Raw genomic sequence first — 57671 nt, 5'->3', positions numbered from 1 at the left:
TCGCGGACCTGCTGCTGCGCGCACTGCGCCCCTAGGGCGGATCCCGACGGACCGGAGCACGGTCCAAACGGACCGGAGCACGGACAGAGCACTGCGGCCCCACCGGACGGTGGGGCCGCAGTGCTGTGCTCACACGCTTCCGGTCACACGTACTTCTTGATCTCCCGGCGTGCCAGCGAGCGCTGGTGGACCTCGTCCGGTCCGTCGGCGAGCTGCAGCGTCCGGGCGGCCGCCCAGAGTTCGGCCAGCGGGAAGTCCTGGCTGACACCGCCCGCGCCGTGCAACTGGACGGCCTTGTCGAGGATGTCGACGACCGTACGCGGAGTGGCGATCTTGATGGCCTGGATCTCCGTGTGGGCGCCCTTGTTGCCGACGGTGTCCATCATCCAGGCTGTCTTCAGGACCAGCAGACGCAGCTGCTCGACGGCGACCCGCGCGTCGGCGATCCAGTTCTGGACGACACCCTGCTGGGCCAGCGGCTTGCCGAACGCCGTACGCGACACCGCCCGCCGGCACATCAGCTCGATGGCCCGCTCGGCCATGCCGATCAGCCGCATGCAGTGGTGGATCCGGCCGGGACCGAGCCGCGCCTGCGCGATGGCGAAGCCGCCACCCTCCTCGCCGACCAGGTTGCTCACCGGGACCCGGACGTGATCGAAGACGACCTCCGCGTGCCCGCCGTGCGAGTGGTCCTCGTAGCCGTACACCTGCATGGCGCGCCGGACCTCGAGGCCCGGTGTGTCGCGCGGGACCAGGATCATCGACTGCTGGCGGCGGATGTCGGCGCCGTCCGGGTCCGTCTTGCCCATCACGATGAAGATCTTGCAGTCGGGGTTCATCGCCCCGGAGATGTACCACTTGCGTCCGGTGACGACGTACTCGTCGCCGTCGCGCTCGATGAGGGTGGTGATGTTCGTGGCGTCGGAGGAGGCGACCTCGGGCTCCGTCATCGCGAACGCGGAGCGGATCTCCCCGGCGAGCAGCGGCTCCAGCCACTGCTTCTTCTGCTGCTCGTCGCCGAACTGGGTGAGCACCTCCATGTTGCCGGTGTCCGGAGCGGCGCAGTTCAGCGCGGTGGGCGCCAAGTGCGGGCTGCGGCCGGTGATTTCGGCGAGCGGCGCGTACTGGAGATTGGTCAGGCCCGCGCCGTACGAGGAGTCCGGCAGGAAGAGGTTCCACAGTCCCTGCCTGCGGGCCTCGGCCTTCAACTCGCCGACCACGGCGGGTGTGTCCCACGGCGAGGCCAGCAGGGCGCGCTGCTCCTCCGCGACGGCCTCCGCCGGATAGACGTACTCGTCCATGAAGGCGAGCAGCTTCTGGCGCAGCTCTTCGGTGCGCGCGTCGAATGCGAAGTCCATGGCGGATCAGCCTTCCTGAAGGGTGGTCAGGCCGTGTTCGATGAAGACGGGGGTCAGTTCGCCGATCCGGTCGAAGCCCGCGCCGACGGTCTGGCCCTTCGTGTAGCGGTAGTGGATGCCCTCCAGGATCACGGCGAGCTTGAACCACGCGAACGCCGTGTACCAGGAGACAGCGGACACGTCGCGCCCCGAGCGCGCGGCGTACCGCTCGACGATCTCGGCCGCCTCCGGGTGCCCGGCGGCCGAAGCGGTCGTGCTGATGGGGGAGTCGGGCAGTTCCAGGCGCGTGCTGTACATGACGAGCAGGCCCAGGTCGGTGAGCGGATCGCCGAGCGTGGACATCTCCCAGTCCAGGATCGCCCTGATCCGGTCGTCGGGCCCGATCAGCACATTGTCGAGGCGGTAGTCGCCGTGCACGACGGTGGGCGCGGGGGAGCCGGGCAGTTCGCGGCCCAGGGCGGCGTGCAGCTCGTCGATCCCGGCGAGCTCGCGGTTCCTGGACGCGTCCAGCTGCTTGCCCCAGCGGCGCAGTTGCCGGTCCAGGAAGCCCTCGGGGCGGCCGAAGTCGGCGAGACCCACCGCGGCGGGGTCCACCGCGTGCAGTTCGACCAGCGTGTCCACCAGGCCGAGCACCGCGTCGCGCGTGCGCTGCGGGCCGAGCGGGGCGAGCTGGTCGGCGGTGCGGAACGGGGTGCCCTCGACGAACTCCATGACGTAGAACGGGGCGCCGAGCACCGAGTCGTCCTCGCACAGCAGGACGGGGTCGGGGACCGGCACGGCCGTCGTGTGCAGCGCGCTGATCACCCGGTGCTCACGCTTCATGTCGTGCGCCGTGGCCAGCACATGGCCGAGCGGAGGCCGCCGTACGACCCACCGGGCGGTGCCGTCGGAGACCGCGTAGGTGAGGTTCGACCGCCCGCCCTCGATCAGCCGGCCGGTCAGCGGGCCCTTCACCAGTCCGGGCCGCTCATGGTCGAGCAGGCCGCGCAACCGGTCGAGATCGAGACCTGGCGGGTGGTCCGGGCTCATCATTGCTCCTCCGCACACGGGAACGGGACGTGACCATGATGCCGACCAGTCGGTATGTCGTCCAGCGGCTGCGCGAAACGTGATCGGCGTCTCCCCCGGAGCGCGCGGGCCGGGGGAGACGCCGTCGGAGCCGAGAGGTCAGTGGTCGTCCCAGTGGCCGTCGTGCTCGGCGTGCCGGTGGCCGTCGTGCAGATAGTCGAGATGGTCGCCGTGCGCCACGGCCGGGTGCCCGCAGCCCTCGCCGTGCTGATGGCCGTGCCGGTCGTGCGCCACATGGCCGCTCGGCTCGCACTCGTCCCAGTGCCCCGAGTGCTCGCGGTGCAGATGCCCGTCGTGCGCGTAGTCGACGTGGTCCCCGTGGCGCACCTCGGTGTGACCGCACTTCGGGCCGTGGACGTGCTGGTGGGTGGGGTGCTCCTGGTGAAGGGTGGTCATCGTGCTCACCTTCGGCTGTGACGTGATGGGGGTTGTCCGCGGGAGGCGGGAGTGAAGCCAAGCGGGTCGTCCGCGAGACGCGGGGGTGGGGCGACGACCCAGGCTAGCGTCACAAACTGTCCCTATTCAGGCTATTTCGGGCCGCGTGGCGTCCGAGTACCCCTAGAACACCAACGCCGCCGCGCACAGGGCGAACGCCAGCGTGCACAGGGTTGCCGCCGTCGCGTGCCGGGGAGCGAGGACGGCCGGGCCGACCGGGCCCGAGGTCGTCAGCGTCCGGATGCGTCCGTGGGCGAGGGCGAGAAGGGCCAGCCAGAGGGCGCAGCAGAACGCGCACGCCACGATCCCGGCGGCGGAGCCGCTGTCGTGCAGGGCCGCCTTGACGGCGAGCACGGCGACGACGGTGCTGGAGAGCGTCGTACGACGCCAGGCCAGTCGCGTGCGTTCCGGTTGGAGGCCCGGGTCCCGTTCCTCCCGGACGGGCCCGGTCATCCCGCCCAGCCGGCGAGGACGACGACGACCATCGCGACCGCGACGACCGCGACGACGATGCTCAGCACCGCCGGGAACCGCGACACCGGCAGGTCCTCGCCCCGCCGCATCGCCCGCTCGCAGCGCACCCAGTGATTGACGGCCCGCAGCGAGCAGAGCACGCCCGCCGCCAGCAGCGCCAGGGCGAGGCCCGCCCGCCACGCCCAGCGCAGGTCCGGCAGGAACTGGTCCACGGCGAAACCCCCGCCGATGAGAGCGAGCGCCGTGCGCAGCCAGGCCAGGAAGGTCCGCTCATTGGCCAGGGAGAACCGGTAGTCGGGGGTTCCGCCCTCCTCCCCGATCTCCTGGGGAGCGAACCACAACCGGACATTTCGCACGAGTTCGATCACGCCCAGACCCTACCGGGGAGCGTGCCGCGGGAGGCTGCCGGTGCCGCCCGTCACCGGCCGGGCCAGGGAGTCCCCCGTCGCAGGCCGGCCACGGGGTGCCCGGTTCCGGTGACGCCCCGGCCGAGGACCCGCTGCTCAGTCCATCGCCCGGTAGTCCCTGAGCCGCTCGTGGGCCGCCAGCCCGTCCGGGACCCACGTCCACTCCGACAGCCGGCGTTCCACCTCGTCCTCCGTGAGGAAGTCGTGCCAGGCGACCTCCTCCACCTGCGGGTTCACCGGAAGCTCGCATCGGACCTCGTACACGGCCGACCACCAGGTCGCTCCGGCCCCGTCGTCGTACAGGAACGTGAAAAGGGCGGTCGGCCGGGGGAGCCCGGAGACGCCGAGTTCCTCCTCGGCCTCGCGGAGCGCCGCGTCGTCGTAGGACTCGCCCGCGCCGACGACTCCGCCGACGAACATGTCGTAGAGCGAGGGGAACACCAGCTTGGTTGGGGTGCGCCGATGGACGAAGATCCGGCCCTCGGCGTCCCGCGCCTCGATGAACACGCAGCGGTGGCGCAGCCCGCGCGCGTACGCCTCCCCGCGAGGGGACTGCCCGATGACCCGGTCGTTCTCGTCCACGATGTCGAGGATCTCGTCAGCGGCACTCATGGAACCATCCAAGCAGCATGCGACCGGGCCCGGCTTCCTCAGTGCGGCTGGAGATCCCGCGAGCGCTCCGGCTCCGCCGTGCCCGAGGGCATCGCCGGATGCATCCCCAGCAGGACGATCCCCGCCACGACGGCCGCGAGCCCCGCGGCCTGCCCGGCGAGGGCTCCGGCGTCGGTGCGGAGCTGGTCCCCGAGGAAGCCCACCCCGCAGGCGATGCCGGCCAGCGGCTGGGCGGCGGTGAGCGCGGGCAGCGACATCCGCAGGGGTGCGGTCTCGAAGGCGCTCTGGACCAGGATCAGACCGGTCACGCCGAGGACGAGCACCGCGTACGGCTGCCAGCCGGTGAGCAGCTCGCTCCAGCCGCCGTCGCCGAACCTCTGGCCGCTGACCCGGGTGAGCGCGTCCTGCAGGCCGTACAGCAGTCCGGCGGCCGTGGCGAGCAGCACGGGTCCGGCGCTCAGCCGGGAGCGCTTCGCATAAGTGGTGAGCAGCAGGGCGGTCCCGACCACGATTCCGATGATCAGCCAGTGCCGCAGCGGGTCGTCGACGGCGTCGCCGCCCTGCGGCTGCCCGGCCACGATGAACGCCGAGACACCGCCCGCGAGCAGTACGAGCCCGGCCCAGCCCTGCCGGCCCAGCGGCTGTTTGGTCTGGTGGCGGGAGAGCGCGAGCGCGAAGAGCAGGTTGGTCGCGAGGAGCGGCTCCACCAGCGTGACCTCGCCCTTGCCGAGCGCGATCGCGCCGAGCACCATGCCGCACACCATGAGGCCGATGCCGCCCAGCCAGCGGGGGACCTTGATGAGGTCCAGCAGGATGCGGGGGGAGAGGAAGTCGCTCAGCGGGGCGTGGGAGGCCGCGTTCTGCTGGAGTACGAAGCCGAAGCCCAGACAGCAGGCCGCGCTCACGGCGAGGACCAGAACCAGAACCGACACGCTGGGTACCTCGAAACATCGGGAGTCGGGGGCCACGGTTGAGATTCCCGCCGACTTTAGCGCCAAGGGCCGGGAGCCTGCCCCGGGGAGAACCCGGAACCAGGCAGTTGACTCGGTCACCTTTCTTGCCGAAGGATCTGACCGATCAGTAACAAGTGCTGGTCGCCCGCAGTGGTCGACCACCACCAATGTCTCACCAACCAGCGATGCTGCCGATCGGATCGTGACAAACGTCATCAAGTCGTCCCTGTGACGCCGACCCGATCCGACCAGTCGGAATGTCGAGAGGACGGGCCCATGGCCTACGACGCAGATGTGATCGTCATCGGAGCGGGCCTGGCGGGGCTCGCGGCGACCGCGGAGCTCGTCGACGCGGGCCGCAAGGTGATCCTCCTCGACCAGGAGCCCGAGCAGTCGATCGGCGGTCAGGCGCACTGGTCGTTCGGCGGGCTCTTCTTCGTCGACTCGCCCGAGCAGCGCCGCATGCGGATCAAGGACAGTCACGCGCTCGCCCTCCAGGACTGGATGGGCACGGCCGCCTTCGACCGGCCCGAGGACCACTGGCCGCGTCAGTGGGCCGAGGCGTACGTCGACTTCGCGGCCGGCGAGAAGCGGCCCTGGCTGCACGGGCAGGGGGTCCGCTTCTTCCCGGTGGTGGGCTGGGCGGAGCGCGGCGGCTACGACGCCAACGGGCACGGGAACTCCGTGCCGCGCTTCCACATCACCTGGGGGACCGGGCCCGGCCTCGTCGCGCCCTTCGAGCGGCGGGTGCGGGAGGGAGTCGCCCGCGGTCTGGTCGAGCTGCGCTTCCGCCACCGGGTCACCGGCCTGTCCCGCAGCGCGGGCTCCGTCGACACCGTCACCGGAGAGATCCTGGAGCCGTCCGGCATCGAGCGCGGCCAGGCCAGCAGCCGCGCGGTCACCGGCGCCTTCGAACTCACCGCCCAGGCCGTGATCGTCACCTCCGGCGGCATCGGCGGCAACCACGACCTCGTCCGCGCCAACTGGCCCGAGCGGCTGGGCACCCCGCCCGAGCGGATGATCTCCGGCGTCCCCGCGCACGTCGACGGCGCGATGCTCGGGATCGCCGAGGGGGCCGGCGCCCGCCTCATCAACCGCGACCGCATGTGGCACTACACCGAGGGCATCCAGAACTGGAACCCCAGCTGGGAGAAGCACGGCATCCGCATCCTGCCGGGCCCGTCCTCCCTCTGGCTGGACGCGCGCGGCAACCGGCTGCCGGTACCGCTCTTCCCGGGCTTCGACACCCTCGGCACCCTCGAGCACATCATGCGGACCGGGTACGACTACACCTGGTTCGTGCTCGACCAGAAGATCATCGGCAAGGAGTTCGCGCTCTCCGGTTCGGAGCAGAACCCCGATCTGACCGGCAAGTCGATCCGGGGCGTCATCGGGCGGGCCCGCGCCGATGTGCCCGGCCCGGTCAAGGCGTTCATGGACCAGGGCGCGGACTTCGTCGTCGAGAAGGACCTCGGCGCGCTGGTACGCGGTATGAACGCGCTCACCGAGAAGCCGCTCATCGACGAGGCGGCCTTGCGCCAGGAGATCGTCGCGCGCGACCGGGAGATCGCCAACCCCTTCACCAAGGACCTCCAGGTCATGTCGATCCGCGGGGCCCGCAACTACCTCGGCGACAAACTGATCCGCACCGCGACCCCGCACCGCATCCTCGACCCCAAGGCGGGCCCGCTGATCGCGGTGCGCCTGAACATCCTGACCCGCAAGACCCTCGGCGGCCTGGAGACCGACCTCTCCTCGCGGGTGCTGACCGAGGGCGGCGAACCGCTGGAGGGCGTGTACGCCGCCGGTGAGGCCGCCGGGTTCGGCGGCGGCGGAGTCCATGGTTACCGGTCGCTGGAAGGCACCTTCCTCGGCGGCTGCCTCTTCTCCGGCCGTACGGCGGGCCGGGCGGCGGCCAAGGCCGTGAGCTGATCGCGCCCCGGAACGGGACGGCCGTCCAAGTCGCCGGAACGGGACGGCCGTCCAAGTCGCCGGAACGGGGCAGCCGTCCATGTCGCCGGAACGGGACGGCCGTTGTCATCAGGACAGCGCGGCGGCTGGGGATGTGGGCACAAGCGGGCCCTTCACGTCGCGGGGACAAGGCGGCTGTTCAGGGCGTTGTCGGGCGGTGTCTGTCAACTGTGTCGCATACAGGGGCAGTTGACACGTGTAGCGGGTGGCCGGAGCTTGACTTGAACCTGTGGCTCCGGGTTTGCTGTGCGTGATCACACTTTGACGAACCGCGCCTGTGAGGTTGAGCAGCGGTGTCACCACCCCCACCTCCTTTGGGTCGCGGTCGCAAGCGGGCGGCCCAGGCCTTCGACGCCGCCCTCGACGACGCCGAACTCGTTGCCGCACGCGCCTCGTTGAACCAGGGCCGGTGGACCGATGTCCGCGCCCTGCTCGCGGCGACCGGCGAGGACTGGGACCGCCGCGGACACCGCGTCACCGTCCTCGCGCAGGAGTCCGCGACCCTCGCCTGGGCCCGCGACTGGCAACTCGCCGAACCGGAGTCCCCCGACGCGGCCGTACTCCTCGGCTGCGCCACCGTGGAACGCGCCCTGCACGGCAAGGCGCGCCCGGAGCACGCCCGCGACGCCTGCCGCACGGCGGCGGCACTCGCCCCGGCCGACCCCACCCCCTGGCTCGGTCTGCTCCTCCTGGAGCGCTCGCTCGGCACCGAGGAGGATGTGGTCCGGCTCTTCGACGAGGTGCGCCACCGGCACGTCGGCCATCACCACGCGCACCACCTGATGGTCGCCCGGCTCGCCGAGCGCCGCGCCGCGGCGGGCCAGGACCCTCTGCACGAGGTGTACGACTTCGCCAACTGGGCGGCCGAACAAGGGCCCGCCGACTCTCCGCTCGCGATCCTTCCGGTCGTCGCGCACGCCGAGCGCTTCCGTGTGCTCGCCGGCTCCGGGAACGAGGCCGCCGACCCGATCGCCTCGGGGCACTGGGCCGGGCGCCGGGCCCGCCAGGTGATGAAGGCCGCCTTCGACTGGTGGCTGGAGTGGGAGCACGACAGTCATCCCCGCCGGCTCGTCGACCTCAACTTCCTTGCCCACGCCAAGGTCTGCGAGGGCAGGGACGCCGAGGCCGCCGCCCTGTTCCATCGCATCGGGGAGCACGCGACCCCGGCTCCCTGGTCCTACCCGGACCGCGATCCGTACCAAGCGTTCCGTGCCGCGCGCGACAGCGTGCTCGGCACGGGGTGAACGCCCCCGAAGACCTGACCCCCGAAAGGACGACCCCGCGATGACGACGGGCAGTTCGAGCACATCGAGTACGTCGAGCACGGGCAGACCCGCCGCCGATGACGGCGGCATCAGCACCTTCAAGGGACAGGACCGCGCCCTGCGCGCCGGCCGGCTGGGCACGGGAGGGCTGCTGCTGTCCGTCCTCGCGGCGACCGCCCCGCTCATGGTGGTCGCGGGTGTCATGCCCGCTACATTCGCGGTGATGGGCATCGTCGGACAGCCGCTGCTCTTCGTCATCCTCGGCATCGTCCTCGTGCTCTTCAGCATCGGGTACGCCGAGATGAGCCGGCACGTCCACAACGCGGGCGCCTTCTACGCCTACATCTCGCGCGGGCTCGGCGGCACCCCGGGAGCGGGCGCCGCCGCGGTCGCCCTCGTCGCCTACAGCGCGCTCCAGGTCGGCATCTACGGACTCTTCGGCTTCGAGGTCTCCGGTCTGTTCGCCACCTACCTCGACACCCAAGTCGCCTGGTGGATACCGGCGTTGGCCGCCGTGCTCGCCGTCGGTGCGCTGGCCTGGCTGAAGATCGACGTCAACGCGTGGGTGCTCGGCGTGCTGCTCGTCATCGAGGTCACGCTCGTCGTCGTCTTCGACGTGGCGGCCGTCGGCGACCCGGCGGGTGAGGGTCTGTCGCTGCACGCCTTCAACCCGGACACGCTCACCGGCGCGGGCGTCGGTACCGCGCTGTGCTTCTGCATCGCGGCCTTCACCGGCTTCGAACAGGCCCCGGTGTACGCCGAGGAGACCAGCCGCCCGCACATCCTCGTGCCGCGCGTCATGTTCCTCGCCATCGGCTTCGTCGCGGTCTTCTTCGCGATCAGCTCCTGGGCGCTCACCGTCGCCACCGGACCCTCCGCGATCGTCGGGACGGCCCAGAAGCAGAGCGCCGGGCTGCTGTTCTTCCTCACCGAGTCCCGGCTCGGCGCCACCTTCACGGACGTCCTGCACGTGCTGTTCGTGACCGGCATGTTCGCGGCGCTCCTCAGCTTCCACAACGTCGTGGCGCGCTACGCCTTCGCCATGGGCCGCGAGGGTCTGCTGCCCACCGCCTTCGGCCGCACCTCCGGCGCCAGCGGTGCCCCCGGAACGGGCTCGCTCCTGCACACCGTCGTCTCCCTGGTCGTGGTCGGCGGCTTCGCCCTGGCCGACGACAAGCCGACCGGCGACCCGACCGCGCCCGTGCTGCAGCTGTTCACCTGGGGCGGCAACGTCGGAGCGCTCGGCGTCACCCTCCTGATGGCGTCCGCCTCGCTCTCGGTCGTCGTGTTCTTCGTCCGCCGCGGCGCGGCCCGCGCCCAGGCCTGGCGTCTGGTCACCTCCACGATCGCGGGCATCGCCCTGCTCGTCATCGCGGTCTACACGATCAAGGACTTCGACGTGCTCGTCGGCGCGGGCCCGGACTCCGCCCTGAACCTGCTGCTGCCCGCCGTCATCGGGGTCGCCCTGGTCGTCGGACTGGTCCAGGGACTCGTACTGCGCTCCCGCAAGCCCGAGGCACACGCCCGGATCGGCCTCGGCAACGAGGCGTTCCAGTTGGACAAGGCGGCCGAGTCCGCCTCCTGATGAGGCCCTCACGTCCTCTCCGGGGCCCTTCGTCCCGGACAGGACGTGAGAAGAGATGACGGAACGCTGACGGGCACCCGCCACCGCTGGATTTTTGGGGGTCGCGGGTGCTCGAATCAATGGGTGAACACTGAACGGCCCGGGGAACCGGACCCGGAGCGACCGCGATCGCGGAAACCGGAGCGGCCGGAGCCGCTGGAGCCGGAGCGGCCCGAGCCGCGGGAGCCGGAGCGGCCCGAGCCGCGGGCTCCCGAAGAATCCGATGATCCCGGGGAACACGGCAGGCCGATCGGCCGACGGGTACTGCTCGGCACGCTCGGATTCGGCGCCCTCGGCGTACTGACCGCGCCCACGCTCCAGCGCGGGATGGAGGCCTTCCTCGCCGGCGCCTCAGAGAAGGACCCCACCGGTCTGACGGGGCTGCTGCCCAACGGCGGCGGCTTCCGCTACTACTCGGTGGCCTCCTCCGTTCCGCACAAGAACGAGACGAACTACCGTCTCACCGTCGACGGCCTGGTCGACCACCCCACCAGCTACACCCTCGCCGACCTGCGCGCCCTGCCCCAGACCCGGCTGGTGCACGACGTCCAGTGCGTCACCGGCTGGCGGGTGCCCGGCACCCCCTTCGAGGGGGTACGCCTGTCCCACCTCCTCGACGCCGCCGGGGTGCACCACTCGGCCGGGGCGATCCGCTTCACCTGCTTCGACGGGACATACACGGAGAGCCTCACCCTGCGTCAGGCCCGCCGCCCGGACGTCCTGGTGGCCCTGCGCATGCAGGACAAGCCCGTGGGCCACAACCACGGCGGCCCCGCCCGCCTCTACGTCGCCCCGATGTACTTCTACAAATCCGCCAAGTGGCTCTCCGGCATCACCGTCACCAAGGACGTCCGTCCCGGGTACTGGGAGAACCGGGGCTACGACGTCGACGCCTGGGTCGGCCGTTCGAACGGACGCGACGATGAACCCACGAGTTGACGACACCCCGGCCGTGTCCGCGCACTCCTCCCGCGTACGGCGCTTCAGCCGGGCCGAGCGCTGGGTGCACCGGGTCACGGCCCTGCTGATGGGTGTGTGCGTGGCCACCGCGGCCTGCCTCTACATCCCCCAGTTCGCCGAACTGGTCGGCCGCCGCGAACTCGTCGTCCGCGTACACGAATGGGCCGGTCTCATGCTTCCGGTGCCGGTCCTGGCCGGCCTGGCCTCCCGCGCGTTCCGCCGCGACCTGGGCTTCCTGAACCGCTTCGGCCCGCACGACCGGGTGTGGCTGCGGGCGGCGCTGCGCCGTGACAAGGACCGGGAGTCCCGCCCCGCCGGCAAGTTCAACGCCGGACAGAAGATCTACGCCGCCTGGATCGCCGGGGCCACGCTGGTGATGCTGGGCACCGGCCTGCTGATGTGGTTCACCCACCTCACCCCGCTGATGTGGCGCACCTCGGCGACCTTCGTCCACGACTGGCTGGCCCTCACCGTCGGGATCGTTCTCGCGGGCCACATCGGCATGGCGCTGGGCGACCCGGAGGCGCGGCGCGGGCTGCGTACGGGATCGGTGAGCCGGCAGTGGGCCGACCGGGAACATCCGCTGTGGCGGCCGTGAGCGGGTCGTGACGACGACGATCGGCCCGTGGGAGCGCCGGGTCCGGCGCTCCCACGGGCCGATCGCGGCCGGCAGCTCCTAGATGACCAGGGACAGCAGCAGCACCAGACCTCCGGCCACCACCGAGATGATGGTCTCCATGACGGACCAGGTCTTGACGGTCTGACCGACGTCCAGACCGAAGTACTCCTTCACCAGCCAGAAGCCGGCGTCGTTGACATGGCTGAAGAAGAGCGAGCCCGCACCGATCGCGAGGACGAGCAGCGAGGTGTGGGTGGTCGACATGCCGGCCGCGAGGGGCGCGACCAGACCGGCCGCCGAGATGGTGGCGACGGTCGCCGAACCGGTCGCGAGACGGATCGCCACCGCGATCAGCCAGGCCAGCAGCAGCGCGGGGATCGACCAGTCCTTGGAGATCTCCAGGATCATCCGGCCCACGCCGGAGTCGATCAGGGTCTGCTTGAAACCGCCGCCCGCGCCGACGATCAGCAGGATGCCCGCGATGGGGGCGAGGGACTTCTCGACGGTCGTCGAGATGCGGTCCTTGGTGAAGCCCGCCGCCCGGCCCAGGGTGAACATGCCCACGATCACGGCCGCGAGCAGGGCGATCAGAGGCGCTCCGACGACGTCGAAGACGCGCTGCGTCATGTCCGTCGGGTCGTCGACGACGATGTCCACCAGCGCCTTGGCCAGCATCAGGACCACCGGCAGCAGCATGGTGGCGAGGGTCGCGCCGAAGCTGGGGCGCTTCTCCAGGTCCTCCGAGGCACGCTGCGGGATCATGCGGTCGGGAGCCTGGACGTCCACCCAGCGGGCCGCGTACCGCGAGAACACCGGACCGGCGACGATCACCGTCGGGATGGCGATCAGGACACCGAGAGCGAGGGTGATGCCGAGGTTCGCGTGGACCGCGTCGATCGCGACCAGCGGGCCGGGGTGCGGCGGAATCAGACCGTGCATCACCGACAGGCCCGCCAGCGCCGGGATGCCGATGCGCATCAGCGAGTAGTTGCCGCGCTTGGCGACCATCAGGACCACCGGGATCAGCAGCACGATGCCGACCTCGAAGAACAGCGGCAGACCGATCACCGAGGCGATCAGCACCATCGCCCACGGCATGGCACGCCCGCCGGCCTTCGCGAGAATGGTGTCGACGATCTGGTCGGCGCCGCCCGAGTCGGCGAGCAGCTTGCCGAGGATCGCGCCGAGGGCGATCAGGACCCCCACACCGGCCACGGTCGAACCGAGTCCGCCGGTGAAGCTGATGATGACCTTGTCGAGCGGGGCACCGGCGAACGCGCCGAGGGCCAGCGAGCCGATGGTCAGGGCCAGGAAGGCGTGCAGCTTGAACTTGGTGATGAGCAGGACGATGACGGCGATGCCCGCCAGCACGGCTATGCCCAGTTGAGCGTGGCCCGCCGAGGTGATCGGTTCGACGGTGTCCGCTGCCAGCATCTCGACACTGAGTCTGGTCACGGTGGTTCCCTTGCTTGAGAAACGGACGCGGGGGGAGGGGGTACGCGAAGAAGGCCCTCCGGACGGAAGGCAGGGGTGGAGAAGGCACCGCCGCTTCGCGGGACGGGTCGGTGCGGTGAAGCGCGGGCGCTGTCGCCGGGGGATGACGTCACCGCGAGGGCGCGGTGTCACCGCCGGGGGAGGGCCTCACCGCGAGGGTGCGGCGTCACCCCGGAGGAGGCCTCACCCCTGGGGCGGGGCGAGCCCGTCCAGTGCGGCCACGGCCCGTTCGGTGATCTCGTCGGGGCCGCCGGACACGTCCACCCGGACGCCCGCCTCGTCCGCCGCCAGCGGCTGGAGCGTGGCGAACTGCGAGTCGAGGAGCGCGGTGGGCATGAAGTGCCCCTCGCGGTGCGACATCCGGTTCTCGATGAGCTCGCGGTCACCGGTGAGGTGGACGAAGAGGACCCCGGGTGCCGCGGCCCGCAGCCGGTCCCGGTAACTGCGCTTCAGCGCCGAGCTGCTGACCACACCGCCGAGCCCGGCCCGGTCGTGCGCCCAGCGCCCGATGGAGTCCAGCCAGGGCCGGCGGTCCTCGTCGGTCAGCGGCGTCCCGGCCGTCATCTTGGCGATGTTGGCCTGCGGGTGGAAGTCGTCGCCCTCGGCGTACGGAACGCCGAGCCGGGCCGCGAGCAACGGACCGATGGTGGTCTTTCCGGTGCCTGCGACGCCCATGACCACGACGACATGGGGGGTGGGACTGTGCTGCATCGCGCTCTCGCTGTCTTCGTCGACATCTGATGTCGACGCCACTGAAACGCATTAGGTACGACGAATTCAAGAGTGTGTGACATATAAGTCTGACTTTTTGTTCTCGGCTCCATCCTCGTACGCTGGCCCCATGACCACACGGGGCCGGGGACTGCACGGACACGTACTGGAATCCCTCGGGCCGGCCATCACAGCGGGCGACTACCCACCGGGAAGCGTTCTGCGCACCGACGAACTCGCCCAGCGCTTCGAGGTGTCCCGCTCCGTGATGCGCGAGGCGGTCCGGGTGCTCGAGTCGATGTACCTGGTCGAGTCCCGCCGCCGCGTCGGCGTGACGGTGCGCCCCAAGTCCGAGTGGAACGTCTACGACCCCCAGGTCATCCGCTGGCGGCTGGCCGGCGCCGACCGCCCCCACCAGCTCCGTTCGCTCACCGTGCTGCGCTCGGCGATCGAACCGGTCGCCGCGGGACTGGCCGCACGGCACGCCACCGCCGAACAGTGCGCCGAACTCACCGAGTGCGCGCTCGGCATGGTCGCCACCTCACGCGGGCAGCAGCTGGAGGGATACCTCCTCCACGACGTCGCCTTCCACCGGGTGATCCTCAACGCGTCGGGCAACGAGATGTTCGCCCGTCTCGGTGACGTCGTCGCGGAGGTCCTGTCCGGCCGGACCCATCACGAGGTCATGTTCGAGGACCCCGACCCCGCGGCCGTCACCCTGCACGTCCAGCTCGCCGAGGCCGTCCGCGAGGGCGACGCGCGCCGCGCCGAGCAGCTCACCCGCGAGATCACGGTCGGCGCGCTCCAGGAGCTGGACATCCTGGCACCCTGACTGTCGGCGCACTCTGCCGGTCCGCGGGTCCGCGCACTCCGCCGGTGCGCCCCGCCGCTCAGTCGAGGAACTCCCCGTCCACGTACACCCAGGCCCCGTCCACCCGCTCGAACCGGCTCCGCTCGTGCAGCGAGCCGCCCCGGTAGGAGGCCCGGAAGGTCACGGTCCCCGCGGTGTGGAACGCCGAGCCCTGACCCGTGTCCAGGATCTCCAGGCCGGTCCACCGCATCCCGGCGTCGAACTCCACCCGGGCGGGCCGCGTCCGCGGATGCCAGGTCCGCAGCAGGTACCCCTCGTCCTCCTTCACGAAGGCGCAGTAGCGCGACCGCATGAGCGCCTCGGCGGTCGGCGCCGCGGCCTCGCCGCGATGGAAGCGCCCGCAGCACCGCGTGTACGGCCCGGCGAGCCCGCAAGGACAGGAACGGCTGGTCATCGTGTCAGTCTCCCCGGACCCGCGCCGGGTCGGTGTTCGTGGGCGGATAGGCGGGCCGGGCCGGCATCTCCGGCACCGGCATCTCTGGCACGGGCGCGGGCAGCGGCGGCAGCGCCGTCCCGTACAGCCACTCCGCGAAGAGGTCGTCCAGGGGCTCGGCCGCGTAGCGCGAGACGTGCGAGGCGAAGGCGGACGTCGTGACCGCGCCGCCCCGGTGCAGGGTCGCCCAGCCGCGCAGCATGCGGAAGAAGGCCTCGTCGCCCATCGCACAGCGGATCGCGTGCACCGTGAGCCCGCCGCGCTCGTAGAGCCGGTCGTCGAACATCAGCTTGCGTCCCGGGTCGGACAGCAGCAGGTCCTGCGGCAGCGCGGACAGCTTCCGGTGCGCCGCGGCGGCCAGCTGACGCGCCGGACGTCCGCCGGAGCGCTCCGACCACAGCCACTCGGCGTACTTCGCAAGCCCCTCGTTCAGCCAGATGTGCCGCCAGTCCGCGATCGACACGCTGTTGCCGAACCACTGGTGCGCCAGCTCATGCGCGATCAGCCGCTCCGAACCCCGCGTCCCGTCGACATGGTTGGCGCCGAACAGCGACAGTCCCTGCGCCTCGACCGGGACGTCGAGCTCCTCCTCGGTCACCACCACCGCGTACTCGCCGAACGGATACGGCCCGAAGAGGCTTTCGAACAGCTCCATCATCGCGGGCTGCCGTGCGAAGTCCCGGGAGAACTCCGGGAGCAGCTGAGCCGGCAGATGCCCGGACTGGGGTACGCCCCCGAGGCCCGGGTCGCCGAGCAGCACCGTCTGGTACTTGCCGATCGACATGCCCACCAGATAGCTGGAGGTCGGCGCCGACTGCTCGTACACCCAGGTGGTCGTCGACGCCTTCGTCGTCCGCGTCAGCAGGCGCCCGCCCGCCACCACCGCGTAGGAGGACGGCGTCGTGATCGAGATCTGGTAGGAGGCCTTGTCGGCCGGCCGGTCGTTGCACGGGTACCAGGACGGCGAGCCGATCGGCTGGCTCGCCACCAGTGCCCCGTCCTCCAGCTCCTCCCAGCCGAGTCCGCCCCAGGGGCTGTTGACCGGCTTGGGGTTGCCCGACCAGTGCACCTCGATGGTGAACGCGGCGCCGGACCGGACCGGCTTCGGCGGACGGACCCGCAGCCTGCCGCCCCGGTGCGTGTAGTGCGGCGCCTTGCCGTCGATACGGATCCGGCCGATCCGGAAGTCGGCCAGGTTCAGCTGGAACTCGGTCAGCGGCGAGCGGCCCGCTATCGCGTTGATCCGCGCGGTGCCGGAGAGCCGGTTCGGGCCGGGGCGGTAGTCCAGCGAGAGCTCGTACCGGTGCACCCGGTAACGGGCATCGCCGTTGGCCGGGAAATAGGGGTCCGATCCGGCTGTCTGCTGAACGCTCACTGCTGCGACTGCTCCCTGCCCTGTGCTCGACGTACCGCTGTACCGCCCTTCGTATCCGATCAGGTCACGTCTTCTATGAACGCCAGGCCTCGATCGGATTGCCCAGCCAGCGGGTGTCGTCGGGAACGGACTCCGCCGCCATCACGAGCGACGCGGGACCCAGGGTGGAACGGGCCCCTACGGTGCTGCCGGGCAGGACGATTCCGCCCGGGCCCAGGGTGGCGCCCTCACGGAGGACCACAGTATCCGTCCGCAAGATCCGGTCGTGGAAGAGGTGGGTCTGCAGTACACAGCCCCGATTGACCGTGGCCGCGTCCCCGAGCGTCACCAGATCCGTCTCGGGAAGCCAGTAACTCTCGACCCACGCGCCCCTGCCGATCCGGGCGCCCAGCCCGCGCAGCCACGCGGTCATCAGCGGCGTACCGGGCACGGCTCCCGCCAGCCACGGCACGGCCACGACCTCCACGAAGGTGTCGGCCAGCTCGTTGCGCCACACGAAACCGCTCCACAGCGGATGCTCACCGGCGCGGTGCCGGCCGACCAGCAGCCACTTCGCCACGATGGAGACCAGGCAACCGAGCACGCCCACCGCGAGCAGCACGGCCCCCGAGAACGCCCACGCCCACGGGCCCAGCGCACACAGTGCGGCGACCGTCAGCACGGCCAGCGCCGCCGAGCAGAGCACCGGCACGAGCCGGCACAGCTCCACCAGACCTCGGGCCCACAGCAGCCGGGCCGGCGGGTCGTAGGTACGGCTCTGATCGCCGCTCTGCGCGGAACGCGGCAGTTTCACCGGCGGCAGCCCCAGATACGAGGTGCCCTTCTTCGCCTTCTTCGGCGTCGCCGACAGCACACCGACCAGACCGCCGTCCGGCACACTGCGGCCCGGAGCGGTCATCCCGGAGTTGCCGAGAAACGCCCGGCGGCCGATCTCGGCCCGCCCGATGCGCATCCAGCCACCGCCGAGCTCATACGGGGCGGTCAGTGTGTCGTCGGCGAGGAACGCACCCTCGCCGACCGTCGTGAGACTCGGCAGCGCGAGCACGGTCGACACCTCGGCGCCCCGGCCGATGCGCATACCCAGCAGCCGCAGCCACACCGGCGTGATCAGCCCGGCGTACAGCGGGAACAGCACCTCCCGGGAGCGGTCCATCAGCTGGGTGACCGTCCACGCCTGCCAGCCGATCCGGCTGTGGGTCGGATGCGTGCCCTCCCGCAGGCCGAGGCTGAGCAGCCGTACGGAGACCAGGAGCAGCACCGCGTACGCGAGACCGAAGGCGAGCGTCGCCGGCACCAGGCCGAGTACGGCGCCGCGCAACGCCTCACCGAGGCCCGCGTCCGTGCTCACGAACACCCGGATCACGAGCAGCGCGGCGACGGAGGCCAGCACGGGCAGCGCGCTCAGCGCGAACCCGGTCGCGCCGTACATCGCCCGCCAGTACGTGCCGCGCTGCGGCCTGTCCTTGGGCCATACACGCTTGGCCTTGCCGAGCTTGACCGCGGGCGCGCCGGCCCACCTCTGCCCGGTCGGAATCTGCCCCGCCACGGCGGAACCCGGCGCCACCTCGGAGCGCTTGCCGACCCGGGCGCCCGGGAAGAGGATGCTGCGGGTTCCGACCACGGCACCGGCGCCCACCTTCACGGTGCCGATCTCCAGCCGGTCACCGTCCAGCCAGTACCCCGACAGGTCCACCTCGGACTCGACGGCGGCACCCCGGCCCAGTTTGAGCATGCCGGTCACCGGCGGCAGCGAGTGCAGATCCACGTCCTGGCCGATCCTGGCGCCCAGGGCACGGGCGTACCGCTCCAGCCAGGATCCGGTCAGCGAGGTCGCGCCGCTGAACCCGGCGAGCCGTTCGGCCGTCCAGAGCCGCAGATGGACGCTCCCACCGCGCGGATACCGGCCGGGCTTCACCCCGCGCAGCAGCAGCCGCGCACCGCCCGCGGCGACGGCGAGCCGCCCCGGCGGGCTGAAGAGGACAAGCGCACCGGCACCCACCAGCCACCACGAGGTGCCCGGCGCCCACGGATACGGACCGAACCGGTGCAGTACGTTGCCGACCGCCGCCAGTGCCACGGTCCAGCGCAGCCCGAGCAGGCTGAACAGCGGGATCAGCACCAGCAGCTGGATCAGCTTGGCGCGCAGCGGGACCGGCGCGATGGTCCGCTCGGCGCCGTCGTCCTGACGGGACTTCTCCAGGTGCCGGGCCAGCTTGCGCAGGACGGGCTGCTGGTAGATGTCGAGCACGGCGGCGCTCGGGTAGCGGTCGCGCAGCCGCGTGGTGAGCTGGGCGGCGGCGAGACTGCTGCCGCCGATCGCGAAGAAGTCGTCGCAGGAGCTGCCGACGGGGATGCCGAGGACCTCGCTCCACTGCTCGGCGAGCCAGGCCTCGGTGCCGTAGAGCTGCTCCTTGGCACCGCCGGTATCCAGGCCCTCCAGCGGCCAGGGCAGCGCGTTGCGGTCGACCTTGCCGGACGTCCGGGTCGGCAGGTCGTCGACCGGGGCGATCAGCGGCACCAGGGCGGCGGGCAGTTCGGCGCGCAGCTTCTCGACGGCGGCCGCCCGGTCCCAGCCCTCCTGGATGACGACGTAGCCGACGAGGAGCTGATTGCCGCCGCGCGCGGTCCGCACGGCGGCGGCGGCGCCCGCGACCCCGGGCAATCCCTGGAGCGCGGCGTCCACCTCACCCAGCTCGATCCGGCGTCCGCCGAGCTTGATCTGCTCGTCGGCCCGCCCGAGGAAGATCAGCCCCTCGGGTTCGGCCTTGACGAGGTCACCGCTGCGGTACGCCCGCTCCCAGCCCAGCGACGTGAGCGGCGCGTACTTCTCGGCGTCCTTCTCGGCGTCGAGGTAGCGGGCGAGTCCGACCCCGCCGATCACCAGCTGTCCACTGCCGCCCATCGGAACCAGCTCGCCGGCCTCGTCGACGACCGCCAGCTCCCAGCCGTTGAGCGGCAGCCCGATACGGATGGGCTCGTCGCCGGTCAGCAGCGCGGCACAGGCCACGACGGTCGCCTCGGTCGGCCCGTACGTGTTCCAGACCTCCCGGCCCTCGGTCACCAGCCGCTGCGTCAGCTCGGGCGGGCAGGCCTCGCCGCCGAAGATCAGCAGCCGGACCTCGTTCAGGGTCTCGGGCTCCCACAGGGCGGCGAGGGTCGGCACGGTGGAGACGACGGTGATCTCCTGCTCGACCAGCCAGGGCCCGAGGTCGGCGCCGCTGCGTACCTGGGAGCGCGGCACGGGCACCAGGCAGGCGCCGTACCGCCAGGCCAGCCACATCTCCTCGCAGGAGGCGTCGAAGGCGACGGAGAGGCCCGCCATGACCCGGTCGCCGGGGCCGATGGGCTCCTCGGCGAGGAAGAGGTCGGCCTCCGCGTCGACGAAGGCGGCGGCGCTGCGGTGGCTCACGGCCACGCCCTTGGGCCTGCCGGTGGAGCCCGAGGTGAAGATGATCCACGCGTCGTGCTCGACGCCGGGCCGTCCGGCGGGGACCTCGGAGCGGCCGGTGACCGTCAGCTCCTGCCCGGCCCCGACGACCGCGCGCACGTCCGCCTCGCCGAAGACCAGCTCGGCCCGCTCGTCGGGGTCCTCGGCGTCCACCGGAACATAGGCGGCACCGGCCGCCAGGACGCCGAGGATCGCCACGTACAGCTCGTTCGTGCCGGACGGGACCCGCACGCCGACCCGGTCGCCGAGACCGACCCCGGCCTCAGCGAGCCGCCACCGTATGCCCTCGACCTCGGCGGCCAGGGCACGGTAGGTGAGGGCACGCCGGCCGTCGTCGAGAGCGGGCTCGTCGGGGTACGCCCGAACGGAGGCGTCGAGGATGTCGACGAGCGTGCGCGGCGAGGCGGCCGAGGAGGCGGAGAAGCGAGCCTGGTCACCGAACTCCGCACGCACCTCGTCGTCGGACAACGCGAGTGCGGGGCCTTGCTGGAGGGCTGCCATCGGGTCCTCACGTGTTGTTCCCGGAACGTCCGGGGAGCCGGTGGGCCCGCAGGTACGCCTGGGGATATTCCGGTCCAGCTCCAAACAAGCCTGGAATTTTAGTACGACGCTAGCCGCGGGCCTGGTCGTCAGCCATGCGAGGCCCGCTCCGGGTGCATCGGAACCCTTGATTCCGGCGCTCTGACGTGGGGGTATGTCAACGTGACGAGATCTGCCCCACATCTGCCCGTAACGCACCGATCACAATGAGCGAGGGCCGCGACCTCATGGTCGCGGCCCTCGCCGTTCCAGGTGGAGCACCACGGACGCGCTGTTCCTCCGCGTGTTCCCGCCGGGTCAGTTCGTGCTGCAGGAGACCGTCGGCCAGGTCCAGTTGCCGTTGGGCTGGATGGTGACCCCGAAGGTGTTGCCGTTGCCGTTGGGTTTGGCGGTCAGTACCTGGGCGCTGGGATAGGAGGCGCTGGTGTTCCAGGTGGAGAGGACCTTCGCGGGGGAGGGGACGTTGAGCGTGACGGTCCAGTTGCTGGAGCCGGTGACCGCGACGTTGAGGTTGTAGCGGTCGTTCCACTGCTGTCCGGCGGACAGGGCCGCGGTGCACCCGCCGCCACCGCCACCGCCGCCACCACCGCCGCCCGAACCGGTGTCACCCACCGTGATGTTGGAGTTCCCGCTGCTCTGGTATCCCTCGGTGGCGAGGATCATGTAGTAGTTGAAGCTGCCCAGGGGCATTCCGGCGCGGGCCCAGGCGTCGAAGTGGTTGCCGGTGGTGATGGTTCCACCCGTCCTCTTCGACTGCCGGACGCTCCAGTACTGGTCGAAGGTGCGCGTGCCCTCGACGGAGGGGGCGTTGATCCGCGTCGTCTTGTAGATGTCGTACGTACCGCCGTCGCTGGTGACCGTGCCCTTGAACGTTCCGGTGGGCCGGTAGGTGCCCCAGTTGTCGACGATGTAGTACTCCACGAGCGGGTTCGACGTCCACCCGTAGAGAGCCAGGTAGGCGTTGCCGGACGGGTTGAAGGTGCCCGAGTAGGTCACACTCCTGCGTCCGCCGTTGCTCCAGCCCTTGCCCGCGACGAAGTTCCCGGTGTTGCTCCAGGAGGTGCTGTAGTTGCCGCTGGAGCCCAGGTTCATCGAGACCGTGCCCGGTGAGTCGGTCCAGAACGAGTAGTAGTAGCCGTTGTTGGTGCCGGTCTGGTTCGAGGTGACGACCGTGTCGGCGTGGGCGGTGCCGGGCAGGGTCAGCGCGGCCACGGCGACCAGCAGCATGGTGCAGACACCGCTGATGAGCAGCCGGAAGTGACGGAGCGCCCCGAAGGGGCCGCTGGCGCGGCTCGACGGGCGTGCGGGTGCGTCGATCATGTGCGTGTTTCCTCCTCGTTCTCGTGAGACCGGTGGGGGCCGGGGGGCGTGACACGGTTCTGGAGGGGCTTCGCGAGGTCGCGGAACAGGCGTGACGGCGACCGCGCGAACATCGCGCGACACGGCCGGGATTGAGCTCTGTGAATCGCGATTAGTGTTGATCTGGCCCTGTCAACTGTCAATACTTTCGGCTGCGAAGCCGAAACATTCGTCCAAGCTGGCAACTCTGCAGCTGGCATTCTGCCTGTTCAGAGCTGGTCCATGGTCTCTTCGGGTGAGATAGATCGTCCGCTGCGCACCGGTCAAGATCAAACAGAAGGCCAATTCTTCGAAAGTTTCGAAGATTGCGGATCGTGCTTCGGAGATCGGGGGAGCGGGCATCGCCGCATGGGGAGGGCGGGACCGATGAGGGCCGCTCGGGGGTACCGGGGGTATCCTGTGGCCGGTCGCGCCGCGGTCCGGAAACGCAGAAAACCCCACACGAAGTGGGGTCTCAGCTGGTGTCCGAGGGGGGACTTGAACCCCCACGCCCGATAAAGGGCACTAGCACCTCAAGCTAGCGCGTCTGCCATTCCGCCACCCGGACAAGGTGTCTGTCGCGCGGGTTTCCCTCGCGGCGACAGAGGAAACATTACCAGGCTTTCGAGGGCCCCCGATCACCCCCGTCGCCGCGTGAACGGCGTGTGACGGGCCGGGTCCTGCCTTGGGGAGGAGAGGGGGTCGGAGAGAGGATGAGGGGGACCACCAGCGGCGACAGCGGGAGGAAGCAGCGTGAGCGAGAGCGGCACGACCAGGAGCGTCACGGGCGAGGACGAGGTTGTGGACCTCTGTCGTGAGCTGATCCGGATCGACACCAGCAACTACGGGGACCACTCGGGCCCGGGTGAGCGCAAGGCCGCGGAGTACGTCGCCGAGAAGCTCGCCGAGGTCGGACTCGAGCCACGCATCTTCGAGTCGCACAAGGGGCGCGCCTCCACGGTGGCCCGCATCGAGGGCGAGGACCCCTCGCGGCCCGCGCTGCTCATCCACGGTCACACCGATGTCGTACCGGCCAACGCGGTGGACTGGACCCACCACCCCTTCTCCGGCGAGATCGCCGACGGGATGGTGTGGGGCCGCGGTGCGGTCGACATGAAGGACATGGACGCCATGACGCTGGCGGTCGTACGGGAGCGGATGCGCACCGGCCGCAAGCCCCCGCGCGACATCGTCCTCGCCTTCCTCGCCGACGAGGAGGCGGGCGGCACCTGGGGTGCCCGGCACCTCGTCGACAAGCACCCGGACCTCTTCGAGGGCGTCACGGAGGCGATCGGCGAGGTCGGCGGGTTCTCCTTCACGGTCAACGAGAAGCTGCGGCTGTACCTTGTCGAGACCGCGCAGAAGGGCATGCACTGGATGAAGCTGACCGTGGACGGCACCGCCGGACACGGTTCGATGATCCACAAGGACAACGCGATCACCGAGCTGTCCGAGGCCGTCGGGCGCCTCGGCCGGCACAAGTTCCCGGTGCGCGTGACGAAGACCCTGCGGCACTTCCTCGACGAGCTCGGTGACGCCCTCGGCACCGAGCTCGACCCGGAGAACATGGACGAGACGCTCGCCAGGCTCGGCGGCATCGCCAAGCTCATCGGCGCCTCGCTGCAGAACACCGCCAACCCGACCCAGCTGGGCGCCGGTTACAAGGTCAACGTGATTCCTGGGCAGGCCACGGCCCACGTCGACGGCCGCTACCTGCCGGGCTACGAGGAGGAGTTCCTCGCCGACCTCGACCGCATCCTCGGCCCCCGTGTGAAGCGCGAGGACGTGCACGCGGACAAGGCCCTGGAGACCGGCTTCGACGGTGCCCTCGTCGACGCCATGCAGACCGCGCTGTCCGCCGAGGACCCGATCGCGCGCGCTGTGCCGTACATGCTCTCGGCCGGCACCGACGCCAAGTCCTTCGCCGACCTCGGCATCCGCTGCTTCGGCTTCGCCCCGCTGAAGCTGCCGCCGGAGCTGGACTTCGCGGGCATGTTCCACGGTGTCGACGAGCGGGTGCCGGTCGACGCGCTCCAGTTCGGCGTGCGCGTACTCGACCGTTTCATCGACGCGTCGTGACGCGTCGCCGACGGGTCGTCCTGACGCGGAACCGAGGAGTTGTGGGCGGTTGACGCCGACATTCGCCCGTGCGTGCGGAGATCGCCCGGGACGGGTGAATGTGACCATAGGCCCATAGCTCTAGTACTCCCTCCTCGTTACAGGTGTTGCGATCCGCTGCTTGGGGATCGCGTTTGCCAACAAGGAGGAATAATGATCAAGAAGGTCGTCGCTGCTGCGGCTGCCACTGGTGGTCTGGTTCTCGCGGGTGCGGGCCTGGCTGTCGCCGATTCGGGTGCCCAGGGTGCCGCTACGCACTCTCCGGGCGTCGTCTCCGGCAACGTCATTCAGGCGCCTGTTCACATCCCGGTGAACGTCTGCGGCAACACGGTCTCCGTGATCGGCCTGCTGAACCCCGCCTTCGGCAACACCTGCGTCAACCACTGACGTTGTGCCTCGTCCCGTGCGGGGGCACCCCCATGGGTCACCTCATGAGGGTCGCTTCGTGAGGGTCTGAACGCGTCGGCCCCGGAGCGCGCGCCATGCGCTCCGGGGCCGACCGGCTTCCCGCGCACCCGTCCCGTGGGCGTGTGCGTGTTCCGGATGGTCCACGTCCCAAGGACTAAGGCAGGGATACAGCTATGCGACAGGTCACCCGCAAGGGCCTGATGACCGTGGCCGCGGCCAGTGGTGTGCTCGCGGTCACCGGCGTCTCCGCGCACGCCGACTCGGGTGCGAACGGCTTCGCGTCGGACTCGCCCGGCGTGCTGTCGGGCAACACGGTGCAGGCGCCGGTGCACGTGCCGGTCAACGCCTGCGGAAACACCGTGAGCGTGGTCGGGGTGCTCAACCCCGCCATGGGCAACACATGCGTCAACCACAGCGGCCGAGGCGGCAGGCCCGGCGGCCATGGCGGCAAGGGCTCCCACTCGGGCGGCGGCTCCCGGGCCGGCGGTCACGCCGCTCACTCGCCGGGTGTGGGCTCGGGCAACCACGTACAGGTGCCGGTCGACGTCCCGGTCAATGCCTGCGGCAACAGCGTGAACATCGTGGGGATCGGCAACGCGGCAGCGGGCGACAGCTGCGCGAACGGCGCGTCCGGCGGCGGTCACTCCACCACCCCGCCCGGCAGCCACCCAGGCCACCCCGGAACTCCCGGCCACCCAGGCCACCCCGGAACTCCCGGCCACCCCGGTCACCCCGGAACTCCCGGCCACCCAGGTCACCCCGGAACTCCCGGTCACCCGGGCCAGCCCGGAACCCCCGGCCACCCGGGCAACCCCGGCCACCCGGGCGACTCCGGTCACCCGGGCCAGGCCGGCAACCCGGGTACGCCCGGACACCCCGGCCAGGCGGGGACGTCGGGCTCGGGCGGCGGCAAGCACCGCGGCGCCGCCTCGCAGGTCGAGCAACTGGGATCGCGGTCCGTCGCGCAGACCGCCCCGGGCGGCGCGGCCCAGCTCGCCCACACGGGCAGCGAGCTCGGCGCGGTCGTACCGGCGGGAGCCGCCGCGCTCCTGGCCGGCGCCGTGCTCTACCGCCGGTCGCGTTCGGCGGCCTGACACCACGGGTCCGGCCCGGCGCCGCTCGGCCGGACCGATGCCGGCACCGGTGCGATGATCACGCGGACGGGTGACGGCACGGACACGGCTCGGTGCGGGCAGGATCCGGGGCGGCGCAGGCGTCATCATGGCGCGGCGCCGGTGTGACCGAGGCGCCGCGACCTTCCCCCGTGGCATGTGCGCCGGAGCGGGCCCCGCGACGGCGGGGCCCGCTCCGGTTCAGCGGACTTCCGTCACCATGTGGCGCGTACCTGTCGAATGATTCTCCGGCGCATCCGCACCCTGCGGCTCCCGTCGCGCAGCAGGCTCAGGCGGTCCAACTCCCAGTGTCCGTACTCGGCATGGTCCGTGAGCAGTCGTGTCGTGTCCTTGCGGGAGACCCCGCGCGGCACGTACACGTCGACAAATTCGTATTCCGGCATCGCATCTATTGTGCGGGCAGAGCCCCTGTACGGATAGCGTCTGCACTATGTCTGATGCTGTGCAGCCCACCGCTGCCGAGGTACGCGCCGCCGCCGAGGCGGTCAAGACCGCTCTCGACCGCCACCTGGCCGCGGTCGAGCGCAGGACGGGCGACGACGACCCGGCCGTCTACGAGGCGTTCAACGAGCTCGCCGCGGCGGCCGAGGAGTACGACGAGCTCCTCTACGACCGCTACGACGAGGTCACGCCCTTCGAGATTCCCGGGAGTGACGACACGCTGCCCCCGTACACCGGACCCGAGGAGCCGAACGCGCTGAGCGTGGTGATCCGCCGGGACTACGCGGTGGTGGAGCCGCAGCGACTGCTGGCGCAGGCTCAGCGGGTGGAGGCCGTGGAGGAGGACGGCGCGACCGCCACCGAGGGCTTCGACGCGGCGGCCGGCACCGTTCACGGGGCGCTCGGGGTCCTGTTCGGCGAGTTCGAGCCGGACGAGATCGCTTCCCGGCACAAGGAATTCGGGCTGGAGGAGGGCGACTCCACGCTCTGGGTGACCGCCGCGGACGAACCGGCCGATCCCGGGGAATGGCTGGAGGCACCCTTCGAGTCGATCGACCCGCAGCGCGTCGTCTGCCGCTTCGACGTCAGCGCCGTCTTCGACGACGAGTCGGACGACGACGACCTGGACGACCTCGGCTCCGACGGGCAGACCGACCCCCAGGACGCGGATCACTGAGGCAGGCCCGGCGCCAAGGGCTCACACGGGTGGCGGCCACCGCGTTTGCGGTGGCCGCCACCCGTGTCTTCACGCACACCGCCGGCGCGGCACCGGCGGTGATCAGCCCGCGGTCGGTGTCTGCGCCTTCAGCAGGGCCGGCAGCCGTGTGGTGCGCGGCTTCTGCGGGATCTCCGCCACGGCGTGCGGCAGGGCCTGCTCCACCCCGTGCACGACCGAGAGATGACGCTCGGCCCGGCCGAAGGCCGTGTAGACCCACGGCCGCGTCAGCGCCGCCGCGGCGTCGCCCGGGAGCACCACGACCGCGGCGGGCCAGCGCATACCCACCGCTTGGTGCGCGGTGAGCGCCCAGCCGTGCCGCACCGCCTCCTCCACCCGCTCCTTCGGTACGACGACGGGGGTGCCCGAGCACTCCAGATGCAGTCCCTCGGCGTCGGCCTTCACCACGTGGCCCGGCACCGATCGGCCCGGTGCGGGGGAGTGGACGACACGGTCGCCCGGGTCGAAGCCGCCGAAACGGCCCGGTCCGGGATTCAGCCGCTCCTTGAGCGCGGTGTTCAGCGCGCGGGTGCCGACCGCGCCGCCGTGTCCCGGGGTGATCACCTGCGTCTGTTCGGCCGGGATGCCGATCGCGCGGGGCACCGAGTCCGCGACCAGCTGCACGGTCCGGTGCACCGCCTCGCCGGCGTCGCGCACCGGGACGATCACGACTTCCTTGCCGGGCGCCTCGACCTGGTTGAGCTCGCCGATGCCGACCCCGGAGACCAGCTCGCCGATGGGCCCGGGGTCAGGGGTCCGCGAGGCCACCTGCGGGCAGGCGCGGGCGGCGATCAGGTCCGCGAAGACCCGGCCGGGACCCGCCGACCAGAGCACGCCCGGATCACCGCTCAGCACGAGGCGCGCACCGTCCGGCAGCGACTCGGCGAGCATCGCCGCCGTCTCCACGTCGAGCTGGGGCGTGTCGAGGACGACCAGGACGTCCAGGTCCAGGGCACCGTCCGCGTCCCGGCCCGGGCCCTCGGTGCCGGAGAGGAGTCCGTCGACGGTGGTGACGCCGGTCGCCGCGCCGTCCGCGGGGCCGTCCGGCAGGTCGTGCCGGGCCAGTTCGGCCGTGAAGCCGTCGCGGCCGCCGCTGGTGTGCGTGGCGGCCCAGCCGCGCAGGCCGAGCGCACGCGCCGCGTGCAGCAGAGCCGCCGTCTCCGACCGGGAGGCGTCGCCGCCGGTGTGCAGCACCAGCCCGTGAGCGGCGGCCGCGCGGATCAGCTCCCCGGCGGAGCGGGGGGCGGCGGCCGCGGCCTGCTCCCACTCGGCGGCCGAGCCGTCCTCCTTCGGCACCGAGTTCATCACCCGGGCGAGTCCGTCGGCGAGGCTCTCCTCGGCCAGCGCGTACCGCTCCAGGCCGATCAGGACGCGCACCGGGCGCTCCTGCGGCTCGTCCGTGTCGTCCTGCGGCGCCGCGGGAGGCGTGTCCAGCGCGTCCTGGAAGACCAGGGCCTCGCCCTCGGCGAGAGCGCTCTGCACGGCCGCGGCCGGGTCCGGCACCGAACGCTGGGAGAGCGCCACGGTGAGCGCCGGGGCGTCCAGGGCGGTGTGCCCGGCGACGGCCGCCTGCTCCAGGAGCCACACGGTCAGCGCCAGACCACGACGCTCGTCGTCCGGCCCGCACTCCGCGCCGAGCAGCGCCCGGGCGAACCCGTCGGCCTGCTCGGGCCGCACTCCGGTGACCCGCAGCAACTGCCAGGGGTCCTCGCGCAGTTGCTCGTCGGCGCCTTCGCCCAGGGCCGCGACGACCTGAGCCGCGAGCCCTTCGGGCGCGCCGCCCTCGGTCAGCACGGCGCGGACGGCCCCGACGGCTTCGGGCGCGGTGGTCGGCACCGGTGCGGCCGGTGCGGCCACGGGCTGCGGTCGCCGGACAGGCTCCTGCGCGGCCCTGCGCGGCGCGGGCTCGGGCTCACGGAAGGCGCTGGCCACGGGCTTCTCGCCGCTCTCCACGGCCCGCACGGCCGCGAGGAGTTCCGCGGCCGTGCCGCTGAGCTTGGCCCCGGCCGCGATCGGCGCCTGCTTCTCGGCCTTCCGCCGCTCGATCCGCTCCCGCTCCAGCCGCTGGGCCGCCAGCTCGGCGGCCGCCTCGGACAGCTGGGCGGCGCCTTCGGGGGATTCGGTCCCCGCGACGGCCTCCGTACCGGCGGCGGCCTCAGCGTCCTCGCCCGCGTCCGTGCCCTCGCCTGCGTCCGTGCCCTCGTCCTCGTCCTCGGAGGCGTCCGCGCCCCCGGAGTGCGCGTCCGTGTGGCCCACGTCCTCGCCCGTGCTCTCCGGGGCGTCGGCGGCCGTGCCCGCGCCCGGCGCCCCCGGCTCCGCTTCCTCCGTGGTCTCGGGCTCCGTGCTCACAGCGTGCTCCAGTCGTGATCGGGATAGTGGTGCACCGGGGCCGACACGTCGTCGAGCGCCCGGCAGATCTCGTCAGGAAGACTAAGGCTCTCCACTGACAATGCGGCCGTGAGCTGCTGCGCGTTGCGCGCGCCGACGATGGGGGCGCTGACCCCGGGCCGGTCGCGGACCCAGGCGAGCGCCACCTGGAGCGCCGTCACGGCGAGACCGTCCGCCGCGGTCGTCACCGCCTCCACGATGCTGCTCGCCGTCTCGTCGAGATACGGCGCCACGAAGGGCGCGAGATGGTCCGAGCCGCCACGGGAGTCGGCGGGCGTCCCGCCGCGGTACTTGCCGGTGAGCACACCGCGCCCAAGCGGCGAGGACGGCAGCAGACCGATGCCCAGGTCGCGGGCGGCCGGCAGCACCTCCCGCTCGATGCCGCGCTGGAGCAGGGAGTACTCCATCTGCGTACTGGCCAGGCGGGTGCGTATACCGGGCGCCGCGAGCTGCCAGGTGGCGGCCTTGGCGAGCTGCCAGCCGCAGAAGTTGGACACGCCCGCATAGCGCGCGCGGCCGCTGCTGACAGCCAGGTCGAGGGCCTGGAGGGTCTCTTCCAGGGGCGTGTCGGGGTCGTAGGCGTGGACGTGCCACACGTCCACGTAGTCCGTGCCCAGGCGGGCGAGCGAGGCGTCCAGGGCCGACAGCAGGTGGCTGCGCGAGCCGTCGAAGCGGCGGTCCGGGTCGCGCACACTCCCCGCCTTCGTCGAGATGACCAGGTCCCGGCGCGGCACGAGCCCTTCCATGAGGCGTCCGAGGAGGTACTCGGCCTCCCCGTCGCTGTACACGTCCGCGGTGTCGACGAGGGTCCCGCCCGCTTCCCAGAACGTCTTCAAGAGGTCCGCGGCGTCATGCTCGTCGGTGTCCCGCCCCCATGTCAGGGTGCCGAGTCCGATCCGGGACACACGCAGGCCGGTACGGCCGAGATGCCTCTGCTCCATGAACGCCGAGATTACTGTCCGGCACCGGCCGCGTGGGGGCCTGTGGACAACGGAAATCCCATGGATTGCCGCACGTGGCGACCGGTGGCGCCGGACGGAGGCCGGGAGCCGCGTACACGGGTGGACGCGAGGGGCCGCGCCGGGCGGCGCGGCAGCACCCCGCGCCCCCGCCGAGAAGGCGAACCTGCCGCTCCCCGCCCGGGACGCACGCACGCTAGGGTCTCGGACAAAGGGACGTTACTGATCGGTAAGGGGAATCGGCCATGCAGCTCGGCATCAACCTCGGCTACTGGGGCGCGGGAATGGACGGGGACAATCTCGCCGTCGCCCAGGAGGCCGACCGGCTCGGATACGCCGTCTGCTGGGCCGCCGAGGCCTACGGCTCCGACGCGGCCACCGTGCTCAGCTGGGTCGCCGCCCAGACCGAACGCATCGACGTCGGTTCGGCCATCTTCCAGATCCCGGCCCGGCAGCCCGCGATGACCGCGATGACCGCCGCGACCCTCGACTCGCTGTCGGGCGGCCGTTTCCGCCTCGGCCTCGGGGTCTCCGGGCCGCAGGTCTCCGAGGGCTGGTACGGCGTCAAGTTCGACAAGCCGCTGGCCCGCACCCGCGAGTACGTGGAGATCGTGCGCAAGGCGATGACGCGCGAGCGGCTGTCGTTCGAGGGCGAGCACTGGACCCTCCCGCTGCCGGGCGGTCCGGGCAAGCCGCTGAAGCTGACCGTGCACCCGGAGCGCGAGCACATCCCGCTCTACGTCGCCGCGATCGGCCCCAAGAACCTGGAGCAGACCGGCGAGATCGCCGACGGCGCGCTGCTCATCTTCCCCTCGGCCGAGCACCTCGAGGACACCGCGATCACCTACCTGCGCGCGGGCCGGGAGAAGGCCGGCAAGACGTTGGAGGGCTTCGACGTCTGCCCGACCCTTCCGCTCGCCCTCGGCGACGACAAGGACGTCACGGCGCTCGCCGACATGTTCCGCCCGTACACCGCGCTGTACGTCGGCGGCATGGGCAGCCGCAAGCAGAACTTCTACAACCAGCTCGCCCAGCGCATGGGCTACGAGAAGGAAGCCGCCGAGATCCAGGACAAGTACCTGTCCGGCGACAAGGAGGGCGCCGCGGCCGCCGTCCCGCACGCGCTGATCGACCAGACGACCCTGCTCGGCTCGGTGGACCGCATCGCCGACCGGATGACGGCCTACGCGGCGGCCGGGGTCACCACGCTCACGCTGGCACCCGCGGGCTTCACGCTGGAGGACCGGATCGCCTCGCTGCGGGCCGGCTCCGACGCCCTGGAGCGGGCCGGACTCGCGTAACCGCGCCGGAGAAGTTCTGCGGCCGTGGTGGGGGCTCGGGGGTCTTCCCCGCCACGGCCGTCACGGGGAACAACGCGTCGACGGTCCCTTGGTTACGCGCTCGGGCCCGCTTCGTCGTCCATCGTTTGGCGGATTTGTCCGACACATCGGTTGCCGGGTCGCGGACATCCCATTTGACTCGTTTTCTGCACAACCCTGCAGAGAGGTGTCAGAGATGCTTTCCGCCAAGAGTCTGTTCCAGGAGATTCTCGACAACGACGAGTCGTACCGGCTCTTCTGTTCCATCGCCGCCAGCGGGGAGTCGCAGGGGGGCTGGGAGAACGCCCGGATCGCCGCGCTGGTCCCGGCGAGCGAACACGGGCTCGCCCCCAGGATCGCCCGGCACGGCGCCGACGAGGACAAGCACGGGCGGATCTTCAACGCCCTCATGAAGAAGCGCGGCCTCGAACCGGTCGAGGTCCCGCCCGACACCGACTACACCATGCTCCTGGAGCGGTACGGCATCGGTCTGGCGCACGAGAAGCTCAGGGACCACCAGCCGCTCACCGTGCAGGACATCGTCACCTATCTCGCGCACAGCCGGGTCACCGAACAGCGCGCCTCCGAGCAGATGGACCTGCTGCGCAAATACTTCGCCGACCATCCCGAGATCGGCCGCGCGGTGAAGATGATCTCGGCCGACGAGGACAACCACCTCGCCTATTGCCACGAGGAACTGCTGCGCTTCGCGTACGCCGGTCACGGCCGCGCCATCCAGCGGACCCTGCGCGAGTGCGCCCTCGCCGAGATCCGCATCTACCGGGACGTCAGCCTCGCCGTGATGGCCCACATGGGCCGCATCCTCGGCTGGTCCAGGGCCAGGGCCGCGGTCCTCGCCGCGGGCATCCACGCCGTCTACGCCTACGAGCGGGCCGCGGGCTGGCGCCGGATGGTCTCCCTGAAGATGCCCGAACGGCGCGGCGCGCTGGACGGCCCCGCCACGGCAGCACCGGAATTCGCCTGACCGCACCCGGCCTCCACCCGCACCCGGCCGCCGGCCGCCGTCAGGACGGTCCCGTACGCGCCCGGCCGCCCGGATCGGCGCCCGGGCGCACCGGCACCCGGGCGGCCCCGTACGCGAGCGGACTACAGCCAGCCCCGCCGCTTGAAGAGCCGGAACAGTCCGAACTCCAGCACGACCAAGCACGCGATCACCACCGGATACGACCACACCCAGTGCAGCTCGGGCATGTGGTCGAAGTTCATTCCGTAGATCCCGGCGATCATCGTCGGGACGGCCGCCATGGCCGCCCACGCGGAGATCTTCCGCATGTCGTCGTTCTGCCGCACGCTCATCTGCGCCAGGTGCGCCGAGAGGATGTCGGACACCAGCCGGTCCAGGCCCTCCACGGACTCGTTGACCCGCAGCAGGTGGTCGTTGACGTCGCGGAAGAAGGGCTGCGCCCTGCCATTCACGAACGGCACGGCCGTCGAGGCGAGGCCCGAGCCCGAGAGCCGGGCCAGCGGCACCGCCAGCGGGACCGTGGCCCTGCGGAACTCCTGCACCTGCCGCTTGAAGGCGTAGATCCGCGACGCGGTGGTCCGCCCGCCGCCGAGCTGCGGCGAGAAGACCTCCGCCTCCAGCTCCTCCAGGTCGGTGCCGAGCTCGGTCGCCACCTCCAGGTAGTGGTCCACGGTGGCGTCCGCGATCGAGTAGAGGACCGCCGTCGGCCCGTGCTGCAGTGTCTCGGGGTCGGACTCCAGACGCTGCCGGACCGCCGCGAGGGGCGACTCCTCGCCGTGCCGTACGGTCACCACGAACGAGTTGCCGACGAAGACCATGACCTCACCGGAGGTGACGGCATCGCTCTCCGGCTCGTACGACACCGGCTTGAGGACCATGAAGAGCGAGTCCTCGTACACCTCCAGCTTGGGGCGCTGATGGGCCTTGAGCGCGTCCTCGACCGCCAGTGGATGCAGCCCGAACTCCTCCGTGACCAGGTCGAACTCCTTCTCCGTGGGCTCGTGCAGGCCGATCCACACGAAGGAGTCGCCCCCGGCGCGGCACTGGGCCAGGGCGTCGGAGAGGTCGTCGGGGCCCTCCGTCCGCCGTCCGGCACGGTAGATGGCACAGTCGACGATCACGGAGCGCATTCTCCCGTCGTTCCGGTCCGGCCGCACTCCGGGCACCGCTTTCCCCAGGGCCCGCCGGCTCCGCGAGCCGTCCGTTTACGCTGGGCCGCATGCCCACCCTGATCCTCGTCCGGCACGGACGCTCCACCGCCAACACCGCGGGACTGCTCGCCGGCTGGACGCCCGGCGTGACCCTCGACGAGCGCGGCACCCAGCAGGCCGCGGCCCTGCCCGGGCGGCTCGCCGGGCTGCCGATCGCCGAGGTCGTCACCAGCCCTCTCCAGCGCTGCCAGGAGACCGTCCAGCCGCTGCTGGAGGCCCGCCCCGAGGTCCCGGCGCACACCGAGGAGCGCATCGGAGAGGCCCACTACGGCGACTGGTCGGGCCGCAAGCTCGCCGAACTCAAGGACGAGCCGCTGATGGAGGTCGTCCAGGCGCATCCGTCCGCGGCCGCGTTCCCTGGCGGCGAATCGATGCGGGCCATGCAGACCCGGGCCGCCGAGGCCGTGCGCGAGTGGAACGCGCGCGTGGAGCGCGACCACGGGAGCGACGCGGTCTACCTGATGTGTTCGCACGGCGACATCATCAAGTCGCTCGTCGCCGACGCACTCGGACTTCATCTGGACCTCTTTCAACGGATCTCTGTCGAACCGTGTTCCATCACCGCGATCCGTTACACCCGGTTGAGGCCCTTTCTCGTGCGTCTCGGGGACACCGGTGATTTCGCGTCCCTCGCGCCGCGCGAGGAACCCCCGAGCGGCGACGCTCCGGTCGGGGGCGGTGCGGGCGCACCGTGATCGTCGGCCGCAGTAGGGTGAAGCGGTCGAACCAGCACAGTAGTTGTCAGCGAGTTCTCAGCAGCCGATGAGGGCCGGCGCAGTCAGCCGGTCCCCATGCCGATTCAATGGAGACAGGACGTGTCCCGTCAGGTGTTCCTCTACGACCCCCCGGACCGCTTCGTGGCCGGTACGGTCGGGTTGCCCGGGCGCCGTACCTTCTTCCTGCAGGCGTCCTCAGGCCCCCGGGTGACCAGCGTGGCCCTGGAGAAGACCCAGGTCGCCGCGCTCGCCGAGCGGATGGACGAGCTCCTCGACGAGGTCGTCCGGCGGACCGGCGGCAGCGCCCCGGTCCCGGCGATGGCCCCCACCGAGGTGTCCGACACCGCACCCCTCGACGCACCCGTGGAGGAGGAGTTCCGGGTCGGCACCATGGCGCTGGCCTGGGACGGTGACGAGCAGCGCATGATCGTCGAGGCGCAGGCGCTCGTGGAACTCGAGGCCGAGTCCGACGAGGACCTCGCGGAGGCCGAGGAGCGGCTGCTCCAGGACGAGGAGAACGGTCCGCCGATGCTCCGGGTCCGGCTCACCGGCGCGCAGGCCCGGGCCTTCGCCAAGCGCGCACTCGAGGTCGTCAACGCCGGCCGGCCGCCCTGCCCGCTGTGCAGTCTCCCGCTCGACCCGGAAGGACACGTATGTCCGCGCCAGAACGGATACCGCCGCGGAGCGTGACGACCGCCGAGCTGCTCGCCCGGGGCGAGCTGAAGGTCCGCGGGCAGATCCGTGAGGCCTCGAACGCGGTGCTGTACTGCTCCGTGTCGTACGAGGGCCGCGAGGCGCTCTGCGTCTACAAGCCCGTCGCGGGCGAGCGGCCTCTGTGGGACTTCCCCGACGGCACGCTCGCACAGCGCGAGGTCGCCGCGTACGAGGTCTCCGAGGCGACCGGCTGGGGGCTCGTCCCCACCACCGTGCTGCGCGACGGGCCGTACGGCGAGGGCATGTGCCAGCTGTGGATCGAGTCCTCGGCCGAGCGGGACGGGGACGGGCTGCTCGCGCTCGTGGAGGGTGAGGAGCCGGCCGAGGGCTGGAAGGCGATCGGCTTCGCCGAGGTCGGTGAGGGCGGGACGGCACTGCTCGTGCACGCCGACGACGCCCGGCTGCGGCGGCTCGCGGTCCTCGACGCCGTGATCAACAACGCGGACCGCAAGGGCGGCCATCTGCTGCCCGCGGAGGAGGGCCGCCTCTACGGCATCGACCACGGGGTCACCTTCAACGCCGAGAACAAGCTGCGCACGCTGCTGTGGGGCTGGGCCGGGGAACCGCTGACGCCCGAGGCACTGGACGTCCTCACCTCCCTGCGCGACGGTCTGGCGCCGGGCGCACCGCTGGCCACCCGCTTGGCCGAACTCGTCACCGCCGTCGAGATCGACGCCACGCGCGCGCGGGTCGAGGCGATGCTCGCTTCGGGCAAGCACCCGGAGCCGAGCGGGGAATGGCCCGCGATCCCCTGGCCGCCGGTGTAGGGCTCGTCCGCAGATCTGCACAACACGGAGGGCCGCGCAAGAGGGCCTTCCCGGCCATAAGGTGCTGGCCGGTTCGTATACGGAAGTTCCGTCCGGTTAGTCTCATGACATGTATGCCTGGCCCGCTTCTGAGGTCCCCGCCCTGCCTGGCGAGGGCCGCGACCTCCGGATCCACGACACCGCGACCGGTGGGTTCATCACCCTCGACCCCGGTCCCGTCGCCCGTATCTACGTCTGCGGCATCACGCCGTACGACGCGACCCATCTGGGTCACGCGGCGACCTACAACGCGTTCGACCTCGTGCAGCGCGTGTGGCTCGACACCAAGCGGCAGGTTCATTACGTCCAGAACGTCACGGACATCGACGACCCGCTGCTGGAGCGGGCCGAGCGCGACGGCGTCGACTGGGTGGGACTCGCCGAGAAGGAGACCGCCCTCTTCCGTGAGGACATGACCGCCCTGCGGATGCTGCCGCCGCGCCACTACATAGGCGCCGTCGAGGCGATACCCGGCATCGTGCCGCTCGTCGAGCGGCTGCGGGACGCCGGAGCGGCGTACGAGCTCGACGGCGACGTGTACTTCTCCGTCGAGTCGGACCCCGACTTCGGCAAGGTGTCCCACCTGGACGCCGCGACGATGCGCCTGCTCTCCGCGGAGCGGGGCGGCGACCCGGACCGGGCCGGGAAGAAGAACCCCCTCGACCCGATGCTTTGGATGGCCGCCCGCGAGGGCGAGCCGAGCTGGGACGGCGGCTCACTGGGCCGCGGCCGGCCCGGCTGGCACATCGAGTGCGTCGCCATCGCCCTCGACCACCTGGGGATGGGCTTCGACGTCCAGGGCGGCGGTTCCGACCTCGCCTTCCCGCACCACGAGATGGGGGCCTCGCACGCCCAGGTGCTGACCGGCGAGTTCCCCATGGCCAAGGCGTACGTCCACGCCGGCATGGTCGCGCTGCACGGCGAGAAGATGTCGAAGTCCAAGGGCAACCTCGTCTTCGTGTCCCGGCTGCGGCACGACGGGGTCGACCCGGCCGCCATCCGCCTCGCGCTGCTCGCGCACCACTACCGGGCCGACTGGGAGTGGACGGACGCCGTCCTCGAAGAGGCCGTCGCGCGCCTGGAGAACTGGCGGGCCGCGGTGTCCCGGCCCGACGGGCCGTCCGCCGACGCCCTCGTCGACGAGATCCGCGCCGCGCTCGCCGAGGACCTCGACGCACCGGCCGCGCTCGCCGCGGTCGACCGCTGGGCCGCGCTCCAGCACGAGACGGGCGGAACGGACGAGGGCGCCCCCGGTGTCGTGTCGCGGGCCGTCGACGCCCTCATGGGCGTGGCGCTGTAACCGGTCGCCGTGCACAGTCGGGCGCCGGGCGGAGTGATCCGCCCGGCGCCCTGTGCGTGGAGCGATCCGCCGCTGCTACTGCCGGTTCACGATCACGGCCTGGAGGGTGTTGGTGCCCGAGTCGTAGATCCCGATGACCTGCTGCCCGAAGGCGAAGGCCTCCTGGACCTCGTCATGCGTGACCTGGTTCGGGTTCACGAGCTGACGCCAGGCGTTGTCGATGAACAGGTAGAGGATCGACGGCTGCCCCGGGAGCGGGGTGACGACGTCCCAGAACTTCGTGGCGACTCCGCTCACGAGTGCCGCACGCTCGACGGCGCTCGGCAGCACGAGCGGCTGTCCCGGCTGCTGGGTCTGCTGCCCGCCGAGCTGCTGGAGAAGCTGCTGGAAAGGCTGCTGCTGGCCCAGATGCTGGAGCTGCTGCTGGAGGTGCGGCGGAATGTGCTGCTGCGGGATCTGGTGCTGCGGGATCTGCCGGCCGATGTCCTGCTGACCGATGCCCTGCTGACCGACGCCCTGCTGGAGGTACGGCTGCTGCATCTGCTGCATCTGCTGACCGATGCCCTGCGGCCCGTACGGCTGCTGCGCCTGCGCGTCGAAAGGCTGCTGGCTCATGCCCTGCTGCGGTCCGAACTGCTGCGGTCCGTACTGCTGCTGCATCCCGAGGTGCTGCGGGGGAGCCGTGCTGGGGCCCTGCTGTCCCTGCTGAAGGCCGCCCTGCTGAAGGCCCTGCTGTCCCTGCTGGCTCATCTGGGGGATCGTGCTCATGCGGGGTGCCACCTTCCATCAATGGTTGGTTGCGTTCCGTTGCGTTCCGTTGCGGTCCGGGAGGACCAGGTCCTCAGCCCGTGACGACCAGGCCGACGATCTCTTCGTCCGAGAACCAGACCCTTACATCGGGCCGTCCCCCCGCGAAGGCGGAGTGCACCGCCTGACGGATCTCGGGGGACGGGTCGTTGAGGTTGCGCCAGGCACCGGACACGTACAGCCGGAGCCTCGGCGGGAGTTCGCGCGGATACGGCAGCAGCTCGTCCCAATACCGTTCGGCCTGGCCCGAGCCGACCGCCTCCGGCAGCAGCCGGGTGACCGCCGCCTTGATGTCCGGCCGGTTGCCGATCCGCTGGGAAGCGGGCCGGCCCGGCGCGTCCTGCTGCGGGGAACCCGTGGCCCGCAGCACCGCGCGCGCACGTTCCGAGGACATCGGTGCCTGGCCCGCCGCCTTGAGCATGCCTTGCAGCGCGGCCAGGGCACCGACCACCACCGGGGAGGCGGAAGAGGTCCCGGAGAACGTGTCCGTGTACCAGACGATCTCCTCGGCGCCGCCCTGCAGATCGCCGGGCCGGTCCCAGAAGCCGCCGGTGGTCGTGACCTCACGTCCCCAGCCCTGCGCGTCCACGCGGGCCCCGTAGTTGGAGAACGCGAGTCGTGAACGGTCCGGGCCGTGGTCGCGGCCGTGCGTGCCGGGCGGCGGTGCGCCCGCGCCGACCAGGATCGCCCCGGAGGACTGGTTGGAGGGGTTGAAGGGGTTGCGCCACCACTCGGGGAACTCCGAAGGGCGGCGTTCGTACACCGCGTCGTCGAGCGACTCGGCGCCGTTGCCGGCGGCCGCCACCACGAGGATGCCCCGGGCGGTGGCGTACTGGACGGCCGCGAAGTTGTCGGGCCACCACTCGAGCGCGATGTAGCCCTCCTGGGTGTCGCGCTCCTCGAAGTCGAACCGGGGCCCCGGGGCGTGCAGTTCGACCAGGATGATGTCGCCGGGGCTCAGCCGTTCCGCCGCCGCGTGGATCGCGGCGGCCGTTCCGATGCCCTGGAAGGACGCGGCCGCGGTCACGGCGTCCGGCGCGATTCCGGTGATCCCGTGCTCGTTGCGGTCGCCGCCGATCACCCCGATGACGGCGGTGCCGTGGTTGCGCCAGGCGATGTCGGTGACAGGGGTGCCGACGACGACGCCGGCGAGTTTCGAGGCCAGATCCTCGTGACCGAGCTGCCAGGCGCCCTCCACGTCGATCACCGTGACGCTCCGGCCCGAACCGCCCGGCCGCTGCCAGGCCCAGTAGGCGTCGATGCCCTCGGGCGCCGGACGCAAGTACCCCTGCCGGCTGGTGAAGTCGGGGGTGACGGGCGCCCCTTCCTTGAGCCGCTGGCCGTCGTCGGCGCTCTGGCCGGTCCAAGCGGCCGACCCCGTCGAGGCGGGAACGGCACCCGGCTTCACATACGCCGTGTCGATCTCCGGCAGTGCCGCGATCCGTGCGCGCAGCTCCTGGGCGCGGCTCTCCACGCCGCGCACCCGGTAGAAGAGCGCGAGGTCCGGCCCGTTCTCGGTGCCCACCACCGCGGACTGCTGGAGTCGCTCCTCGCTGCCGAACAGCGGCTCCAGGGCGAGCTGTTCGTCGCTGAGGAACATGTTGAGGGCCGAGACGTCGGCGCCCGCCGCCGAGCGGACGCCCTCGGCCCGGGCACGCAGCCGGGCCTCCGGACGTGCGACGACGATCAGCTCCTGCTCGGCTCCTCGATAGGTGAATCCCGCTCCGTCGGGCCCGGGCCCGGACGTTCCCGGGCCCTGCGCCGGCTGTACCTGGTCGGTCATCGCGTGCCGCTCCCTTCGATCCCTGCGGGTGCCGGTCCATGCGTGTGCCGGTCGATGCGTGTGCTCTGCCGTGCCGTGCGCCGTCCTCCGGCGCGGCGCCGTGTGCCATGTCCCGTTGCCGGGCGGCGCCTTCGGGGCACAACCTGGCACGCCCACGGCGCCGCGTCCACCCCGTCTTCGCCAACTTGGTTTGAAAACAAGTTGAATGGGGAACCCTGTGCAATCCGTCCTGAAACAGATGTCACGCCGCAATCCGGCCAAACGTTGCGGAGACGCATGTCAAGTGATGGGACGCCAGCGGCTGTTGACCCTTGGACCGGTCGGACCGGGCCCCCCGTGGCCGGGCGCCGCGCGCACCGCTGTTCCGCAGGCCGCGGGCTGCTCGCCGCGAGAGATGTGCCGGGAGGGGTGGTACGGCCGGACGGCGCGGCCCGACGGCAGGACCTCCCGGCGTGAGGGCGTCGGCCGACCGGTTCTCTCCGTCCGACGGGAATCAGGCCGGGAGCGTCACCGCCGCCGGCCCGCCGTACGCGCACGCCCGGTCCCCCGCGGACGGCGGCTTCACCGCACCGGCGGCTTCACCGTGCGAACCGGAACAGCGGGCGCGGAAGGGCGATCGATGAGAGCCCCGGCGCCGGACATCTCCCGGCGGCCCGGCGGCCGAGGGACGGCGCGCTCCGTGCGCACCGCCCCTTTCGGCTCAGTCCTCGGAGGGGTCCGACGCGTCGGAGGGGCTGGAGGGGCTGGAGGAGCCGGAAGGATCCGATGTATCCGTGGAACCCGGCGCCTTCGCGGCGCCTGAGGAGCCCTTGGAGCCCCTGGAGTCCTGGGGGCCGGACTCGCCGGCCCGGACGTCCGGGCCGGCGCCGTCGGTGGCCTCGTCCGTCTCCGGCTCCTTGCGCGACTCCCCGTCCGATCCGGCGTCCTGCCCCGAGTCGGACTCGGGGCGCTGTGCCATCGGCGGCCGCGTACGGCCGCCGGGGGTGTCACGGAGGTACGAGGTCGGCTCACCGCTCTCCGTCGCGTGGCTCCCGGCGCCCGTCGCCGGACCGCCGCCGTCCCTGCGGCGCAGATAACGCTCGAACTCCCGGGCGATCGCCTCGCCGGACGCCTCCGGCAGCTCGGCGGTGTCCCGGGCCTCCTCCAGCGTCTGCACATACTCGGCGACTTCGCTGTCCTCGGCGGCCAGCTGGTCGACGCCCAGCTGCCAGGCCCGCGCGTCCTCGGGCAGCTCGCCCAGCGGAATGCGCAGGTCGATGAGGTCCTCGAGGCGGTTGAGCAGCGCCAGGGTCGCCTTCGGGTTGGGCGGCTGCGACACGTAGTGCGGTACGGCCGCCCACAGCGACACGGCCGGTACGCCCGCGTGCGTGCAGGCTTCCTGGAGGATGCCGACGATGCCCGTCGGGCCCTCGTACTTGGTCTCCTCCAGGTCCATCGTGCGGGCCAGGTCGGCGTCGGAGGTGACCCCGCTGACCGGCACGGGACGGGTGTGCGGGGTGTCACCGAGCAGCGCGCCCATGATCACCACCAGCTCCACGCCCAGTTCGTGCGCGAAACCGAGCAGCTCGTTGCAGAACGAGCGCCAGCGCATCGACGGCTCTATGCCCCGGACCAGCACGAGATCGCGTGGCTTCTCGCCGCCGACCCGGACCACCGACAGACGGGTGGTCGGCCAGGTGATCTTGCGTACCCCACCGTCCAGCCACACGGTGGGGCGGTTCACCTGGAAGTCGTAGTAGTCCTCGGCGTCCAGTGCCGCGAAGACCTCGCCCTTCCATTCCCTGTCCAGATGCGCGACCGCGGTGGAGGCGGCGTCGCCGGCGTCGTTCCAGCCTTCGAACGCGGCCACCATGACTGGGTCGATCAGCTCGGGAACCCCCTCCAGCTCGATCACCCAGCGCCTCCTTCCGATGTGCCCTCGCGTACGCCTCAACCTTACGGCGTGCCGAGGGGACCTCCGCAGCCCCCTTGCACGGGGGAGTGAACGGATCACTGCCCCGTCGGGGGCCCGGAAACACGCGTGACGGCCACCTCGGGGCCACCCGTAGTCATCCGAGCTGTCCACGGTCAACTTGCCCGCGGACCGCGGACATTGCCCCGCGTCCGCGCCATAGATCGGACGACCGGGAGAGATCCGATGTTCAGGGACGGCCCGAAACACCCGTGAGGGACGGGGCCCACGCAGGAACGAGCCCGGTGCCCGCGCCGGGTCCCGGCTCGCTGCTAGAGCGTGGATCTGAGCCACTGCTCCACACTCGCGATGTGCACCGTCGCCCAGGACCGGGCCGCCTCCGCGTCCCGGTCGCGCAGGGCGGACAGGATGGCGCGGTGCTCGTGCAGGGTACGGCCGACCGCGTCCTCCTGGGTCAGGCCCCGCCAGACGCGGGCCCGGGTGGTGGGTCCCGACAGACTCTCGAGAAGGGAGCACAGCACCGAGTTGCCCGAGGCCAGCGCGATGCCCCGGTGGAACTCCAGATCGCAGGCGACGAGATCCTCCACGGACGGTTCCGCGCCGAGCTCGTCCAACTGCGAGGAGAGCGCGTCCAGTTGCTGCTCGCTGATGCGGGCGGCCGCCAGCGCGGTGGCCGCGGGCTCCAGAATGCGCCGCACGGCGAGGAACTCCAGGACCGTGTCGTCGCGGTGGAAGTCGACGACGAAGCTCAGCGCCTCCAGGAGGAGTTGCGGGTCCAGACTCGTGACGTACGTGCCGTCGCCCTGGCGCACGTCCAGGATGCGGATGAGAGACAGGGCGCGGACGGCCTCCCGCAGGGAGTTGCGGGACAGCCCGAGTTCGGCCGCCAGTTCGCTCTCCTTGGGGAGCCGGTCGCCGGGACGCAGCGCGCCGGAGACGATCATTCCCTTGATCTTCTCGATCGCCTCGTCGGTGACTGCCATGGCGGGGCCTCCCTGTCACTCGGGATGTCCCCTCAGACATCCGATGTCTCATCGGACAGTATGGGGGTTCAGAGGGCTGGACAGAGAGTGTCCAGGTGACTGGCACCGCAGGAGCGCCCGGCCGCGCCGCGCCGGCCCATACGTGAGGGCGGCACCCCTTGTGGGAGCCGCCCGGCACATGCGTGAGGGGCGGCACCCCCCGTGGGAGCCGCCCGGCACATGCGTGAGGGGCGGCACCCCCCGTGGGAGCCGCCCCTCACATGACCGCGGGCGCCTACTTGTTGTCGAGCAGGTCCTGCACCTTGCCGCGGACGTCGTCCGTGGCGAGACCGCGGATCGTCAGCGTCGTACGGCGGCGCAGCACGTCGTCCGCCGTCTCGGCCCACTCGTTGTCCCGGGCGTAGACTACCTGCGCCCAGATCTCCGGGGCGTCCGGGTGGACGCGCTCGCCGAGCTCGGGGGTCTCGTTCGCCAGCCGGGCGATGTCGAAGGCCAGCGAGCCGTAGTGGGTGGCCAGATGCCTGGCCGTGTCGGCGGCCATGCGCGGGCCGGGCGCCGGGCCGTCCACCAGGAGGCGGTGCGCGACGGCGCGCGGGTTGGCGACGCCGGGGAGCGGCATCTTCTTCGGCAGTTCGGAGATCGGCTCGAAGTCCTCGCCCAGCGGGTGGCCGGGCAGCGACTCCAGCTTCTTCATGACCGTACGGCCGATGTGCCGGAAGGTGGTCCACTTGCCGCCCGCGACGGACAGCATCCCGCCGCGGCCTTCCGTGACGACGGTCTCGCGCTTGGCCTTCGAGGTGTCGCCGGGGCCGCCCGGCAGCACCCGCAGACCGGCGAAGGAGTACGTGATCAGGTCACGGGAGAGCTGCTGGTCGCGTATGGAGAACGCGGCCTCGTCGAGGATCTGGGCCGTGTCCTTCTCGGTGACCGAGACGTCCGCCGGGTCGCCCTCGTACTCCTCGTCGGTGGTGCCGAGCAGGAGCATGTCCTCCCACGGGAGCGCGAAGGTGATGCGGTACTTGTCGATGGGGGTCGCCAGCGCGGCCTTCCACGGCGAGGTCCGCTTCAGGACCAGATGCGCGCCCTTCGAGAGACGGATCGACGGCGCGGCATTCGGGTCCTCCATACGGCGCAGGTGGTCCACCCACGGGCCGGTCGCGTTCAGCACCAGACGGGCGTCGACGCCGAACTCGTCGCCGGACAGCCGGTCCCGCAGCTCCGCGCCCGTCACCCGGCCCCGGGTGAAGCGCAGGCCCGTGACCTCGGTGTGGTTCAGGACCGCGGCACCCGACTCGACGGCCGCGCGGACCGTCATGAGGGCCATGCGGGAGTCGTTCATCTGGTCGTCGCCGTACACGGCCACGGCCTTGAGGTTGTCGGTGCGCAGCTCGGGCACGTCCTGGGCGGCCTTGGAGGGGCTCATCAGGTGGCCCACTCCGTCACCGAAGGCCGACAGGGCGGAGTAGGCGAAGACGCCCGCTCCGAGCTTCGCCGCGCCGTGCGGCCCGCCCTTGTACACGGGGAGGTAGAACGTGAGCGGGTTCGCCAGGTGGGGGGCCACCTGGCGGGAGACCGCACGGCGCTCGAAGTGGTTCTCCGCCACCAGCTTCACCGCGCCGGTCTGCAGGTAGCGCAGACCGCCGTGGAGAAGCTTGGAGGAGGCGGAGGAGGTGGCGCCGGCGAAGTCACCGGCGTCGACCAGCGCCACCCGCAGTCCGGACTGCGCGGCGTGCCAGGCGGTGGAGATGCCCAGGATGCCGCCGCCGATGACGAGGAGGTCGTACGTTGCCTTGGAAAGCTGCTCCCGGGCCTCGGCGCGGCTCGGGTTGGAGCCGGAGGCCGGGCGCGTACCGAGGGCAGGCACGGACTGCAGGGTGGGCTGGCTGGTCATTGCGGGTTCTTACTCCTCGTCAGTTCTCGTCTTCGATCCAGCCCATGGTCCGCTCGACGGCCTTGAGCCAGCTCTTGTACTCACGGTCGCGGACGTCCGCGTCCATGTTGGGGGTCCATTCCGCGGCCCGGCGCCAGTTGGCGCGCAGGTCCTCGGTGTTGGTCCAGAAGCCGACGGCGAGGCCGGCGGCGTAGGCGGCGCCGAGGCAGGTGGTCTCGGCGACCATCGGGCGCACCACGGGGGCGTCCAGGAAGTCGGCCAGGGTCTGCATCAGCAGGTTGTTGGAGGTCATGCCGCCGTCGACCTTGAGGGCCGTGAGCTCGACACCGGAGTCCTTGGTCATGGCGTCGCTGATCTCACGGGTCTGCCAGGCGGTGGCCTCCAGCACGGCGCGCGCGATGTGCGCCTTGGTTACGTACCGGGTCAGACCGGCGATCACACCGCGGGCGTCGGGACGCCAGTACGGGGCGAAGAGACCGGAGAAGGCCGGCACGAAGTAGGCGCCGCCGTTGTCCTCGACCGAGGACGCGAGCGTCTCGATCTCGGCGGCGGACTTGATCAGGCCCATCTGGTCGCGCATCCACTGCACCAGCGAACCGGTGACGGCGATGGAGCCTTCCAGGGCGTAGACCGGCTCCTGGTCGCCGATCCGGTAGCCGACCGTGGTCAGCAGGCCCGAGTACGAGTTGATGATCTTGTCACCGGTGTTCATCAGCATGAAGGTGCCGGTGCCGTAGGTGGACTTGGCCTCGCCCTCGGCGAAACAGGTCTGGCCGAACAGGGCCGCCTGCTGGTCGCCGAGCGCGGAGGCGACCGGGATGCCGCCGAGCAGGTCGCCGAGCGGGCCGCCGGTGACCTCGCCGTACACCTCGGCGGAGGAGCGGATCTCGGGCAGCATCGCCAGCGGGACGCCGATGGACTCGGCGATCTTGTCGTCCCACGCCAGGGTGTGCAGGTTCATCAGCATGGTGCGGGAGGCGTTGGTCACGTCGGTGACGTGCTTGCCGCCGTCGACACCGCCGGTCAGGTTCCAGATGACCCAGGTGTCCATGGTGCCGAACAGGATGTCCCCGGCCTCGGCGCGCTCGCGCAGGCCCTCGACGTTGTCGAGCAGCCAGCGGGCCTTGGGTCCGGCGAAGTACGACGCGAGCGGCAGGCCGGTCTCGCGGCGGAAGCGGTCCTGGCCGACGTTGCGGCCGAGTTCCCGGCACAGGGCGTCGGTGCGGGTGTCCTGCCAGACGAGGGCGTTGTGGACGGGCTCACCGGTGTTCTTGTCCCACAGCAGCGTGGTCTCACGCTGGTTGGTGATGCCGATGGCCTTGATGTCGTCGCGGGTGATCCCGGCCTTCGAGATGGCTCCGGCGACGACCTCCTGGACGTTGGTCCAGATCTCGGTGGCGTCGTGCTCGACCCAGCCCGGCTTCGGGAAGATCTGCTCGTGCTCCTTCTGGTCGACGGAGACGATGCGTCCGTCGCGGTCGAAGACGATGCAGCGGGACGACGTGGTGCCCTGGTCGATCGCGGCGATGAAGGGGCCGGCGGTGTGTGCGTCGGTCACGGTGTGCTCCTGGGATGAAAGGGGCTGTATACGGCGCGGTGCTTCATAGCGGTGCTGTGCGGCTCGCGGCTCATGGGGCGCGGCTTCCAAGCGTGCTGGAGCGGGGGCTCCTAAGCGAAGGCGACGTTGTATATGCCTGCTGCGATCGCGCCGCCGATGAGCGGGCCGACGACCGGTATCCAGGCGTAGCTCCAGTCGGATCCGCCCTTGTTGGGCAGAGGGAGCAGGGCGTGCACGATGCGCGGACCGAGGTCACGGGCCGGGTTGATCGCGTAGCCGGTGGGGCCACCGAGCGAGAGGCCGATGCTCACCACCACGAAGGCGGTGACCAGGGCGCCGAGGACGCCCAGGCCGTTGCCGTCGTCGTTCAGACCCTGCGTGAGGATGGCGAGGATCAGGACGACGGTGCCGATGATCTCGGTGGCGAGGTTCTGCACGACGTTCCGGATCTCGGGGCCGGTGGAGAAGATGCCGAGCACGGGGCCCGCGCCCTTCTCCTCGGCCTCGACCGACTTCACGGCCTGGTCCTCGGAACCCCCGACGATCTCGCGATCGGTGAGGTGGGCGAGGAACTGGCCGTAGTAGGCGACCCAGACCAGCGCCGCACCGATCATGGCGCCGAGCAGCTGCCCGCCCCAGTAGGTGGCGAGGTTGCTGTAGTCGTCGTCCTTGATCGCGAGGGCGAGCGTCACGGCCGGGTTGAGGTGCGCTCCGGAGAGCGGCGCCGAGATGTAGACCGCGGTCATGACCGCGAAGCCCCACCCGAAGGCGATGGCGAGCCAGCCGGCGTTGCGCGCCTTGGAGGCCTTCAGCGTGACGGCGGCGCACACGCCACCGCCGAGCAGGATGAGTACGGCGGTACCGATGGTCTCGCCGATGAAGATGTCGGAGCTGGACACCCGCGACTCCTTTGTCCTTCGTCCAGGGGAAGCCGAACCCCGGGTCCCTCCGGTGGTTCGTGCTCTCGGGGAGTGAGAGCGATCTCGGCCCTGGCATTGCCACACTCTAACGCGTATTGCCGGTAGATGTTCGACAATGTCGACCGATGGACGGGAGTCTTGCTCTCGCGTTACCAGCTCGTCAAGAGCCCTGTTATCGAAAGCACGATCGTTATTGATCGGCATGTGCTATCGATGCGTCGTCGCTCGTCCGAGGGCACGGCAAAGGCCGGGAAGCATCCCGCTTCCCGGCCTTGTGTCGTACGGACGTCCGAAGGTCCGCGCCTGTCAGAAGCGCCCCGCTCCCAGGTCCCGCGACACCGCGCGGGCGCAGTCCCGTACGGCCGCGATCAGGTCCGGGCGCAGCTCGCCGCCCTTGCAGACCCGTTCCACGGCCCCCGTGATGCCCACCGCGCCGACCGGCATCCGCCGCCGGTTGTGGATCGGGGCGGCGACCGAGGCGACCCCCGTCCAGGTCTCCTCGACGTCGTCCGCGTACCCACGCGCGCGGGTCACGTCGAGGACACCCTCGAAATCGTCCAGTTCACTGATCGTCCGCGGGGTGAACGCCTTGCGGTCGACCTCCAGGACCTCGCTGTGCGCCACCGGGTCGTAGGCCGACAGCACCTTGCCCAGCGCGGTGGAGTGCAGAGGCTGCATCGCCCCGACCTCCAGGACCTGACGGCTGTCGTCGGGCCGGAAGACGTGGTGCACGATCAGGACGCCCTGCTGGTGCAGCACGCCCAGATAGACGCTCTCGCCGCTGGAGCGGGCCAGGTCGTCGGTCCACACCAGGGCGCGCGCCCGTAGTTCGTGCACGTCGAGATAGGTGGTGCCGAGGCGCAGGAGCTCGGCGCCCAGCTGATAGCGCCCGGAGGCCGGGTCCTGCTCGACGAACCCCTCCTGCTGGAGGGTGCGCAGAATGCCATGGGCCGTACCCTTGGCCAGGCCCAGCGAGGAGGCGATGTCCGACAGGCCGAGCTGTCGCTCGCCGCCCGCGAGCAGCCGCAGCATCGCTGCCGCCCGTTCGAGCGACTGGATGTTCCGTGCCATCGCCGTGCTGCCTCCGTCCCCTTGGGCCGCCGGCGTGCGACTGCCCGCTGCCGTTCGGCAATGTCGAACACTACCGGTCGTGACCGAGCTCCCGCCAATGGGTGGTCGCCCCGCGTTCCGTCCGCCTCCACGCCGACGTCACCCGCGCCACACCCGTCCGGCTCGTGGACGCCCGCGACTGATCGGCGGTGCTCCGGGCTACCCTGACGGCGTGCGCCTTCCATGGGAAGCGCAAAGCCGACAGCCGTCGCACTCCAGGGAGCACCTTCATGGCCTCGTTGCCGAACCCGTCCCTTTCGTCCGGTCTCTCCGAAGGCCGGGAGCGAACCGACGCACTCCGAGAAGCACTCGCCACCCGTGTGGTGGTCGCCGACGGTGCGATGGGCACGATGCTTCAGGCGCAGGACCCGACGCTGGAGGACTTCGAGGACCTCGAGGGCTGCAACGAGATCCTGAACGTCACCCGCCCCGACATCGTCCGCTCCGTCCACGAGGCGTACTTCGAGGTCGGTGTCGACTGCGTGGAGACGAACACCTTCGGGGCGAACCACTCGGCGATGGCCGAGTACGACATCGCGGACCGCGTCCACGAGCTGTCCGAGGCCGGGGCCCGGCTGGCCCGCGAGGTCGCCGACGAGTTCGGCGCCCGCGACGGCCGTCAGCGCTGGGTCCTCGGGTCGATCGGCCCGGGCACGAAGCTTCCGACGCTCGGCCACATCTCGTACGGGACGCTGCGTGACGGCTTCCAGGCCAACGCCGAGGGACTGCTCGCCGGCGGCGCCGACGCGCTGATCGTGGAGACGACCCAGGACCTGCTGCAGACGAAGTCCTCCGTGCTCGGCGCGCACCGCGCGATGGAGGCGACCGGCGTCCGGGTGCCGCTGCTGGTCTCGATGGCCTTCGAGACGACCGGCACCATGCTGCTGGGCTCCGAGATCGGTGCCGCACTGACCGCGCTGGAGCCGCTCGGCATCGACATGATCGGTCTGAACTGCTCGACCGGACCCGCCGAGATGAGCGAGCACCTGCGCTACCTCACCCGGCACTCACGCATTCCGCTCCTGTGCATGCCGAACGCCGGTCTGCCGGTCCTGACGAAGGACGGCGCCCACTTCCCCCTCGACGCCGAGGGGCTGGCCGACGCCCAGGAGAACTTCGTACGCGACTACGGCCTCTCCCTGGTCGGCGGCTGCTGCGGTACGACGCCGGAGCACCTGCGCCAGTTGGTGGAGCGGGTGCGCGGGGTCGCGCCCACCGAGCGCAGCCCGCGGCCCGAGCCCGGTGCCGCCTCCCTCTACCAGACCGTCTCGTTCCGCCAGGACACCGCGTACATGGCGATCGGTGAGCGGACGAACGCCAACGGCTCGAAGAAGTTCCGCGACGCCATGCTGGAGGGCCGCTGGGACGACTGCGTGGAGATGGCCCGCGACCAGATCCGCGAGGGCGCGCACATGCTCGACCTGTGCGTCGACTACGTCGGCCGGGACGGGGTCGCCGACATGGACGAGCTGGCCGGCCGCTTCGCCACCGCCTCCACGCTGCCGATCGTGCTGGACTCCACCGAGGTCCCGGTGATCCGCGCGGGCCTGGAGCGCCTCGGCGGCCGCGCGGTCATCAACTCCGTCAACTACGAGGACGGCGACGGGCCCGAGTCCCGGTTCGCGAAGGTGACGCGGCTCGCCCAGGAGCACGGTGCCGCGCTCATCGCGCTGACCATCGACGAGGAGGGCCAGGCCCGCACCGTCGAGACCAAGGTCGCCATCGCCGAGCGGCTCATCGAGGACCTGACGGCCAACTGGGGCATCCACGAGTCCGACATCCTCATCGACACCCTGACCTTCACGATCTGCACCGGCCAGGAGGAGTCCCGCAAGGACGGCATCGCGACGATCGAGGCGATCCGCGAACTCAAGCGCCGCCGCCCGGACGTGCAGACCACGCTCGGTCTGTCCAACATCTCCTTCGGTCTCAACCCGGCCGCCCGCATCCTGCTCAACTCGGTCTTCCTCGACGAGTGCGTCAAGGCGGGTCTGGACTCGGCGATCGTGCACGCGTCCAAGATCCTGCCGATCGCCCGGTTCAGCGAGGAGGAGGTCAACACCGCCCTCGACCTCATCCACGACCGCAGGGCCGAAGGCTACGACCCGCTGCAGAAGCTGATGGCGCTGTTCGAGGGCGCCACCACCAAGTCGCTGAAGGCGGGCAAGGCCGAGGAACTGGCCGCCCTGCCGCTGGACGAGCGGCTGAAGCGGCGGATCATCGACGGCGAGAAGAACGGACTGGAGGCCGACCTCGCCGAGGCCCTCCAGAGCCGCCCGGCCCTCGACATCGTCAACGAGACGCTGCTGGACGGCATGAAGGTGGTCGGCGAGCTGTTCGGTTCCGGCCAGATGCAGCTGCCGTTCGTGCTGCAGTCCGCCGAGGTCATGAAGTCGGCCGTCGCCTTCCTCGAGCCGCACATGGAGAAGTCGGACGCGGAGGGCAAGGGCACCATCGTGCTGGCCACCGTGCGCGGCGACGTCCACGACATCGGCAAGAACCTCGTCGACATCATCCTGTCGAACAACGGCTACAACGTCGTCAACCTCGGCATCAAGCAGCCGGTCTCCGCGATCCTGGACGCCGCCCAGGAGCACCGGGCGGACGTCATCGGCATGTCCGGGCTCCTGGTCAAGTCCACGGTGATCATGAAGGAGAACCTGGAGGAGCTCAACCAGCGCGGCCTGTCCGCCGACTACCCGGTGATCCTCGGCGGCGCGGCCCTGACCCGGGCCTACGTCGAACAGGACCTGTACGAGATCTACCAGGGCGAGGTCCGCTACGCCCGCGACGCCTTCGAGGGCCTGCGCCTGATGGACGCGCTGATCGGCGTCAAGCGCGGAGTGCCCGGCGCGGTGCTTCCCGAACTCAAGCAGCGCCGGGTGCGGGCCGCCGCCGACACGGTCGTCGAGGAGCGCCCGGAAGAGGGCCATGTCCGCTCCGACGTCTCCGTCGACAACCCCGTTCCGAAGCCGCCCTTCTCGGGCACCCGCGTGATCAAGGGCATCCAGCTCAAGGAGTACGCCTCCTGGCTGGACGAGGGCGCCCTGTTCAAGGGGCAGTGGGGTCTCAAGCAGGCCCGTACCGGCGACGGTCCGACGTACGAGGAACTGGTCGAGACCGAGGGCCGGCCGCGGCTGCGCGGGCTGCTGGACAAGCTCCAGACCGACAACCTGCTGGAGGCGGCCGTGGTCTACGGCTACTTCCCGTGCGTCTCCAAGGACGACGACCTGATCATCCTGGACGAGCGGGGCAACGAGCGGACCCGCTTCACGTTCCCGCGCCAGCGCCGGGGCCGCCGGCTGTGTCTGGCCGACTTCTTCCGCCCGGAGGAGTCGGGGGAGACCGACGTCGTCGGCCTCCAGGTCGTCACCGTCGGCTCCCGGATCGGCGAGGAGACCGCCAAGCTCTTCGAGTCCAACGCCTACCGCGACTACCTGGAACTGCACGGCCTGTCCGTCCAGCTGGCCGAGGCGCTCGCCGAGTACTGGCACGCGCGCGTGCGCTCGGAGCTGGGCTTCGCGGGGGAGGACCCGTCCGAGATCGAGGACATGTTCGCCCTGAAGTACCGCGGCGCCCGCTTCTCGCTCGGCTACGGAGCCTGCCCCAACCTGGAGGACCGCGCCAAGATCGCGGAACTTCTCGAGCCCGAGCGGATCGGCGTCCACCTCTCCGAGGAATTCCAGCTCCACCCGGAGCAGTCGACCGACGCGATCGTGATCCACCACCCGGAGGCGACGTACTTCAACGCACGGTGACCGCCCCGACGCGCTGGGGCGCGCGTCACCGCGCACACTGATCGGATACGTCGTACACTGGTCGGTCCACCGCAGGCCGGTTGCCCCTTGGCGAAAAAGGGGCAACCGGCCTGATCGTCCCTCAAGGAGGTGCGCCAGGATGACCAGTACGGTCCCCGCGCTCGGAACTCGTACGGCCGAAGGCTCTGCCCTGCAGGCCGTGCTCCTCGACATGGACGGCACCTTGGTGGACACCGAGGGATTCTGGTGGGACGTGGAGGTCGAGGTCTTCAGGGCTCTCGGGCACGCGCTGGACGACTCCTGGCGCCATGTGGTCGTCGGCGGTCCGATGACCCGCAGCGCGGGCTTCCTCATCGAGGCCACCGGTGCCGACATCACCCTCGCCGAGCTGACCGTGCTGCTCAACGACGGGTTCGAGGAGCGTATCGGCCACTCCCTGCCCCTGATGCCGGGCGCGGCCCGGCTCCTCGCCGAACTCGCGGCGTACGAGATCCCCACCGCGCTGGTCTCCGCCTCGCACCGGCGGATCATCGACCGTGTCCTGGGTTCGATCGGTTCCCACTTCTTCGCGCTGACCGTCGCGGGCGACGAGGTGGAGCGGACCAAGCCGTTCCCCGACCCGTATCTGCTCGCGGCTTCGGGGCTCGGTGCCGAACCGGCGAGATGCGCCGTCATCGAGGACACCTCGACCGGTGTCGCCTCCGCCGAGGCCGCGGGCTGCCATGTGGTAGTCGTCCCCTCGGTCGCGCCCATCGCCCCGGCCGCCCGCCGCACGGTGGTCACCTCCCTGGAAGAGGTCGACCTGCCCTTTCTGCACCGTCTGATGACGGAAATGCGCTAGGCGTTCACCGAGTGTGTGCCGCGGAAACACTCAGCGTGCGGAGCCGAATGCGCGTAAAGCTCCGGCCGTTCCGTGTGGTAACCGCGAGCGACGACTCCGTGGGAATTGATATCGGGGCGGATGGCTGAATTCCGGTACTTGCTAATCGAGTTGACGCTGTGACGTTCATCACGTAACCGAGGGTCGACAGTGGGACCGACTTGTGCACGCACCCCCCATTCGTGAGGACCTGACGTGCCCTTGTGTCCCGATTGATGGAATGCTGCACTAATCCTTCCCGTGTCGGGTTATCAGTGCGTCCACGCCCGGTATCGCAGCGTGAGCGGAAGACGGCTCCGGTACCTGTGAGCCGTCGCCGTGGTGCGGACTAATGTCATCGCCAGAACATCGCCGTGACCCCGTGACCCGCCGCGCCACCCCTGCATGCCGGTTCGCGGAAACTACAGCTCTGGAGAAACTCGAGCATGAACCGCAAGACTTTGGTGCTGCCGGCCGTGGTTGGCCTGCTCGCCCCGGTGCTCGCCGCGTGTGGTGGGTCCGACAGCGGGAGCAACAGCGGCGATGCCATCGTTGTCGGCACCACGGACCGGTTCACCGTGTCGAAGGATGCCCCGGCTCCGTTCGACCCGGCGTACGCGTACGACGTCGGCACCTGGAACGTCCTTCGCCAGACCGTGCAGACCTTGATGGTCCAGCCGCGCGGTGACGGTGAGCCGCAGCCGGAGGCAGCCGAGAAGTGCGGCTTCACCGACAGCGGCAACGAGCGCTACTCGTGCACGCTGCGCGAGGGTCTGAAGTTCGCCAGCGGTGACGCGATCACCGCGAAGGACGTCAAGTTCTCGATCGACCGAGCGAGGGCCATCAAGGCGGACAGTGGTGTGTTCGCCCTGCTGTCCACCATCGACACGGTCGAGACGCAGGGTGACCGCGAGGTGATCTTCCACCTCAAGAGCGCCGACGCGACCTTCCCGTTCAAGCTGTCGACCCCCGTCGCCGGCATCGTGAACCCGAGCGACTACGACAAGGGCAAGCTGCGCGACGGCTTCTCCGTCGACGGCTCCGGCCCGTACACCCTCGAGACCGAGGTCAAGGGCGACGCCGTCGTCAAGGCCGTGTTCACCAAGAACTCCCATTACCAGGGCCAGTTGAAGGTGAACAACTCCAAGGTCGAGATGCGCTCCTTCGAGGACGCCGCGGCCATGGGCAAGGCCCTCGAAAAGGGCGACATCGACCTGATGACCCGCTCGATGACGCCGGAGCAGATCAACAAGCTGGACAGCGCCTCGGGCGGCAACATCGACCTGAACGAGATGCCCGGCCTGGAAATCCGCTACCTGGCCTTCAACACCGACGCTCCGTCGGTGAAGACGCAGGCCGTCCGCCAGGCCATGGCGCAGATCATCGACCGCGGTGAGCTCATCGCCAAGGTGTACGGCTCGCAGGCCCAGCCGCTCTACTCGATGGTGCCGGCGACCATCACGGGCCACTCCAACGCGTTCTTCAACAAGTACGGGGAGCCGAGCGCCAGCCGCGCCAAGGCGCTGCTCACCAAGGCCGCCATCACCACCCCGGTGAAGGTCACCCTGCACTACACGACCGACCACTACGGCGCGGTCACCGCGAAGGAGTTCGCGGTCCTGAAGGATCAGCTCAACAAGAGCGGCCTCTTCGACGTCCGCACCCAGGGCACGAGCTGGGACAAGTTCGTCCCGGCCGAGCGCGCCGGCGACTACGACGTCTGGGGCATGGGCTGGTTCCCCGACTTCCCCGACGCCGACAACTACCTGGCGCCGTTCCTCGACAAGGACAACTTCCTCAAGTCGCCGTACTCGAACGGTGACATCATCAACAACCTGATCCCCGCGTCCCGGCGCGAGCCCGACCGCATCACCGCGTCGAAGAGCCTCACGGAGATCCAGGACATCGTCGCCGACGACGTCCCGCTGATCCCGCTGTGGCAGGGCAACCAGTACATCGCCGCGCGCGACGACATCACGGGCTCGGAGTGGGCGCTCAACTCCTCCTCCACCCTGCAGCTGTGGGAGCTCGGCCGCGGCGTCAGCGAGTGACCGACTGACGCGACCCGGGGCCCGGCGGCCCCGGGTCCCGCCCGGGACCCGACGGTCCCGGGTTCACCAGATCCAATGACAAGGCACGTGCAAGTGAATATGCGTAACCAGTGGCCAGTCCTGCCGATCGTGGCGGGGCTGGCCTCCGGCCTGCTGACCGGCTGTGGCTCGGAGACGGGCGATTCCGGGAGCAGTGGCTCCTCCGTGGTGATGGGGATGTCCGACGACGTCCTCGCCACCGACCCGGCTTCCGGCTACGACCCAGGATCGTGGCTGTTGTTCAACAACGTCTTCCAGTCGCTGTTGAGCTTCCCCAAGGGCGGTACCGAGCCCGAGCCGGAAGCGGCCAAGGAGTGCGCGTTCACGGACGCCGGCACCACGGTCTACACGTGCACGCTGCAGGACGGACTGAAGTTCAGCAACGGTGACGCGCTCACCTCGGCGGACGTCAAGTACTCCTTCGACCGCATGCTGAAGATCAACGACGGTGCCGGCCCGGCGATCATGTTCCCCATGCTCGACAAGGTCAAGACGCCGGACGCCCGAACCGTCGTCTTCCACCTCAAGTACGCCGACGCCACCTTCCCGAGCAAGATCGCCTCCGGCGCCGGCTCGATCGTGGACCACCGGCAGTACGCAACGAACGGGCTCCGCGAGGACAACGAGGCCGTCGGCTCGGGCCCGTACAAGCTCGACTCGTTCAGCGACGACAAGGCCGTCTTCTCGGTCAACACGAACTACAAGGGCACCGCCGAGCCCAAGAGCTCCAGCATCACCCTGAAGTTCTTCCACGGGGACCAGGAGCGACTGAAGAAGGCCCTGATGGCCGACGACGTCGACATCGCCTACCGAGGCCTCGCCGCCGACGACATCGCGGACATCGAGAACGGAACCACGAGCGACAGCGGTATCAACGTCATCGAGGGATCCAGCGCCGAGGTCCAGCACCTGGTCTTCAACATGAACGACCCGGTGACGGGCAAGCTCGGCGTCCGCAAGGCCATCGCCTACCTCCTGGACCGCGACGCCCTCGTCGACGACGTCTACCAGGACACGGCGACGCCGCTGTACTCGATCATCCCGGCCGGCGTCACCGGCCACAGCACGTCCTTCTTCGACACCTACGGCGCCCGCCCCTCGCGGTCCAAGGCCGAGGCCGCGCTGCGCACCGAGGGCGTCACCGGCAAGGTGAAGCTGACGCTCTGGTCGACCCCGTCGCGTTACGGTCCCTCCACGGACGCGGAGTTCAAGGCGATCGCCAAGCAGCTCAACGCCAGCGGACTGTTCGACGCGACCGTGAAGTCCGTCACCTACGGCCAGTACGAGAAGGACATCGCCAAGGGCAAGTACGGCGTGTACGTGAAGGGCTGGGTGCCCGACTATCCGGACCCGGACAACTTCACGGCCCCGTTCTTCGGCAAGGGCAACGTACTGAACAACAACTTCACCAACAGCACGATCACCGGCAGCCTCATCCCGAAGACGGCCGCCGAGAGCGACCGCTCCGCGACCGAGCACGAATTCGGCAAGCTCCAGGACCTGGTCGCCGAGGAGCTGCCGGTCATCCCGATCTGGCAGGCCAAGCAGTACGCCGTCGTGCGCGACAACGTCTACGGCATCGAGAACTGTCTCGACGCCTCGACCGTGTTCCGCTTCTGGGAGATCAGCAAGGACTGACCCCGCGCGGCCACCGGCAGACGCACGCGAAGGGCGCCCGTTCCTTCCCGGAAACGGGCGCCCTTCGCACTGCCTTCGCCGGGCCGGGACCGACCCGGCCCCGCTCACTGCGCCCCGGGACGCACCAGCCCGCTCTCGTACGCGTACACCGCGGCCTGCACCCGGTCACGCAGCCCCAACTTCGTCAGGACGTGCCCCACATGCGTCTTGACCGTGGTCTCGCTGACGAACAGGTCGGCCGCGATCTCCGCGTTCGACAGCCCGCGCGCCACCAGTTTCAGCACCTCGACCTCGCGGTCGGTCAGCGTGTGCAACGTGTCCGGAACCGGCTCGTCGCCGGAGGGCAGATGGCTCGCGTACTTGTCGAGCAGCCGGCGCGTGATGCTCGGCGCGAGCATCGCCTCGCCCGACGCGACCACCCGGATCGCCTGCACCAGCTCATTGGCGGGCGCGTCCTTGAGGAGGAAGCCGCTGGCGCCCGCGCGCAGCGCCTCCACCACGTACTCGTCGAGGTCGAACGTCGTCAGGACGAGCACCTTCGCCGGACCGTCCCGACCGGGGCCGGTGATCTGCCGGGTCGCCTCCACACCGTCCATCCGCGGCATGCGGATGTCCATCAGAACCACATCGGGCTGCAGGGCACGAACCTGATCGAGCGCCTGGAGACCGTCACCGGCCTCGCCGACGACCGCCAGGTCCTGCTCCGCTTCCAGAATCATCCGGAAGCCGGTGCGCAGCAGCGGCTGGTCGTCGACCAGTAGGACGCGGATGGCCACGTAAGTCTCCTAATTGGGTTTCAACAGCTCAGGCCGGTGGCCGTAGCCGGAGTGGGTTGTTCGATTGTGGGACGGGGATGCCTTAACAAAGATCGGTCGTGGAACAGACCTATCCAACGCCCGGCGACTGGTTCCGTGATCGTGATGGCGGCGGCCGCAGCGCTCCCGGGGTGATGCCTCTAAGTCTCCTGGCCGGTGAGGCCTCAGCGAAGAGTGGCGAATCCTGGCGTCTTCGCGGCCGCTGCCACTGCAGGTCCTCGACCATCGATTCTGGTCGTGGTGCGAGCCCGTCGCGCGGTGACCTCTTGAACTGCCCGAGCCGTCAAGCCCTGGCCAAGAGCGAGGCCCGCGCGGTGCGCTGGTGCCGCGAACGGCTTGTGAGATGTCGGACCGATGAGTCCTGCAATTAGGTCGCCG

At 70.6% G+C, this 57671-nt stretch carries 47 protein-coding genes and 1 tRNA gene (1 of these 48 running past the window's edge); 21 read left to right on the top strand and 27 right to left on the bottom strand.

Features of this window, described 5'->3' with window-relative positions; all coding sequences use genetic code 11:
• Window positions 1–35 carry the 3' portion of a TetR/AcrR family transcriptional regulator gene (locus ACWD68_RS25010; protein ID WP_451808673.1) on the top strand. 559 nt of this gene lie to the left of the window's left edge, so only the last 35 of its 594 coding nucleotides appear in the window; its start codon lies beyond the left edge, outside the window; its stop codon occupies window positions 33–35.
• A 108-nt stretch (window positions 36–143) separates the two neighbouring features.
• Here ACWD68_RS25010 and ACWD68_RS25005 read toward each other — a convergent pair whose 3' ends face one another.
• The 7 genes from ACWD68_RS25005 to ACWD68_RS24975 form a co-directional block, all read right to left on the bottom strand.
• On the bottom strand, window positions 144–1358 hold the full coding sequence (locus ACWD68_RS25005; protein WP_451808672.1) for an acyl-CoA dehydrogenase family protein: 1215 nt from the start codon (window positions 1356–1358) through the stop codon (window positions 144–146).
• Between the two features lie 6 nt (window positions 1359–1364).
• On the bottom strand, window positions 1365–2387 hold the full coding sequence (locus ACWD68_RS25000; protein WP_451808708.1) for a phosphotransferase family protein: 1023 nt from the start codon (window positions 2385–2387) through the stop codon (window positions 1365–1367).
• A 138-nt stretch (window positions 2388–2525) separates the two neighbouring features.
• Window positions 2526–2822 carry a hypothetical protein gene (locus tag ACWD68_RS24995; protein ID WP_451808671.1) on the bottom strand — a complete coding sequence of 99 codons (297 nt, stop codon included), beginning with the start codon at window positions 2820–2822 and terminating at the stop codon, window positions 2526–2528.
• Window positions 2823–2984: 162 nt separating this feature from the next.
• Window positions 2985–3314 carry a DUF202 domain-containing protein gene (locus ACWD68_RS24990; RefSeq protein WP_451808670.1) on the bottom strand — a complete coding sequence of 110 codons (330 nt, stop codon included), beginning with the start codon at window positions 3312–3314 and terminating at the stop codon, window positions 2985–2987.
• Complete coding sequence (locus ACWD68_RS24985) at window positions 3311–3703, bottom strand: YidH family protein (RefSeq protein ID WP_451808669.1); 393 nt, start codon at window positions 3701–3703, stop codon at window positions 3311–3313. The genes ACWD68_RS24990 and ACWD68_RS24985 overlap by 4 nt, the downstream gene beginning before the upstream one ends.
• A gap of 135 nt (window positions 3704–3838) precedes the next feature.
• Complete coding sequence (locus ACWD68_RS24980; protein ID WP_451808668.1) at window positions 3839–4354, bottom strand: NUDIX hydrolase; 516 nt, start codon at window positions 4352–4354, stop codon at window positions 3839–3841.
• A gap of 38 nt (window positions 4355–4392) precedes the next feature.
• On the bottom strand, window positions 4393–5286 hold the full coding sequence (locus ACWD68_RS24975) for a DMT family transporter (protein WP_451808667.1): 894 nt from the start codon (window positions 5284–5286) through the stop codon (window positions 4393–4395).
• A 297-nt stretch (window positions 5287–5583) separates the two neighbouring features.
• Here ACWD68_RS24975 and ACWD68_RS24970 point away from each other — a divergent pair, with 297 nt between their 5' ends.
• From ACWD68_RS24970 to ACWD68_RS24950, 5 genes are all read left to right on the top strand, one after another.
• On the top strand, window positions 5584–7239 hold the full coding sequence (locus ACWD68_RS24970; protein ID WP_451808666.1) for an FAD-binding dehydrogenase: 1656 nt from the start codon (window positions 5584–5586) through the stop codon (window positions 7237–7239).
• Between the two features lie 332 nt (window positions 7240–7571).
• A complete protein-coding gene (locus ACWD68_RS24965; protein WP_451808665.1) occupies window positions 7572–8522 on the top strand; it encodes a hypothetical protein in 951 nt (316 codons plus the stop codon).
• A 40-nt stretch (window positions 8523–8562) separates the two neighbouring features.
• The gene (locus ACWD68_RS24960) at window positions 8563–10128 is read left to right on the top strand and encodes an APC family permease (RefSeq protein ID WP_451808664.1); all 1566 of its coding nucleotides are present in this window, start codon (window positions 8563–8565) and stop codon (window positions 10126–10128) included.
• 195 nt (window positions 10129–10323) lie between these two features.
• Window positions 10324–11106, top strand: coding sequence for a molybdopterin-dependent oxidoreductase (locus tag ACWD68_RS24955; RefSeq protein WP_451808707.1), 783 nt, complete (start codon window positions 10324–10326; stop codon window positions 11104–11106).
• The gene (locus ACWD68_RS24950) at window positions 11090–11725 is read left to right on the top strand and encodes a cytochrome b/b6 domain-containing protein (protein ID WP_451808663.1); all 636 of its coding nucleotides are present in this window, start codon (window positions 11090–11092) and stop codon (window positions 11723–11725) included. Before ACWD68_RS24955 ends, ACWD68_RS24950 begins: the two co-directional genes overlap by 17 nt.
• A gap of 78 nt (window positions 11726–11803) precedes the next feature.
• Here ACWD68_RS24950 and ACWD68_RS24945 read toward each other — a convergent pair whose 3' ends face one another.
• Entirely contained in the window at window positions 11804–13201 is a 1398-nt protein-coding gene (locus ACWD68_RS24945; protein WP_451808662.1) for a GntT/GntP/DsdX family permease, read from the bottom strand.
• Between the two features lie 222 nt (window positions 13202–13423).
• On the bottom strand, window positions 13424–13951 hold the full coding sequence (locus tag ACWD68_RS24940; RefSeq protein ID WP_451808661.1) for a gluconokinase: 528 nt from the start codon (window positions 13949–13951) through the stop codon (window positions 13424–13426).
• 130 nt (window positions 13952–14081) lie between these two features.
• Here ACWD68_RS24940 and ACWD68_RS24935 point away from each other — a divergent pair, with 130 nt between their 5' ends.
• The gene (locus ACWD68_RS24935) at window positions 14082–14783 is read left to right on the top strand and encodes a FadR/GntR family transcriptional regulator (protein ID WP_451808660.1); all 702 of its coding nucleotides are present in this window, start codon (window positions 14082–14084) and stop codon (window positions 14781–14783) included.
• Window positions 14784–14841: 58 nt separating this feature from the next.
• Here the strand turns inward: ACWD68_RS24935 and ACWD68_RS24930 are convergent, their stop codons facing one another.
• From ACWD68_RS24930 to ACWD68_RS24910, 5 genes are all read right to left on the bottom strand, one after another.
• A complete protein-coding gene (locus tag ACWD68_RS24930) occupies window positions 14842–15216 on the bottom strand; it encodes a YchJ family protein (RefSeq protein WP_451808659.1) in 375 nt (124 codons plus the stop codon).
• A gap of 4 nt (window positions 15217–15220) precedes the next feature.
• Window positions 15221–16630, bottom strand: coding sequence for a M1 family metallopeptidase (locus ACWD68_RS24925; protein ID WP_451808658.1), 1410 nt, complete (start codon window positions 16628–16630; stop codon window positions 15221–15223).
• A 73-nt stretch (window positions 16631–16703) separates the two neighbouring features.
• Window positions 16704–20579 (bottom strand): Pls/PosA family non-ribosomal peptide synthetase, encoded by a 3876-nt coding sequence (locus ACWD68_RS24920; RefSeq protein ID WP_451808657.1) that lies wholly within the window; start codon window positions 20577–20579, stop codon window positions 16704–16706.
• Window positions 20580–20915: 336 nt separating this feature from the next.
• A complete protein-coding gene (locus tag ACWD68_RS24915) occupies window positions 20916–21938 on the bottom strand; it encodes a glycoside hydrolase family 11 protein (RefSeq protein ID WP_451808656.1) in 1023 nt (340 codons plus the stop codon).
• A 498-nt stretch (window positions 21939–22436) separates the two neighbouring features.
• Window positions 22437–22524: transfer RNA gene (locus ACWD68_RS24910), tRNA-Leu, on the bottom strand.
• A 185-nt stretch (window positions 22525–22709) separates the two neighbouring features.
• Here ACWD68_RS24910 and ACWD68_RS24905 point away from each other — a divergent pair.
• The 3 genes from ACWD68_RS24905 to ACWD68_RS24895 all read left to right on the top strand — a co-directional run bounded on the left by ACWD68_RS24905 (window position 22710) and on the right by ACWD68_RS24895 (window position 25576).
• On the top strand, window positions 22710–24035 hold the full coding sequence (locus ACWD68_RS24905) for a M20/M25/M40 family metallo-hydrolase (RefSeq protein WP_451808655.1): 1326 nt from the start codon (window positions 22710–22712) through the stop codon (window positions 24033–24035).
• A 192-nt stretch (window positions 24036–24227) separates the two neighbouring features.
• Window positions 24228–24461, top strand: coding sequence for a chaplin ChpH (chpH, locus tag ACWD68_RS24900; protein ID WP_451808654.1), 234 nt, complete (start codon window positions 24228–24230; stop codon window positions 24459–24461).
• Between the two features lie 194 nt (window positions 24462–24655).
• On the top strand, window positions 24656–25576 hold the full coding sequence (locus ACWD68_RS24895) for a chaplin family protein (protein ID WP_451808653.1): 921 nt from the start codon (window positions 24656–24658) through the stop codon (window positions 25574–25576).
• 233 nt (window positions 25577–25809) lie between these two features.
• On the opposite strand, the gene ACWD68_RS24890 is transcribed toward ACWD68_RS24895, so the two are convergent.
• A complete protein-coding gene (locus ACWD68_RS24890; RefSeq protein ID WP_451808652.1) occupies window positions 25810–25998 on the bottom strand; it encodes a DUF5703 family protein in 189 nt (62 codons plus the stop codon).
• 47 nt (window positions 25999–26045) lie between these two features.
• Between ACWD68_RS24890 and ACWD68_RS24885 the strand changes: the two genes are divergently transcribed.
• Window positions 26046–26732: a hypothetical protein gene (locus ACWD68_RS24885; RefSeq protein WP_451808651.1), complete on the top strand. Its 687-nt coding sequence runs from the start codon at window positions 26046–26048 to the stop codon at window positions 26730–26732.
• Window positions 26733–26834: 102 nt separating this feature from the next.
• Here ACWD68_RS24885 and ACWD68_RS24880 read toward each other — a convergent pair whose 3' ends face one another.
• Together ACWD68_RS24880 and ACWD68_RS24875 are read right to left on the bottom strand one after the other, a co-directional pair.
• Window positions 26835–29120, bottom strand: a complete 2286-nt coding sequence (locus ACWD68_RS24880; RefSeq protein WP_451808650.1) for a helix-hairpin-helix domain-containing protein — start codon at window positions 29118–29120, stop codon at window positions 26835–26837.
• Window positions 29117–30100 carry an aldo/keto reductase gene (locus tag ACWD68_RS24875; protein ID WP_451808649.1) on the bottom strand — a complete coding sequence of 328 codons (984 nt, stop codon included), beginning with the start codon at window positions 30098–30100 and terminating at the stop codon, window positions 29117–29119. The genes ACWD68_RS24880 and ACWD68_RS24875 overlap by 4 nt, the downstream gene beginning before the upstream one ends.
• A gap of 263 nt (window positions 30101–30363) precedes the next feature.
• On the opposite strand from ACWD68_RS24875, the gene ACWD68_RS24870 reads away from it, so the two are divergent.
• On the top strand, window positions 30364–31419 hold the full coding sequence (locus tag ACWD68_RS24870; RefSeq protein WP_451808648.1) for an LLM class F420-dependent oxidoreductase: 1056 nt from the start codon (window positions 30364–30366) through the stop codon (window positions 31417–31419).
• A gap of 214 nt (window positions 31420–31633) precedes the next feature.
• Window positions 31634–32422 (top strand): ferritin-like domain-containing protein, encoded by a 789-nt coding sequence (locus tag ACWD68_RS24865; RefSeq protein ID WP_451808647.1) that lies wholly within the window; start codon window positions 31634–31636, stop codon window positions 32420–32422.
• Window positions 32423–32544: 122 nt separating this feature from the next.
• Here the strand turns inward: ACWD68_RS24865 and corA are convergent, their stop codons facing one another.
• Window positions 32545–33543, bottom strand: a complete 999-nt coding sequence (gene corA, locus ACWD68_RS24860; RefSeq protein ID WP_451808646.1) for a magnesium/cobalt transporter CorA — start codon at window positions 33541–33543, stop codon at window positions 32545–32547.
• 98 nt (window positions 33544–33641) lie between these two features.
• On the opposite strand from corA, the gene ACWD68_RS24855 reads away from it, so the two are divergent.
• The 4 genes from ACWD68_RS24855 (at window position 33642) to mshC (ending at window position 37169) form a co-directional block, all read left to right on the top strand.
• Window positions 33642–34328 (top strand): histidine phosphatase family protein, encoded by a 687-nt coding sequence (locus ACWD68_RS24855; RefSeq protein WP_451808645.1) that lies wholly within the window; start codon window positions 33642–33644, stop codon window positions 34326–34328.
• A gap of 120 nt (window positions 34329–34448) precedes the next feature.
• The gene (locus tag ACWD68_RS24850) at window positions 34449–35039 is read left to right on the top strand and encodes a DUF3090 domain-containing protein (RefSeq protein ID WP_451808644.1); all 591 of its coding nucleotides are present in this window, start codon (window positions 34449–34451) and stop codon (window positions 35037–35039) included.
• Window positions 35003–35830, top strand: coding sequence for an SCO1664 family protein (locus tag ACWD68_RS24845; protein ID WP_451808643.1), 828 nt, complete (start codon window positions 35003–35005; stop codon window positions 35828–35830). The genes ACWD68_RS24850 and ACWD68_RS24845 overlap by 37 nt, the downstream gene beginning before the upstream one ends.
• Window positions 35831–35939: 109 nt before the next feature.
• On the top strand, window positions 35940–37169 hold the full coding sequence (mshC, locus tag ACWD68_RS24840) for a cysteine--1-D-myo-inosityl 2-amino-2-deoxy-alpha-D-glucopyranoside ligase (protein ID WP_451808642.1): 1230 nt from the start codon (window positions 35940–35942) through the stop codon (window positions 37167–37169).
• A 75-nt stretch (window positions 37170–37244) separates the two neighbouring features.
• Here mshC and ACWD68_RS24835 read toward each other — a convergent pair whose 3' ends face one another.
• The 8 genes from ACWD68_RS24835 to ACWD68_RS24800 all read right to left on the bottom strand — a co-directional run bounded on the left by ACWD68_RS24835 (window position 37245) and on the right by ACWD68_RS24800 (window position 48094).
• Entirely contained in the window at window positions 37245–37937 is a 693-nt protein-coding gene (locus tag ACWD68_RS24835) for a hypothetical protein (protein WP_451808641.1), read from the bottom strand.
• Window positions 37938–38010: 73 nt separating this feature from the next.
• Window positions 38011–39759 carry a S8 family peptidase gene (locus ACWD68_RS24830; RefSeq protein WP_451808640.1) on the bottom strand — a complete coding sequence of 583 codons (1749 nt, stop codon included), beginning with the start codon at window positions 39757–39759 and terminating at the stop codon, window positions 38011–38013.
• Between the two features lie 700 nt (window positions 39760–40459).
• Complete coding sequence (locus tag ACWD68_RS24825; RefSeq protein ID WP_451808639.1) at window positions 40460–41653, bottom strand: PAC2 family protein; 1194 nt, start codon at window positions 41651–41653, stop codon at window positions 40460–40462.
• A 329-nt stretch (window positions 41654–41982) separates the two neighbouring features.
• Window positions 41983–42654, bottom strand: coding sequence for a FadR/GntR family transcriptional regulator (locus tag ACWD68_RS24820; RefSeq protein ID WP_451808638.1), 672 nt, complete (start codon window positions 42652–42654; stop codon window positions 41983–41985).
• A 274-nt stretch (window positions 42655–42928) separates the two neighbouring features.
• The gene (locus ACWD68_RS24815) at window positions 42929–44545 is read right to left on the bottom strand and encodes an FAD-dependent oxidoreductase (protein ID WP_451808637.1); all 1617 of its coding nucleotides are present in this window, start codon (window positions 44543–44545) and stop codon (window positions 42929–42931) included.
• A 19-nt stretch (window positions 44546–44564) separates the two neighbouring features.
• Complete coding sequence (gene glpK / locus ACWD68_RS24810) at window positions 44565–46103, bottom strand: glycerol kinase GlpK (RefSeq protein ID WP_451808636.1); 1539 nt, start codon at window positions 46101–46103, stop codon at window positions 44565–44567.
• Between the two features lie 110 nt (window positions 46104–46213).
• Entirely contained in the window at window positions 46214–47002 is a 789-nt protein-coding gene (locus ACWD68_RS24805) for an MIP/aquaporin family protein (RefSeq protein WP_451808635.1), read from the bottom strand.
• Window positions 47003–47329: 327 nt separating this feature from the next.
• Entirely contained in the window at window positions 47330–48094 is a 765-nt protein-coding gene (locus ACWD68_RS24800) for an IclR family transcriptional regulator (protein ID WP_451808634.1), read from the bottom strand.
• Between the two features lie 269 nt (window positions 48095–48363).
• Between ACWD68_RS24800 and metH the strand changes: the two genes are divergently transcribed.
• From metH to ACWD68_RS24780, 4 genes are all read left to right on the top strand, one after another.
• The gene (metH, locus tag ACWD68_RS24795) at window positions 48364–51891 is read left to right on the top strand and encodes a methionine synthase (protein WP_451808633.1); all 3528 of its coding nucleotides are present in this window, start codon (window positions 48364–48366) and stop codon (window positions 51889–51891) included.
• 139 nt (window positions 51892–52030) lie between these two features.
• The gene (locus tag ACWD68_RS24790; RefSeq protein ID WP_451808632.1) at window positions 52031–52732 is read left to right on the top strand and encodes an HAD family hydrolase; all 702 of its coding nucleotides are present in this window, start codon (window positions 52031–52033) and stop codon (window positions 52730–52732) included.
• 464 nt (window positions 52733–53196) lie between these two features.
• Window positions 53197–54801 (top strand): ABC transporter substrate-binding protein, encoded by a 1605-nt coding sequence (locus ACWD68_RS24785; RefSeq protein ID WP_451808631.1) that lies wholly within the window; start codon window positions 53197–53199, stop codon window positions 54799–54801.
• 93 nt (window positions 54802–54894) lie between these two features.
• Window positions 54895–56478 carry an ABC transporter substrate-binding protein gene (locus tag ACWD68_RS24780; RefSeq protein WP_451808630.1) on the top strand — a complete coding sequence of 528 codons (1584 nt, stop codon included), beginning with the start codon at window positions 54895–54897 and terminating at the stop codon, window positions 56476–56478.
• Window positions 56479–56582: 104 nt separating this feature from the next.
• Here ACWD68_RS24780 and ACWD68_RS24775 read toward each other — a convergent pair whose 3' ends face one another.
• Complete coding sequence (locus tag ACWD68_RS24775; RefSeq protein ID WP_266467029.1) at window positions 56583–57254, bottom strand: response regulator; 672 nt, start codon at window positions 57252–57254, stop codon at window positions 56583–56585.
• Window positions 57255–57671: the final 417 nt, after the last annotated feature.

It is taken from the genome of Streptomyces sp. NPDC005141 (assembly GCF_053599975.1).
The sequence above is the reverse complement of the archived record's forward strand: the minus strand, read 5'-3'. Positions and strand labels throughout refer to the sequence as shown.

What these genes read in the sequence shown, in the direction of transcription:
- ACWD68_RS25005 (WP_451808672.1), bottom strand. Translation starts at nt 1,358, where the DNA reads ATGGACTTCGCATTCGACGCGCGCACCGAAGAGCTGCGCCAGAAGCTG.
- ACWD68_RS25000 (WP_451808708.1), bottom strand. Translation starts at nt 2,387, where the DNA reads ATGAGCCCGGACCACCCGCCAGGTCTCGATCTCGACCGGTTGCGCGGC.
- ACWD68_RS24995 (WP_451808671.1), bottom strand. Translation starts at nt 2,822, where the DNA reads ATGACCACCCTTCACCAGGAGCACCCCACCCACCAGCACGTCCACGGC.
- ACWD68_RS24990 (WP_451808670.1), bottom strand. Translation starts at nt 3,314, where the DNA reads ATGACCGGGCCCGTCCGGGAGGAACGGGACCCGGGCCTCCAACCGGAA.
- ACWD68_RS24980 (WP_451808668.1), bottom strand. Translation starts at nt 4,354, where the DNA reads ATGAGTGCCGCTGACGAGATCCTCGACATCGTGGACGAGAACGACCGG.
- ACWD68_RS24970 (WP_451808666.1), top strand. Translation starts at nt 5,584, where the DNA reads ATGGCCTACGACGCAGATGTGATCGTCATCGGAGCGGGCCTGGCGGGG.
- ACWD68_RS24960 (WP_451808664.1), top strand. Translation starts at nt 8,563, where the DNA reads ATGACGACGGGCAGTTCGAGCACATCGAGTACGTCGAGCACGGGCAGA.
- ACWD68_RS24950 (WP_451808663.1), top strand. Translation starts at nt 11,090, where the DNA reads ATGAACCCACGAGTTGACGACACCCCGGCCGTGTCCGCGCACTCCTCC.
- ACWD68_RS24940 (WP_451808661.1), bottom strand. Translation starts at nt 13,951, where the DNA reads ATGCAGCACAGTCCCACCCCCCATGTCGTCGTGGTCATGGGCGTCGCA.
- ACWD68_RS24935 (WP_451808660.1), top strand. Translation starts at nt 14,082, where the DNA reads ATGACCACACGGGGCCGGGGACTGCACGGACACGTACTGGAATCCCTC.
- ACWD68_RS24930 (WP_451808659.1), bottom strand. Translation starts at nt 15,216, where the DNA reads ATGACCAGCCGTTCCTGTCCTTGCGGGCTCGCCGGGCCGTACACGCGG.
- ACWD68_RS24920 (WP_451808657.1), bottom strand. Translation starts at nt 20,579, where the DNA reads ATGGCAGCCCTCCAGCAAGGCCCCGCACTCGCGTTGTCCGACGACGAG.
- ACWD68_RS24915 (WP_451808656.1), bottom strand. Translation starts at nt 21,938, where the DNA reads ATGATCGACGCACCCGCACGCCCGTCGAGCCGCGCCAGCGGCCCCTTC.
- chpH (WP_451808654.1), top strand. Translation starts at nt 24,228, where the DNA reads ATGATCAAGAAGGTCGTCGCTGCTGCGGCTGCCACTGGTGGTCTGGTT.
- ACWD68_RS24895 (WP_451808653.1), top strand. Translation starts at nt 24,656, where the DNA reads ATGCGACAGGTCACCCGCAAGGGCCTGATGACCGTGGCCGCGGCCAGT.
- ACWD68_RS24890 (WP_451808652.1), bottom strand. Translation starts at nt 25,998, where the DNA reads ATGCCGGAATACGAATTTGTCGACGTGTACGTGCCGCGCGGGGTCTCC.
- ACWD68_RS24885 (WP_451808651.1), top strand. Translation starts at nt 26,046, where the DNA reads ATGTCTGATGCTGTGCAGCCCACCGCTGCCGAGGTACGCGCCGCCGCC.
- ACWD68_RS24875 (WP_451808649.1), bottom strand. Translation starts at nt 30,100, where the DNA reads ATGGAGCAGAGGCATCTCGGCCGTACCGGCCTGCGTGTGTCCCGGATC.
- ACWD68_RS24870 (WP_451808648.1), top strand. Translation starts at nt 30,364, where the DNA reads ATGCAGCTCGGCATCAACCTCGGCTACTGGGGCGCGGGAATGGACGGG.
- ACWD68_RS24865 (WP_451808647.1), top strand. Translation starts at nt 31,634, where the DNA reads ATGCTTTCCGCCAAGAGTCTGTTCCAGGAGATTCTCGACAACGACGAG.
- ACWD68_RS24855 (WP_451808645.1), top strand. Translation starts at nt 33,642, where the DNA reads ATGCCCACCCTGATCCTCGTCCGGCACGGACGCTCCACCGCCAACACC.
- ACWD68_RS24845 (WP_451808643.1), top strand. Translation starts at nt 35,003, where the DNA reads ATGTCCGCGCCAGAACGGATACCGCCGCGGAGCGTGACGACCGCCGAG.
- mshC (WP_451808642.1), top strand. Translation starts at nt 35,940, where the DNA reads ATGTATGCCTGGCCCGCTTCTGAGGTCCCCGCCCTGCCTGGCGAGGGC.
- ACWD68_RS24835 (WP_451808641.1), bottom strand. Translation starts at nt 37,937, where the DNA reads ATGAGCACGATCCCCCAGATGAGCCAGCAGGGACAGCAGGGCCTTCAG.
- ACWD68_RS24830 (WP_451808640.1), bottom strand. Translation starts at nt 39,759, where the DNA reads ATGACCGACCAGGTACAGCCGGCGCAGGGCCCGGGAACGTCCGGGCCC.
- ACWD68_RS24820 (WP_451808638.1), bottom strand. Translation starts at nt 42,654, where the DNA reads ATGGCAGTCACCGACGAGGCGATCGAGAAGATCAAGGGAATGATCGTC.
- ACWD68_RS24815 (WP_451808637.1), bottom strand. Translation starts at nt 44,545, where the DNA reads ATGACCAGCCAGCCCACCCTGCAGTCCGTGCCTGCCCTCGGTACGCGC.
- ACWD68_RS24800 (WP_451808634.1), bottom strand. Translation starts at nt 48,094, where the DNA reads ATGGCACGGAACATCCAGTCGCTCGAACGGGCGGCAGCGATGCTGCGG.
- metH (WP_451808633.1), top strand. Translation starts at nt 48,364, where the DNA reads ATGGCCTCGTTGCCGAACCCGTCCCTTTCGTCCGGTCTCTCCGAAGGC.
- ACWD68_RS24790 (WP_451808632.1), top strand. Translation starts at nt 52,031, where the DNA reads ATGACCAGTACGGTCCCCGCGCTCGGAACTCGTACGGCCGAAGGCTCT.
- ACWD68_RS24785 (WP_451808631.1), top strand. Translation starts at nt 53,197, where the DNA reads ATGAACCGCAAGACTTTGGTGCTGCCGGCCGTGGTTGGCCTGCTCGCC.